Annotated in this window: 53 protein-coding genes, 1 pseudogene and 1 riboswitch (2 of these 55 cut by a window edge); of the genes and pseudogenes, 34 read left to right on the top strand and 20 right to left on the bottom strand. The window is 71.8% G+C overall.

What is annotated here, in order from left to right; translation table 11 throughout:
• The 3 genes from M8H82_RS01015 to M8H82_RS01020 form a co-directional block, all read right to left on the bottom strand.
• Positions 1–841: the start of an anthranilate synthase family protein gene (locus M8H82_RS01015; protein ID WP_250070745.1), read on the bottom strand. 1040 nt of this gene lie to the left of the window's left edge; 841 of the gene's 1881 nt are visible here — the first part of the coding sequence; it begins with the start codon at positions 839–841; the stop codon falls past the left edge of the window.
• A 122-nt stretch (positions 842–963) separates the two neighbouring features.
• The gene (locus M8H82_RS36710) at positions 964–1026 is read right to left on the bottom strand and encodes a trp operon leader peptide (protein ID WP_374211617.1); all 63 of its coding nucleotides are present in this window, start codon (positions 1024–1026) and stop codon (positions 964–966) included.
• A 9-nt stretch (positions 1027–1035) separates the two neighbouring features.
• The gene (locus tag M8H82_RS01020; RefSeq protein WP_250070341.1) at positions 1036–1623 is read right to left on the bottom strand and encodes a TetR/AcrR family transcriptional regulator; all 588 of its coding nucleotides are present in this window, start codon (positions 1621–1623) and stop codon (positions 1036–1038) included.
• 52 nt (positions 1624–1675) lie between these two features.
• Here M8H82_RS01020 and M8H82_RS01025 point away from each other — a divergent pair, with 52 nt between their 5' ends.
• The 3 genes from M8H82_RS01025 (at position 1676) to M8H82_RS01035 (ending at position 4346) form a co-directional block, all read left to right on the top strand.
• Positions 1676–2602, top strand: a complete 927-nt coding sequence (locus tag M8H82_RS01025; RefSeq protein WP_250070342.1) for a DUF2867 domain-containing protein — start codon at positions 1676–1678, stop codon at positions 2600–2602.
• Complete coding sequence (locus tag M8H82_RS01030) at positions 2599–3951, top strand: class II 3-deoxy-7-phosphoheptulonate synthase (RefSeq protein WP_250070343.1); 1353 nt, start codon at positions 2599–2601, stop codon at positions 3949–3951. The genes M8H82_RS01025 and M8H82_RS01030 overlap by 4 nt, the downstream gene beginning before the upstream one ends.
• Before the next feature lie 152 nt (positions 3952–4103).
• Positions 4104–4346, top strand: coding sequence for a (2Fe-2S)-binding protein (locus M8H82_RS01035; protein WP_250070344.1), 243 nt, complete (start codon positions 4104–4106; stop codon positions 4344–4346).
• 1 nt (position 4347) lies between these two features.
• On the opposite strand, the gene bfr is transcribed toward M8H82_RS01035, so the two are convergent.
• Positions 4348–4824, bottom strand: a complete 477-nt coding sequence (gene bfr, locus M8H82_RS01040) for a bacterioferritin (RefSeq protein WP_250070345.1) — start codon at positions 4822–4824, stop codon at positions 4348–4350.
• A gap of 188 nt (positions 4825–5012) precedes the next feature.
• On the opposite strand from bfr, the gene M8H82_RS01045 reads away from it, so the two are divergent.
• A complete protein-coding gene (locus M8H82_RS01045) occupies positions 5013–5645 on the top strand; it encodes a sulfite oxidase-like oxidoreductase (RefSeq protein WP_250070346.1) in 633 nt (210 codons plus the stop codon).
• Between the two features lie 16 nt (positions 5646–5661).
• Here the strand turns inward: M8H82_RS01045 and M8H82_RS01050 are convergent, their stop codons facing one another.
• From M8H82_RS01050 to thiO, 5 genes are all read right to left on the bottom strand, one after another.
• Positions 5662–6540: a deoxyribonuclease IV gene (locus tag M8H82_RS01050; protein WP_250070347.1), complete on the bottom strand. Its 879-nt coding sequence runs from the start codon at positions 6538–6540 to the stop codon at positions 5662–5664.
• 12 nt (positions 6541–6552) lie between these two features.
• Positions 6553–8484: a Stk1 family PASTA domain-containing Ser/Thr kinase gene (pknB, locus tag M8H82_RS01055; protein ID WP_250070348.1), complete on the bottom strand. Its 1932-nt coding sequence runs from the start codon at positions 8482–8484 to the stop codon at positions 6553–6555.
• A 94-nt stretch (positions 8485–8578) separates the two neighbouring features.
• On the bottom strand, positions 8579–9373 hold the full coding sequence (locus M8H82_RS01060; protein ID WP_250070349.1) for a thiazole synthase: 795 nt from the start codon (positions 9371–9373) through the stop codon (positions 8579–8581).
• Between the two features lie 3 nt (positions 9374–9376).
• Complete coding sequence (gene thiS, locus M8H82_RS01065; protein ID WP_250070350.1) at positions 9377–9577, bottom strand: sulfur carrier protein ThiS; 201 nt, start codon at positions 9575–9577, stop codon at positions 9377–9379.
• Complete coding sequence (gene thiO / locus M8H82_RS01070; protein ID WP_250070351.1) at positions 9574–10731, bottom strand: glycine oxidase ThiO; 1158 nt, start codon at positions 10729–10731, stop codon at positions 9574–9576. Before thiO ends, thiS begins: the two co-directional genes overlap by 4 nt.
• Positions 10729–10840: riboswitch (TPP riboswitch) on the bottom strand. It overlaps the preceding gene by 3 nt.
• Before the next feature lie 52 nt (positions 10841–10892).
• Here thiO and M8H82_RS01075 point away from each other — a divergent pair.
• The 6 genes from M8H82_RS01075 (at position 10893) to M8H82_RS01100 (ending at position 15653) form a co-directional block, all read left to right on the top strand.
• Entirely contained in the window at positions 10893–11243 is a 351-nt protein-coding gene (locus M8H82_RS01075; RefSeq protein WP_250070352.1) for a hypothetical protein, read from the top strand.
• Positions 11244–11275: 32 nt separating this feature from the next.
• Positions 11276–12493, top strand: coding sequence for an FAD-dependent oxidoreductase (locus tag M8H82_RS01080; RefSeq protein WP_308293227.1), 1218 nt, complete (start codon positions 11276–11278; stop codon positions 12491–12493).
• Positions 12494–12545: 52 nt separating this feature from the next.
• A complete protein-coding gene (locus tag M8H82_RS01085) occupies positions 12546–12917 on the top strand; it encodes an Rv2175c family DNA-binding protein (RefSeq protein ID WP_250070353.1) in 372 nt (123 codons plus the stop codon).
• A 74-nt stretch (positions 12918–12991) separates the two neighbouring features.
• Complete coding sequence (gene thiE, locus M8H82_RS01090) at positions 12992–13639, top strand: thiamine phosphate synthase (RefSeq protein WP_250070354.1); 648 nt, start codon at positions 12992–12994, stop codon at positions 13637–13639.
• A 110-nt stretch (positions 13640–13749) separates the two neighbouring features.
• Positions 13750–14673, top strand: coding sequence for a methylenetetrahydrofolate reductase [NAD(P)H] (gene metF / locus M8H82_RS01095; RefSeq protein WP_250070355.1), 924 nt, complete (start codon positions 13750–13752; stop codon positions 14671–14673).
• Positions 14674–14729: 56 nt separating this feature from the next.
• Entirely contained in the window at positions 14730–15653 is a 924-nt protein-coding gene (locus M8H82_RS01100) for a hypothetical protein (RefSeq protein ID WP_250070356.1), read from the top strand.
• Between the two features lie 776 nt (positions 15654–16429).
• On the opposite strand, the pseudogene M8H82_RS36715 reads toward M8H82_RS01100, so the two are convergent.
• The 5 genes and pseudogenes from M8H82_RS36715 to M8H82_RS01125 all read right to left on the bottom strand — a co-directional run.
• Positions 16430–17227 (bottom strand): annotated as a pseudogene (locus M8H82_RS36715) (phytoene desaturase family protein); the annotation flags it as partial.
• 30 nt (positions 17228–17257) lie between these two features.
• Complete coding sequence (locus tag M8H82_RS01110; protein WP_250070358.1) at positions 17258–17875, bottom strand: DUF4126 domain-containing protein; 618 nt, start codon at positions 17873–17875, stop codon at positions 17258–17260.
• 362 nt (positions 17876–18237) lie between these two features.
• Positions 18238–18867 carry a TetR/AcrR family transcriptional regulator gene (locus tag M8H82_RS01115; RefSeq protein ID WP_250070359.1) on the bottom strand — a complete coding sequence of 210 codons (630 nt, stop codon included), beginning with the start codon at positions 18865–18867 and terminating at the stop codon, positions 18238–18240.
• 23 nt (positions 18868–18890) lie between these two features.
• On the bottom strand, positions 18891–20975 hold the full coding sequence (locus M8H82_RS01120; RefSeq protein WP_250070360.1) for a YhgE/Pip family protein: 2085 nt from the start codon (positions 20973–20975) through the stop codon (positions 18891–18893).
• Positions 20947–21687 (bottom strand): ATP-binding cassette domain-containing protein, encoded by a 741-nt coding sequence (locus M8H82_RS01125; protein WP_250070361.1) that lies wholly within the window; start codon positions 21685–21687, stop codon positions 20947–20949. Before M8H82_RS01125 ends, M8H82_RS01120 begins: the two co-directional genes overlap by 29 nt.
• A 161-nt stretch (positions 21688–21848) precedes the next feature.
• Here M8H82_RS01125 and M8H82_RS01130 point away from each other — a divergent pair, with 161 nt between their 5' ends.
• From M8H82_RS01130 to M8H82_RS01140, 3 genes are all read left to right on the top strand, one after another.
• Positions 21849–22412 (top strand): SAV_6107 family HEPN domain-containing protein, encoded by a 564-nt coding sequence (locus tag M8H82_RS01130; protein WP_250070362.1) that lies wholly within the window; start codon positions 21849–21851, stop codon positions 22410–22412.
• Positions 22413–22555: 143 nt separating this feature from the next.
• Positions 22556–23326 carry a methyltransferase gene (locus tag M8H82_RS01135; protein ID WP_250070363.1) on the top strand — a complete coding sequence of 257 codons (771 nt, stop codon included), beginning with the start codon at positions 22556–22558 and terminating at the stop codon, positions 23324–23326.
• A gap of 278 nt (positions 23327–23604) precedes the next feature.
• A complete protein-coding gene (locus tag M8H82_RS01140) occupies positions 23605–23994 on the top strand; it encodes a DUF3040 domain-containing protein (protein WP_250070364.1) in 390 nt (129 codons plus the stop codon).
• 79 nt (positions 23995–24073) lie between these two features.
• Here M8H82_RS01140 and M8H82_RS01145 read toward each other — a convergent pair whose 3' ends face one another.
• From M8H82_RS01145 to M8H82_RS01160, 4 genes are all read right to left on the bottom strand, one after another.
• Positions 24074–26458: a DUF3488 and transglutaminase-like domain-containing protein gene (locus M8H82_RS01145; protein ID WP_250070365.1), complete on the bottom strand. Its 2385-nt coding sequence runs from the start codon at positions 26456–26458 to the stop codon at positions 24074–24076.
• Positions 26455–27816, bottom strand: coding sequence for a DUF58 domain-containing protein (locus M8H82_RS01150; protein ID WP_250070366.1), 1362 nt, complete (start codon positions 27814–27816; stop codon positions 26455–26457). The genes M8H82_RS01145 and M8H82_RS01150 overlap by 4 nt, the downstream gene beginning before the upstream one ends.
• Complete coding sequence (locus M8H82_RS01155) at positions 27816–28856, bottom strand: MoxR family ATPase (RefSeq protein ID WP_250070367.1); 1041 nt, start codon at positions 28854–28856, stop codon at positions 27816–27818. The genes M8H82_RS01150 and M8H82_RS01155 overlap by 1 nt, the downstream gene beginning before the upstream one ends.
• A gap of 237 nt (positions 28857–29093) precedes the next feature.
• Positions 29094–29642 carry a carbonic anhydrase gene (locus M8H82_RS01160; protein ID WP_250070368.1) on the bottom strand — a complete coding sequence of 183 codons (549 nt, stop codon included), beginning with the start codon at positions 29640–29642 and terminating at the stop codon, positions 29094–29096.
• 425 nt (positions 29643–30067) lie between these two features.
• On the opposite strand from M8H82_RS01160, the gene rsmH reads away from it, so the two are divergent.
• The 16 genes from rsmH (at position 30068) to M8H82_RS01240 (ending at position 47755) form a co-directional block, all read left to right on the top strand.
• Positions 30068–31024: a 16S rRNA (cytosine(1402)-N(4))-methyltransferase RsmH gene (gene rsmH / locus M8H82_RS01165; protein WP_250070369.1), complete on the top strand. Its 957-nt coding sequence runs from the start codon at positions 30068–30070 to the stop codon at positions 31022–31024.
• A 21-nt stretch (positions 31025–31045) separates the two neighbouring features.
• Entirely contained in the window at positions 31046–31504 is a 459-nt protein-coding gene (locus M8H82_RS01170; protein ID WP_250070370.1) for a septum formation initiator family protein, read from the top strand.
• A 7-nt stretch (positions 31505–31511) separates the two neighbouring features.
• On the top strand, positions 31512–33470 hold the full coding sequence (locus tag M8H82_RS01175; RefSeq protein ID WP_250070371.1) for a penicillin-binding protein 2: 1959 nt from the start codon (positions 31512–31514) through the stop codon (positions 33468–33470).
• 163 nt (positions 33471–33633) lie between these two features.
• A complete protein-coding gene (locus M8H82_RS01180; RefSeq protein ID WP_250070372.1) occupies positions 33634–35154 on the top strand; it encodes a UDP-N-acetylmuramoyl-L-alanyl-D-glutamate--2,6-diaminopimelate ligase in 1521 nt (506 codons plus the stop codon).
• Positions 35155–35158: 4 nt separating this feature from the next.
• Complete coding sequence (gene murF / locus M8H82_RS01185) at positions 35159–36574, top strand: UDP-N-acetylmuramoyl-tripeptide--D-alanyl-D-alanine ligase (RefSeq protein ID WP_250070373.1); 1416 nt, start codon at positions 35159–35161, stop codon at positions 36572–36574.
• Positions 36571–37644 carry a phospho-N-acetylmuramoyl-pentapeptide-transferase gene (gene mraY, locus M8H82_RS01190; protein ID WP_250070374.1) on the top strand — a complete coding sequence of 358 codons (1074 nt, stop codon included), beginning with the start codon at positions 36571–36573 and terminating at the stop codon, positions 37642–37644. Before murF ends, mraY begins: the two co-directional genes overlap by 4 nt.
• Positions 37626–39065 (top strand): UDP-N-acetylmuramoyl-L-alanine--D-glutamate ligase, encoded by a 1440-nt coding sequence (gene murD, locus M8H82_RS01195; protein ID WP_250070375.1) that lies wholly within the window; start codon positions 37626–37628, stop codon positions 39063–39065. The genes mraY and murD overlap by 19 nt, the downstream gene beginning before the upstream one ends.
• 97 nt (positions 39066–39162) lie before the next feature.
• Complete coding sequence (gene ftsW / locus M8H82_RS01200; RefSeq protein ID WP_250070376.1) at positions 39163–40524, top strand: putative lipid II flippase FtsW; 1362 nt, start codon at positions 39163–39165, stop codon at positions 40522–40524.
• A gap of 6 nt (positions 40525–40530) precedes the next feature.
• A complete protein-coding gene (gene murG / locus M8H82_RS01205) occupies positions 40531–41622 on the top strand; it encodes an undecaprenyldiphospho-muramoylpentapeptide beta-N-acetylglucosaminyltransferase (protein ID WP_250070377.1) in 1092 nt (363 codons plus the stop codon).
• 25 nt (positions 41623–41647) lie between these two features.
• On the top strand, positions 41648–42442 hold the full coding sequence (locus M8H82_RS01210) for an FtsQ-type POTRA domain-containing protein (protein WP_250070378.1): 795 nt from the start codon (positions 41648–41650) through the stop codon (positions 42440–42442).
• 278 nt (positions 42443–42720) lie between these two features.
• Complete coding sequence (ftsZ, locus tag M8H82_RS01215; protein WP_250070379.1) at positions 42721–43911, top strand: cell division protein FtsZ; 1191 nt, start codon at positions 42721–42723, stop codon at positions 43909–43911.
• Entirely contained in the window at positions 43908–44636 is a 729-nt protein-coding gene (gene pgeF / locus M8H82_RS01220; protein WP_250070380.1) for a peptidoglycan editing factor PgeF, read from the top strand. The genes ftsZ and pgeF overlap by 4 nt, the downstream gene beginning before the upstream one ends.
• A gap of 4 nt (positions 44637–44640) precedes the next feature.
• Positions 44641–45360, top strand: a complete 720-nt coding sequence (locus M8H82_RS01225; protein WP_250070381.1) for a YggS family pyridoxal phosphate-dependent enzyme — start codon at positions 44641–44643, stop codon at positions 45358–45360.
• Positions 45361–45489: 129 nt separating this feature from the next.
• Positions 45490–46131, top strand: coding sequence for a cell division protein SepF (locus M8H82_RS01230; RefSeq protein WP_250070382.1), 642 nt, complete (start codon positions 45490–45492; stop codon positions 46129–46131).
• Between the two features lie 83 nt (positions 46132–46214).
• On the top strand, positions 46215–46499 hold the full coding sequence (locus M8H82_RS01235; protein WP_007448661.1) for a YggT family protein: 285 nt from the start codon (positions 46215–46217) through the stop codon (positions 46497–46499).
• A gap of 53 nt (positions 46500–46552) precedes the next feature.
• Complete coding sequence (locus M8H82_RS01240) at positions 46553–47755, top strand: DivIVA domain-containing protein (protein WP_250070383.1); 1203 nt, start codon at positions 46553–46555, stop codon at positions 47753–47755.
• A gap of 153 nt (positions 47756–47908) precedes the next feature.
• On the opposite strand, the gene ileS is transcribed toward M8H82_RS01240, so the two are convergent.
• On the bottom strand, positions 47909–51055 hold the full coding sequence (gene ileS, locus M8H82_RS01245; protein ID WP_250070384.1) for an isoleucine--tRNA ligase: 3147 nt from the start codon (positions 51053–51055) through the stop codon (positions 47909–47911).
• A gap of 598 nt (positions 51056–51653) precedes the next feature.
• Here ileS and M8H82_RS01250 point away from each other — a divergent pair.
• From M8H82_RS01250 to M8H82_RS01270, 5 genes are all read left to right on the top strand, one after another.
• Positions 51654–53204, top strand: a complete 1551-nt coding sequence (locus tag M8H82_RS01250; protein WP_374211611.1) for a TraR/DksA C4-type zinc finger protein — start codon at positions 51654–51656, stop codon at positions 53202–53204.
• 61 nt (positions 53205–53265) lie between these two features.
• Positions 53266–53865 carry a signal peptidase II gene (gene lspA, locus M8H82_RS01255; protein WP_250070385.1) on the top strand — a complete coding sequence of 200 codons (600 nt, stop codon included), beginning with the start codon at positions 53266–53268 and terminating at the stop codon, positions 53863–53865.
• Positions 53866–53908: 43 nt separating this feature from the next.
• A complete protein-coding gene (locus M8H82_RS01260) occupies positions 53909–54853 on the top strand; it encodes an RluA family pseudouridine synthase (protein WP_250070386.1) in 945 nt (314 codons plus the stop codon).
• Entirely contained in the window at positions 54850–55320 is a 471-nt protein-coding gene (locus tag M8H82_RS01265; protein ID WP_250070387.1) for a GNAT family N-acetyltransferase, read from the top strand. Before M8H82_RS01260 ends, M8H82_RS01265 begins: the two co-directional genes overlap by 4 nt.
• 87 nt (positions 55321–55407) lie before the next feature.
• Positions 55408–56994: a Na+/H+ antiporter gene (locus tag M8H82_RS01270; protein WP_250070748.1), complete on the top strand. Its 1587-nt coding sequence runs from the start codon at positions 55408–55410 to the stop codon at positions 56992–56994.
• Positions 56995–57012: 18 nt separating this feature from the next.
• Here M8H82_RS01270 and M8H82_RS01275 read toward each other — a convergent pair whose 3' ends face one another.
• A protein-coding gene (locus M8H82_RS01275) for a mechanosensitive ion channel family protein (protein WP_250070388.1) crosses the window boundary here: on the bottom strand, positions 57013–57671 show its 3' portion. It continues 454 nt past the right edge of the window; the window shows 659 of its 1113 coding nt (coding positions 455–1113); the start codon falls outside the window, past its right edge; the stop codon is at positions 57013–57015.

The following is a 57671-nucleotide window of genomic DNA, read 5'->3' on the forward strand; positions in this document are numbered from 1 at the left end:
ACATGGTCTCCTTCAGCACCTCCCGCACGTCCAGCGAGGACTTCCCGCGCAACTCGTACTCGGTGTGCGCCAGATGGGCCATCTCCTTCAGCCGGGGCCCGATCACCACCCCGCCCATGTCCCCGACGGTGCACATCATCTTGAGCTCCTCGTCGACGACCATCGACAGCTCCTCGATCTCCTTGCCGTCGGCGAGGAAGTCCAGCAGATGCCCCGGGGTCGGCCCCTCGGCGGGATAGCGGTACGTCCCGCTGATCGGGTTCATCACGACGGTGCCGCCGGACATCCGCACATGCACCTCGGGGCTCGCGCCGACCAGGGTGCGCTCCCCGGTGTGCACGACGAACGTCCAGTACGCGCCCCGCTCGCCCTCCAGCAGCCGCCGGAACAGCGCGAGGGCGTCGGCTCTGCCGAACCCGGGGATCTCGCCCTCGTAGGTCCGCCGGATCACGAAGTTCGCGCCCTCGCCCCGCCCGATCTCCTCCCGCAGCACGCGCCCGACGATCTCGGCGTACTCCTCGTCGCCGACGTCGAAGCGGCCGCCCCGGACGTCCACGTCGTGGGCGGGGAGCTGGTCCAGTGCCCGGGCGAGGGGGATTGCGTGGGTCTCCTCGGGGACCAGCACCGTCAGGGGCGTGCCGTCGTCCCGGACGTCGAAGCCCCGCTCGCGGATCTGGCGGAAGGGCACGAGCGCGAGGCCCTCCTCGGGCAGGTCGGCGAGGCGGTCGCAGGAGTGGACCGGGCCGAGGAGGACTTCCACGGTGTTCTCGTCGTGGCCCGGCGTGCGGCGGCGCAGCAGGGCGAACGGGCGGGGATCGTCGAGCAGGTCGAGCAGCCGCATGGGTGCGTGCTGCGTGGGTCCGTGCTGCATGGGTCCGTTTCCTTCTCGCTGAGAGGAACGGACCCCGGAAAACACCGAAGGCCGCCCCTCGGGCGGCCTTCGCGAAGTGTGGGTACGCGCAGTCAGTGGGCCGCCGGAGAAGCGGTCCACCACCAGTTCTGGTTCTGGGTCGGGTGCGCGAACATGCCCCGACCCTAACGCATCAGCAGCAGATCCAGGGCGCGGTCGAGATAACCCGTCAGCCCGTCCCCCTCCGGCAGCGTGGCCGGGACGGCGTGGGCGAGCTGGGCGTGCCCCAGGTAGACGCTGTACGCGAGCAGCCCGCGCCGCCTGGCCTCCGGCTCGGGGAAACCGGCCTCGGTGAAGAGCCGGGCCACATAGGCGACCCGGCGTTCGGTGACCCGGCCGAGCACCGCCGCGACGCGCGGGTCGTCGGCGGTGGCCAGCAGGGTGACCTCCAGCGTGTCGTCCGCGGTGGACCCGATCGCCTCGGCGAACAGCAGCCGCAGCCGCCGCTCGGGGTCGGGCTCCGTCTCCAGCTCGGTGATGAGCACCTCGGTCTGGGTCTCGGCCCAGCGTTCCAGCGCCGCCTCGATCAGGGCGTCCCGGTTGGCGAAGTGCCAGTAGAAGCTGCCCTTGGTGGTGCCGAGCCGGGTGGCGAGCGGTTCCACCGCGACCGCGGCGAGCCCGCCCTCACTCATCGCGAGGAGGGCGGCGTCGGCCCAGTCGTCGGCGCTCAGCCGGGCCTTGCCGGAGGTCTTGCGAGGGGGGCGTTGCACCATGACCGTACGGTACCGTACGGTTGACCATACGCCACCGTATGGAGGTGCTCCGATGGGCACTGTACGCAACGTTCACGACCGCATCCTGGCCGCGCCCGCCGAGCGGGTGGGCGCCCTCCTGGACCGGCTCTCCGGCCCCGACGACCCGCTCTTCCCTAGCCCCGCCTGGGCCCCCCTCCGCCTCGACCGGCCGCTCGCCGTCGGCGCCGCCGGCGGACACGGCCCGGTGCGCTACTCGGTCGCCGCCTACGAGCCCGGCCGCCGGATCCGCTTCGCCTTCGACCCGCCCGGCACGGGCTTCCACGAGCTCTCCGTCGAGTCGCTCGGCCCCGGCCGCTGCCGTATCCGGCACGTCCTGGAGCAGCCCCTGCCGCCTCGGGAGCGCCTGGGCTGGCTGCTCGCGGTGCGCGCGCTGCACGGCACGGTCATCGAGGAACTGTTCGACAACGCCGAGCGGGCCGCCACCGGATCCGTGGCCCGCCCCGTGCGCCGGGGCCGCTACGTCCGCCTGCTCCAGCGCCTCAGCTGGGACCGCCCGGAGAGCGTCGAGGTTCCCGCCGGGGCCGCCCTGCTGCACGCCGCCTTCCCCGCCACCGACTACGCCGACGCCTACGCCCTGGACCTGCGCCCGGGCATGCCGACCGAGCCGGCGGCCTGGGAGGGCACGCTGCTGAGGACCCCGGTGTTCGGCCGTACGGACCGCGAGGTCCTGCTCGGCCAGGACGCGGGGCATCTGGACTACCGGGTGTCGGTCCTGCTGGACGCGGCGGCCCGCACGGTGACCCTCGGCTCGGTGGTCCGCATCCACAACCGGCGGGGCCGTCTGTACTGGTCGGTGGTCCGCCACGCGCACCCCTTCATGGCCCGGCTGATGCTCCGGCGCACCCATCGGCGGCTGGCCCTGGCGGCCGGCGGGGCGTCTCACTTGGTGAGCCAGGGAATGGACGGCGGGGACAACCCCGTAGTGTTGACGTCGTGACCGTGAACGCTAAGACCAGCGCCAGCGCTGACAACACCTGGCGAGACCTGCCCGCGGCGCAGCAGCCCGAGTACCCCGACACCGAGGCTCTGCGCGCAGTGATCGCGGACCTTGAGTCGTATCCGCCGCTCGTCTTCGCGGGCGAGTGCGACCAGCTGCGCGCCCGGATGGCGGCCGTCGCCAAGGGAGAGGCGTTCCTCCTCCAGGGCGGCGACTGCGCCGAGGCGTTCGACGCGGTGTCCGCCGACCAGATCCGCAACAAGCTCAAGACCCTGCTCCAGATGGGCGCCGTGCTGACGTACGCCGCCTCGGTGCCGGTCGTGAAGGTCGGCCGCATCGCCGGTCAGTACTCCAAGCCGCGCTCCAAGCCGACCGAGACCCGCGACGGCTTGACGCTGCCGACCTACCGCGGCGACTCCGTCAACGGCTTCGACTTCACCGAGGCCGCCCGGATCCCGGACCCCGAGCGCCTGAAGCGGATGTACAACGCCTCCGCCTCCACGCTCAACCTGGTCCGCGCCTTCACCACCGGCGGCTACGCCGACCTGCGCCAGGTGCACGCCTGGAACCAGGACTTCGTGAAGTCGTCCCCCTCCGGCCAGCGCTACGAGCAGCTGGCCCGCGAGATCGACCAGGCGCTGAACTTCATGCACGCCTGCGGGGCCGACCCGGAGGAGTTCAAGACGGTCGAGTTCTACTCCTCGCACGAGGCGCTGCTGCTGGACTACGAGTCGGCGCTGACCCGCGTGGACTCCCGCACCGGCCGGCTCTACGACGTCTCCGCGCACATGGTGTGGATCGGTGAGCGCACCCGGCAGCTGGACCACGCGCACATCGAGTTCGCCTCGAGGATCCGCAACCCGATCGGCATCAAGCTCGGCCCGACGACCACGGCCGAGGAGGCGCTGCAGTACATCGAGCGCCTGGACCCGGAGCGCGAGCCGGGCCGGCTGACCTTCATCGTCCGCATGGGCGCCGACAAGGTCCGCGACAAGCTCCCGGAGCTGATCGAGAAGGTCACCGCCTCGGGCGCCACGGTGGCCTGGGTGACCGACCCGATGCACGGCAACACCTTCGAGGCGGCCTCCGGTCACAAGACCCGCCGCTTCGACGACGTGCTCGACGAGGTCAAGGGCTTCTTCGAGGTCCACAAGTCGCTGGGCACCCACCCGGGCGGCATCCACGTCGAGCTCACCGGTGACGATGTCACCGAGTGCGTGGGCGGCGGCGACGAGATCTTCGTCGACGACCTGCACCAGCGCTACGAGACGGCCTGCGACCCCCGCCTGAACCGCAGCCAGTCCCTGGACCTGGCCTTCCTGGTCGCGGAGATGTACAGGGACCAGTAGCCGGTTCGGCTGTTACACAGGAGCACAGTGGGGCGCGGATCACATTCGATCCGCGCCCCACACCACTTTTGCGGCTCCGAAGCGCCGGGTAAGGTTAGGTTAGCCTCACCGACCATGAATCGGGACGGCCTACGTATCGATCCCGGCGGGAGGTGAACCGCGTGTACGTCTGCAGTTGTTTCGGCATCACCGAGCAGCAGGTGAAGAAGCACGCGGAGGACGGTGCCTGCACCCCCCGCCAGATAGCGTCGGCCTCCAAGGCGGGCACCGACTGCGGCTCGTGCGTACGCCGGATCCAGGCGCTGCTGGGCCGGGGCGCGTGCCCCCGCCGTGAGCTGGCCGACCAGGGCCGACCGGTCCTCGCCGAGCTGGAACGGCTGGAAGAGGCCGCGTAGCTCAGCTCGGCTGCTCGATCTGCTGGGCCAGGTAGAGCGCCTCGCCGAGCTTGTCGATCAGCTCCAGCTGGGTGTCCAGGTAGTCGATGTGGTGCTCCTCGTCCTCGAGGATCGACTCGAAGAGGTTCGCGGACGTGATGTCGCCCTTGGTGCGCATCACCTCGATCCCGCGCTTGAGGCGGTCGATCGCCTCCACCTCCACCTGCCGGTCCGCCTGGAACATCTCGGTGACCGTCTGGCCGACCCGGACGTGGAACAGCCGCTGGTAGTTGGGCAGCCCGTCCAGCATCAGGATGCGCTCGGTGATCTTGTCCGCGTGCTTCATCTCGTCGATGGATTCTTCACGCGTGTACTTGGCGAGCTTGGTCCAGCCCTTGTTGTCCTGGATCCGGTAGTGCAGCCAGTACTGGTTGATCGCCGTCAGCTCGCCGGTGAGCTGCTCGTTGAGGAATTCGATGACCTCGGGGTCGCCCTGCATCGCAGAGGCTCCTTCCAAGAGAACGGGGGAACTGGCAGGTTGCGCCGCATCCTTGCACCGGTATCGAAGATCGTCCAGTAAGTCTTCACTTAGTAAGTAAGTGCATGCTTAGTTTGAATTTGACCGCTTTGCCTGCTTTGTCGTACGGCTGGTCAAGTGCACTGCCTCGGGTCTGTCAGGATGGATACATGGGTCAGCCGGTGGAGAGCGCATCTGGAGGAGCGGTACAGCCGGAGCTCCCGCCGGGGCAGCGCCTGCAGCGCGGCTGGCCGGTCACCCACTACGGGCCGGTCCCCAAGTTCCGCCCCGAGCGCTGGGAGTTCAGGGTCTTCGGGGCCACCGCCGACGGCGAGAAGCGCTGCTGGACCCACGAGGAGTTCGCGGCCCTGCCGTACACCACCGTGGTCGCCGATCTGCACTGCGTGACCAAGTTCAGCATGCTCGGCGCCGAGTGGGGCGGGATCCCGGCCCGGACCGTCCTGGAGCTCGCCCCGCCCGCCGACACCGTCACCCATGTGATGGTCTGGGCCGAGTACGGCTTCAGCTCGAACCTGCGCCTGGAGGACTTCGCCGACGAGCGCGCGATCTTCGCGACGCACAAGGACGGCGAACTGCTCACCGCGGAACACGGCTTCCCGCTGCGCCTGGTGGTGCCTCATCTGTACGCCTGGAAGGGCCCGAAATGGGTCCGGGGCGTGGAGTACATGACGGCCGACCGCCGCGGCTTCTGGGAGGAGCGCGGCTACCACAACATCGGCGACCCCTGGAAGGAACAGCGCTACTCCTACCAGGAGGAGCCGGGGGACGGGCCGGAGCTCTAGGCCCGAACGAAAGGGTTCAGCGCTCGCCGCTCTCCCGCAGTTTCTTCAGGCGTTCCACGTCCGCCGCGTGCCCCTCCTTGCCGCCGGGCGTCTCGATGATCAGCGGTACGCCCGCGGTGGCGGGGTGGGTCATCAGCGCGCGGAACGGGTCCTCGCCGATATGGCCGGAGCCGATGTTCGCGTGCCGGTCCTTGTGTGCGCCGACCACATCCTTGGAGTCGTTGGCGTGGATCAGCTTCAGGCGTCCCTCGCCGACCGTGTCCACCAGCAGATCCAGGGTCCGGTGCATGCCGTCCGGGCCGGTCAGGTCGTGTCCGGCGGCGAAGACGTGGCAGGTGTCCAGGCAGACGCCCAGCTTGGGATGGGCGTCCAGCGCCTCGAAGTAGGGCCCGAAGTCCCAGGTGCGCGAGCACAGTGAGGAACCCTGGCCCGCCGTCGACTCCAGCAGCAGGAACGGGTCGTCGTCGTGGGTCAGCTCGTCCAGCAGCGGCAGCAGGTACTGCCGTACCTGCCGCAGGGCCACCGAGCGGTCCCGGCCGCCGGTCGCGCTGCCCGTGTGCACGACCACGCCCAGCGCCCCGATCTCCCGCCCGCGCCGCAGCGAGTGGCGCAGCGACTCCACCGACCGCTCGGCGGTCGCCTCGGTGTGCGAACCGAAGTTGATCAGGTACGGGGCATGCACGTACGCCGGGATCGACCCCTCCGCGCAGGCCGCCCGGAACGCCTCGTCCTGCCGCGGGTTGCCGGCGGGCGTGGCCCAGCCGCGCGGGTTGGCGACGAAGACCTGCACGGTCTCCGCCTTGAGGTCACGGGCGTAGGCCAGGCCCACGGAGTTCAGTCCGCCGGCCACCGGGACATGGCCGCCGACGGGGTTGCGGAGCTGCGGAGGGGTCATCTGCGCGTCCTGTCAGCGGATCTCGATGGTGATCGTCGAGCCCTTGGGAGCGGTGTCGCCGCCCTCCACGGACTGGCTCTCGACCGTGTCGCCGAACAGCCCCAGCAGCCCGCGGTCCTCGTCGACCTCGAAGCCCGCGGCCTCCAGCGCGGCTGTGGCGTCGTCGACGCTGTCACCGACCACGTCCGGGACCTCGATCATCTCCGGGCCCTTGGACAGCGTCAGCGTCACGGTGTCGCCCGCGACGGCCTGGGTGTCGGGCTGCGGCGTCTGCTCGACGACCTCGCCCTTGTCGTAGTCGGACGAGGTGACCTCCTCCTCGGCGACCCGCACCTTCAGGCCCGCCTCCGTCAGCTCGGCCCGGGCGTCCTCCAGGCTCTCGCCGGTGACGTCCGGCACGTCGACGGGGCGGCCCTTGCTGAGCACCAGCGCGACGGCGGAGCCCGAGCGGCGCTCGGTGCCGGCCTCGGGGCTGGTGGAGACCACGGAGCCCCGGGCGACGCTCTCGCTGAACTCCCGGGTGACCATGCCCGGCTCCAGACCCGCGTCCTTCAGCAGCTCCTTCGCCTTGTCCAGCCGGTAGCCCTCCAGGTCGGGCACCTTCACGACCTGCGGACCCTTGGAGACGACCAGATCGACCGCGTCGTTGTGCCGGATCCGGCTGCCGACGGCAGGGTCGGTGCTGATGACACGGCCGCGCTCGACGGTGTCGCTGAAGGCACGGTCGACCGAGCCGACCTCCAGACCGGCATCCCCCAGCCGGTCCTTCGCCTTCGCCTCGGTCTGGGTCAGCAGCGCCGGGACCCGGGTGAACTGGCCGGAGTTGATGTACCAGACGCCCGCACCGACGCCGAGCACCAGCAGCACGGCGACGACCAGGGCGAGGGGACCGCGCCGGGACCCCCGGCGGCCCGCAGGGGCGGGCGGGAGCGGGGCGGCGGACTCCAGCCGGCTGGTGCGGTGGAACCGGTCCTCCTCCTCGTCGACCGGCAGCGGGCGCGGCACCGTCAGCGAGCGCGGGATGACGCTCGTACGGTCCTCGGCGCTGTCGTGCCGGGCGGACAGGGCCTGCGGGGGCAGCGCGTCCAGCTGGGCCTCGCTGAGCATGGCGCGCGCGGCGAGAACCTCGGAGAGCAGCGCCACCGCGTCGTGCGGGCGGACGTCCGGGGTGCGCGCGGTGGCCGAGGCGACCAGCGAGTCGAGCTCGTACGCCAGATTCGGCACGGTGGCCGACGGCGGCGGGACGTCCTCGTGCAGGTGCTTGTAGAGCACGATCGCGGGGGACTCCCCGTCGTGCGGCTTCTCGCCGGTCAGCATCTCGTACAGCACGACACCGCACGCGTACACGTCGACCCGGGCGTCGGCGGTGCCCGGCTGCTCTATCTGCTCCGGCGCGAGGTAGGAGACGGTGCCGAGGACGGCACCGGTGGTGCTGGTCACCGTGTCCACGGACCGCACCAGCCCGAAGTCGGCGACCTTGACCCGGCCGTCGTCCCCGATGAGCACGTTCTCCGGCTTCATGTCCCGGTGCACGAAGCCGGCCCGGTGCGCGGCGCCGAGCGCGGCGAGGACCGGCTCCAGGATGTCCAGGGCGGCACGCGGCTGGAGCGCCCCGCGGTCGCGCAGCACGTCACGCAGGGTGCAGCCGGCGATGTACTCCATGGCGAGGTAGACGTACGCCCCGTCGGTGCCCTGGTCGAAGACCTGCACGACATTGGGGTGCGCGAGCCGGGCGACCGACTTGGCCTCGCGGATGAACCGCTCCACGAAGGTCCCGTCGGCGGCGAGCCCGGGGTGCATCACCTTCAGCGCGAGCACACGGTCGAGCCGGGTGTCCACGGCCCGGTAGACCGTGGCCATCCCGCCGACGGCGATCCGCGCCTCGACGCGATAGCGTCCGTCGAGCACCTGCCCGACCAGCGGGTCCTGAAGGGTCGTATCCACGCAGGCGAGTCTACGAGCCGAGACTGACACCCCCGGCTCTCCGTCCGGGACAGTGGCGGGACTGAAGCCGACCTGTGACGCAACCCACGGCCGCTCAGAACGCCGGCCGCTCCGGATCCAGCGCCGCCCGCCCCGCCTCCGGGGAGGACGCCTGCGCGAAGTGCCGCTTGGGAATCCGGCCCGCCCGGTACGCCAGGCGTCCCGCCTCCACCGCGTGACGCATCGCGTCGGCCATCAGGACCGGCTCCTTCGCCCGCGTCACCGCCGAGGCGAGCATCACACCCGCGCACCCCAGCTCCATCGCCAGCGCCGCATCCGAGGCCGTACCGGCCCCGGCGTCCAGGATCACGGGTACGCGCGCGTGCTCCACGATCAGCTGGAAGTTGTGCGGGTTGCGGATCCCCAGCCCGGAGCCGATCGGCGACCCCAGCGGCATGATCGCCGCACAGCCCACGTCCTCCAGCTTCCGCGCCAGCACCGGGTCGTCGTTGGTGTACGGCAGCACCGTGAAACCGTCGTCCACCAGGGTCTCCGCCGCGTCCAGCAGCTCGATCGGATCCGGCAGCAGGGTCCGCTCGTCGGCGATGACCTCCAGCTTGACCAGATCGGTGCCGAGGGCCTCGCGCGCGAGGCGGGCCGTCAGCACCGCCTCCCCGGCCGTGAAGCAGCCCGCCGTGTTCGGCAGCACCCGGATGCCGAGCCTGTCCAGCACCGACAGCACCGAACCGTGCACCGAGGCGTCCACCCGCCGCATCGCGACCGTGGTCAGCTCCGTGCCGGACGCGACCAGCGCCCGCTCCAGCACCTCCAGGGAGGGCGCACCGCCCGTGCCCATGATCAGCCGGGACGCGAAGGACGTACCGCCGAGGACAAAGGGATCGTCGGCCATGGGTCAGCCTCCTTGGACGGCGGTCAGGACCTCGACCCGGTCCCCCTCGGAGAGGGACGTCGAGGACCACTGCGCGCGCGGGACGACGGTTTCGTTGAGCGCGGCGGCCACTCCGGAGGGCGCCGCGGTGAGGGACTTCACGAGCGTGTCGAGAGCCGTGCCCGGCTCGATCCGCCGACGCTCGCCGTTGACCGAGATGTTCATACCGGCTGCTCCGTGCGTGCGAACCGCTTCGGACTGAAGGGACGGGCCTCGTCGGTGAGTTCACCGGTGGCCAGGGCGTGCGCGAGGGCGTCCCCGGTGACCGGGGTGAGCAGCACGCCGTTGCGGTAGTGCCCGGTCGCCAGCAGCAGGCCGTCCAGCTCGGTCGGGCCCAGCAGGGGCGCGTTGTCGGGGGAGCCGGGACGCAGCCCCGCGCGGGTCTCGGTGAGCGGCAGCTCGGTGATGCCGGGCATCAGCTCGTGCGCGTCGCGCAGCAGCTCGTACACGCCTCCCGCGGTCACCGTTGTGTCCCAGCCCAGCTCCTCGCTGGTCGCGCCGACGACCAGCTCGCCGTCGGCCCGCGGCACCAGGTAGACCTGGCTGCCGCGCACCACCGCGCGGACGGTCCGGCTCAGGAACGGCGCCTGCCGCTTCGGCACGGTCAGCCGCAGCACCTGCCCCTTCACCGGCCGTACGGGAGGCAGCACGTCCTCCGGGATACCCGCGAGGCGCCCGCTGAGGCTGCCGGCCGCCAGGACCACCTGCCCGGCGCCGAGCGCGGTGCCGTCGTCCGTCACGCACCCGGCCGCCCGGCCCCGCACCACCGTCAGCCGGGTCGCCCACGTCCGGTGGAAGACCACGCCCGCCCGCTCGCAGGCCGTCACCAGCGCCCGTGCCAGGCGCCGCGGGTCGATCTGGTGGTCGCCGTCCACCCGCAGCCCGCCGCGTACACCCGGCGCGAGCATCGGCTCCAGGCGCCGGCAGTCCCGCCCGGACAGCCACTCCGAGTCGAGCCCCGACTCGCGCTGCAGCGCGTGCAGTTCCCGCAGATGCGCCCGGTCGTCGGCGTCCAGCGCGACCGCGAGGGTGCCGCACTGCCGGTAGCCGAGCTCCTGTCCGGTGAGGTCGGTCAGCTCGGCCGCGAACGCGGGGTAGCGGCGCGCCGAGGCCAGATTGAGGCCGAGCAGCGTCTGCTCGCCGTAGTGCAGTTCCGTGACGGCGGCCAGCATGCCGGCCGCCACCTGGGCGGCGCCGCCGCCCGGCTCGGGGTCCACCACGGCCGTGGCGAACCCGCGCTGCGCGGCCCGCCACGCCGTGACCAGGCCGATGATCCCGCCCCCGAGGACGAGGACGTCTGACGAACGCGTAGGCGACATGGGCGTCCAGCCCCTCCCTTCGCCGGCATGACCCGGATCAGGTTCGTACGGTCGGAGGCCGCCAGCCTCCCTCTCAGCCCGGTGCGTCCGGGCTCCCGCGAGTGCTTGTACGTTGGCCACCCTAACCGCTCGTTCCGCGCCTCTGCAGGGAGTCCCGCCCCATGTCCCGCTCGCTCGACGGCCTCGTCCTCGCCCCTGTCGCCGACCAGGCCCCAGGTCAGGTGGGCACGCGGACCCGCTTCACCTACCACGAGCAGGACGGCGAGATCTGGGCCGAGTACGCGGGCGGCGACGTCGTCCGCGGGCATCTGGTGGGCACGCGCGAGGGCGACCGGCTGGACTTCCGGTACGTGCAGCTCAAGCGGGACGGGACCACCTCGTCCGGGCACTGCGTGTCTACGGTCGTGGAGCTGGCCGACGGGCGGGTGCGGCTGGAGGAGAGCTGGGAGTGGGAGTCCCAGCCGGGCCGGGGGACCAGCGTTGTGGAGCAGGTCACGCGGCACGACGGCTGACTGACAGATTGTCAGTTGTCTATGGTGATCAGGTGAGCGAGCAGACGACGACGTCGCAGCGGCGGGTGGTGGTGGTCGGCGCGGGCATGGCCGGCGTGCAGACCGCGGTCGCCCTGCGCGAACAGGGCTTCCCGGGCACGGTGCGGGTGATCGGCGCCGAGCCCCATCAGCCCTACGACCGGCCCCCGCTGTCCAAGGCCGTCCTGCTCGGCAAGGCCGAGGGATCCGCCTTCGACGTGGACTTCGAGGCCCTCGGCATCGCACTCGACCTCGGCCGCGAGGTCCTCGGCGTCCGCCCGGCCGACCACGAGCTGGACACCGCCGCCGGCCCGGTCCCCTACGACGTCCTGGTCATCGCCACCGGCGCCGAACCGATCCGGCTGCCGGTCGCCGAGGGCGTGCCCGGGGTCCATCTGCTGCGCACGCTCGACGACGCCGAGCGGCTGCGGCCCGTACTCGCCCGGCAGCACGACATCGTGGTCGTCGGCGCGGGCTGGATCGGCGCCGAGTTCGCCACCGCCGCGCGCGAGGCGGGCTGTTCGGTGACGGTCGTGGAGGCCGCGGACCGGCCGCTCGCGGGCGCGCTGCCCGCCGAGGTGGCCGCGCCGATGGCCGTCTGGTACGCCGACAGCGGGGCCGATCTGCGCACCCACGCGCGCGTGGCGCGCGTCGAGCCCGGCGCGGTGGTCCTCGACGACGGCTCGCTGCTGCCGGCGGACGCCGTCGTCGTCGGCATCGGCGCCCGCCCCGCCACCGCCTGGCTGGCCGGTTCCGGCGTCGAGCTCGGCGCGCACGGCGAGGTCGTGGCCGACGACCACCTGCGCACCGGGGTGCCCGACGTGTACGCGGTCGGCGACTGCGCCTCCTTCCCCTCCGCCCGCTACGGCGAGCGCCTCCTGGTCCACCACTGGGACAACGCCCTGCAGGGCCCGCGCACGGTCGCCGCGGACATCGTCGGCGAGGCCCCGCTGGTCTACGACCCGGTCCCGTACTTCTGGTCCGAGCAGTTCGGCCGCTTCGTCCAGTACGCCGGCCACCACGCCTCGGCCGACACCACGGTGTGGCGCGGCGACCCGGCCGGCCCCGCCTGGACGGTCTGCTGGCTCCGCGAGGGCCGCCTGATCGCCCTGCTCGCGGTGGGCCGGCCCCGGGACCTGGCCCAGGGGCGGCGCCTGATCGAATCGGGCACCCGCATGGACCCGGCCCTGCTGGAGGACCCGGCCAGGCCCCTGAAGAAGGCCACGGCCTAGCCCGGAGCGCCCTGGCTTCCTGTTGTCAGTGCGGGATGGCAGGCTTGGTTCCGTGACCGAGATTGACGCAAAGATCGATGCTCTCGTCCCCGCCTGGCTCACCCTCCCCGACATCGCCGAACAGCTCGGTGTCGAGGTGACGCGTGTGCGGCAGCTGGTCAAGGACGGCCAGCTCATCGCCGTACGCCGTGGTGAGAACCGCGCGCTGCACGTCCCCGCCGCCTTCATCGACGGGGCCGAGCAGAAGGTCGTCAAGGGCCTGGCCGGGACCTTGACGCTGCTCCGGGACGACGGCTTCACCGACGAAGAGATGCTGGAGTGGCTCTTCACGCCCGACGAGAGCCTGCCCGGCACCCCCGCACAGGCCCTGAGCGAGAATCGCGGCATGGAGGTGAAGCGCCGCGCCCAGGCGCTCGCCGTCTGAACCGATCAACAGTCCCGGTGTACGGGCCGCGGGGTGCCCGGGGCCCGTACACCACCGATCACGGGGGAACACCTATGCCCGCCACCGCACGCGACCGCTTCGGCGACGCCCGGCTGTACCTCTGCACGGACGCCCGCAAGCGCCAGGGCGACCTCGCCGAGTTCCTGGACGCGGCCCTCGCCGGCGGTGTCGACATCGTGCAGCTGCGCGACAAGGGCATGGAGGCCGCCGAGGAGCTGGAGCACCTGGCGGTCCTCGCCGACGCCTGCGCGCGCCACGGCAAGCTCCTCGCGGTCAACGACCGTGCGGACGTCGCCCATGCCGCCGGGGCGGACGTCCTCCACCTCGGCCAGGGCGACCTGCCGGTCCCTGCCGCCCGCGCGATCCTCGGCGACGACGTCCTCATCGGCCGCTCCACGCACGCGCGGTCCGAGGCCGAGGCGGCCGCGGTCCAGGAGGGCGTGGACTACTTCTGCACCGGCCCCTGCTGGCCCACGCCGACCAAGCCCGGCCGCCACGCCCCCGGCCTGGAGCTGGTCCGGCAGACCGCCGCCCTGGGCACCGACCGCCCCTGGTTCGCCATCGGCGGCATCGACCTGGGCAACCTCGACGAGGTGCTCGAAGCGGGCGCCCGCCGGGTCGTCGTCGTACGGGCGATCACGGAAGCGGACGACCCCGGCGCCGCGGCGGCGGAGTTCGCCAAGCGGCTGCGGCAGGGCTGACGGCTCCTCCTGGCCCGCCGTATGTCCACGGACTGGACAACAACCCGACAATTCGGGCAAATATCCGGCATCCGGTTGGGCGACCGTCGCCCCCTGACTAACCTGCGGGTATGGCCCTCGGCACCGCATCCACCAGGTCGGACCACGCTCGTACCGTGCGCGAGATGCTCGCGACCGGCAAGACGACGTACTCGTTCGAGTTCTACGCCCCCAAGACCCCGAAGGGCGAGCGGAACCTGTGGAACGCGCTGCGCCGGGTCGAGGCCGTGGCGCCCGACTTCGTCTCCGTGACCTACGGCGCGGGCGGCACCACCCGCGCCGGCACGGTCAAGGCCACCGAGGCCATCGCCTCCACCACCACGCTCACCCCGATCGCCCACCTCACCGCGGTCGACCACTCGGTGGCCGACCTGCGCAACATCATCGGGCAGTACGCCGACGCCGGGATCCGCAACATGCTCGCGCTGCGCGGCGACCCGCCCGGCGACCCGATGGGCGACTGGGTCCCGCACCCGCAGGGCCTGACCTACGCCGCCGAACTCGTCGAACTGATCAAGGCGTCCGGCGACTTCTGCGTGGGCGTCGCGGCCTTCCCGGCGATGCACCCGCGCTCCGCGGAGTGGGAGGCGGACGTGCGGCACTTCGTCGACAAGTGCCGGGCCGGCGCGGACTACGCGATCACCCAGATGTTCTTCGATCCGGAGGACTATCTGCGGCTGCGTGACCGGGTCGACGCGGCCGGCTGCCCGACCCCGATCATCCCCGAGATCATGCCGATCGCCAGCGTGAAGACGCTGGACCGGATCCCGTCCCTCACCAACGCGGCCTTCCCGGCGGCCCTGAAAGAGCGGATCCTCACAGCCAAAGACGATCCGGCCGCTGTACGCTCCATTGGCATCGACTTCGCCACGGAGTTCTGCGCACGGCTGCTGGCCGAGGGAGTGCCGGGTCTGCACTTCATCACGCTGAACAACTCCACGGCGACCCTGGAGATCTACGAGAACCTGGGCCTGCACCATCCTCCGCAGGCCTAGACCGGCCGCGTCGCTGTAGGACACACTGCGTAACGGCCACTGGGAGAGGGGCGTACATGGGCTGGACGGTCCTCTACATCGCGTTCGGCATCGTCGCGCTGTGGCTGCTCGGTGAGGTGCTGCTGCAGTACAAGGCACGGCTGCGCTGGCGGCTGCTCGCCTTCGTCGGCTTCCTGGGCGTGGTGCTCGGGGTGCTGATCCCGTCGGTGATCGTCATCGGGCTGGGTGCCGCCGCCTTCGCGGTCGGCCAGACCTACGTCACGCTGTCGTTCCGCCGCGGCTTCGCCTCCGGCTGGGCGGTGAACGCTCCGGCGCTGGCCGGGTCCAAGCGCCGCCGCGGTGAGCCGGAGCACCAGGACCCGACCCTGGAGGTCTCCGGCCTCGAAGCCGGCGAGGGCCACTACGGCGACGACAGCGGCTACGGCCGCGACGGCTCCGGTCACGACGACTACGACCGCGACGACGTCTTCACGCCCTCGCGCCCGGCGGGGCCCTCGGCCGCCGAGACCACCGCGATCTACGAGCCGCAGCCCCTGCCGGACGACACCGGCTCCTACGGCGTCTACGGCGCTCAGCAGGACCATTCCTACGCGGCGGCGCAGCCCCAGGACCAGTACGCCACCGCGGCCGACCAGAACTACGGCTACACCGGCTACGACCAGCAGCAGTACGGCTACGACACCACCGGTCAGCAGCAGTACGCCGCCTACTCCGACCCGTACATCGGCACCCAGACCTACGGCGGCGGCTCGTACGACGCGGGCTACGGCCAGCAGTACGGGCAGCAGGGCTACGCCCAGGACCAGTACGTCACCGGCACCTACACCGGCGAGGGCACCCCGCCCGGCGGGGTGTGGGTCCCGCAGCAGCGCAGCACCGACGACCCCTACGGCGGCGAACTCCCGCCGGAGCAGCCGTACCCGTACCAGGGCGGCCAGGGGCAGCAGGGCGGCGGGTACGACGAGCAGTACCGCTTCTAGCGGCCGCTCACGTCACTTCCGGCGGTCGCTTCCGTCACTGAGAGCCCGTCACTGAGCGCGGCACTGAGTGCCCGTCACTGAGAGCCCCGGAAGTCCGGTCCCTCCACGATCAGTCCGGCGACCAGCGCGCCCGACATGCCCGCGTGCGCCAGGCCCCCGCCGGGGTGCGACCAGCCGCCGACACCGAACAGGCCCGCCATGCGGGTGCTGTTGGGCGGATACAGGAAGCGCCCCTCCGCCGCGGCCAGCGCGGGCGCGGGCACCCCGCCGCCCTCGACGCCCGTCTCCGCCTCGGTGTGCACCGGGGTACGGACCTCGCGCCACAGCGTCCGCTCCCGCAGCCCCGGCACCGCCCGCTCGGCGGCCTCGGCCATCCGGTCCGCGAAGGAGTCGGCGGCGCCGGGAGCGGCCCAGTCGTACACCGTCCGTGACGGCACCGTCGCCGTGAGGACCACCGACTCGTGCTCCTTGTCGGGCCGCAGGGCGGGGTCCGCCGGGCGGTCGACGCGGACCGTCGGCCCGGCGGGCGGCTCACCGCGACCCAGGGCGTCCAACTCGGCCCTGCGGTCCGGAGCGTGCACCACCGTCCGGTGCGCGGCGCCCGCCTCGCGCGCACCGCGCAGGGCCAGGCAGACCACGACCCGGCCGTGCGCGGCCCCCTCCGGCCGGGGTCCGACGTCCGCCGCCCCGTACAGCTGATGACCGGTCAGGCCCCAGGGCCGGGTGCCGACCACGAAGTCCGCCTGTACCGCTGTCCCGTCCGCGAGTTCGAGCCCCGCCGCCCGGCCGTCCTTCTCCAGGACCCCGGTCACCTCGGCGCCGAAGTGAAACTCGACCTTCCGGGCCAGGCACCGCTCGTACACCGCACGCGCCAGCTCCCGGGCACCGCCGAGGACGTACCAGGTGCCGAAGGCGTGCTCCATGTACGGCAGTACGGCCGCGCTCGCCGGGGCGGCCTCCGGATGCAGGCCGTACCCGAGCGCGTGGCTCTCCAGCAGGGCGGTGAGCCGGGGGTCGCGCAGTTCCCAGGCGCCGACCTCGGCGAGGGTCGCGGCCCGGCGGGTGCGCAGCAGACGCTTGTGCGGGACCGCCGGATAGGGCTCGCGCCCGGCCAGCACCTCCCAGTTGGGCCACAAGGGCTCCTCCAGGAGCGGTCTGCGGCTGCGGTCCCAGGCCTCGCGGGCCCGCACCAGGAAGTCGCCCCAGCGTGCGCCCGCGCCCGCGCCGAGCGCCTCGTCCAGGGCCGCGACCACTCCCGCGCGCGACGCGTTCGGCAGGGACACCTCGGTGCCGTCCGCGAAGACATGGCGCGAGGACGGATCGACCTGGACCAGCTCGACGCGGTCCTCCAAGGGCTCCTTGCCGGTCTTGACGAACAGATCGCGCCAGACGGCGGGCAGGGTCAGCAGACCGGGGCCGGTGTCGAAGGAGAAGCCGTCCCGCTCGAAGCGGCGCACCGCACCGCCGTAGGTCTCCGTACGCTCGTACACCGCCACCCGGTGGCCCGCGACGGCCAGCCGGGCGGCGGCCGCCATCGCGCCCGTCCCGGCGCCGATCACCGCAATCCGTGCCATGCCAGGGACTTTATCGGCCACCACTGACAGTCACGGCGGCGGAGGCGGCCCGGTCCCGGCCGCCAGCCGTCTCTCCTCCCGCCGCTGGGCCCTGCGCCGCAGGAACCGCCGGATCCGCGAGGCGAGGAAGAACAGCACGGTGAGGCCGGTGAGCAGCAGGACACCCGCGATGACCGCGGCCGCCTCCGGGTTGAACATCGCGAAGGTGACGATCCCGGCGACCCCGAGATCCTCGGCGAGGCTCACGATCACGTTGCTGAACGGCTCCGGGGAGGTGTTGACCGCCATCCGCGTCCCGGCCTTGACCGCATGGCTGGCCAGCGCCGAGGAGCCGCCCACCAGGCCCGCCGCCACGTCCGGCAGCGAGCCGCTCTGCCCGGCGAGCAGCGCGCCCACCCAGGCGCCGGCGGCCGGCCGGATCAGGGTGTGCACCGAGTCCCACGCCGAGTCGACGTACGGGATCTTGTCGGCGACCGCCTCGCACAGGAACAGCGCGCCCGCCGCGATCAGCACCTCGGGCCGCTGGAGGGATTCGGGGACCTCGTCGCTCACCCCCGTCGCGCCGAACAGGCCGAGGAGCAGCACCACCGCGTACGCGTTGATGCCGCTGGCCCAGCCGCTGGTGAAGACCAGAGGGAGTACCTCCACGGAGGCGATCGTAACCAGTGGGCGGCAGCCCGGTGTGGGCCCGCGCACACAGGGCTGAGTACGCGTACCTACGGGGCGAGATGAGTACGCGCGCGGATGGGCCGCGACCTGCGGGAACGAGAGAGTGGAAGCACGGAGAAGGGGACCGGCTCCGGCACCGGCGACACGGGGCGCCGGAACGGAGCGGCCCTGGATCCGCTCCTTCCGCCGGCCCGCGCGTCGGCGGAAGCGAGACACGGGGAACCCGGGGGAACGACCGGACGGGGGCCGACGGGGGAACGGGGGGAGTGCGGCGGAAGCGCCGGTTCGCAGTGGCACGCGGGGGACGCTGCCACGGCGGACCGGCGCTTTCCGCATGCGTGCTAGCCCCGGCCGCTGACCCGTCCCTGGAGCAGCCGGGACAGGGCCGCGTGCACGTCGTCCAGGGAGCGCTCCGGCTGGAAGGACTGCCAGTCCAGGGCGGCCACCAGGACCATGCCGACCAAGGCGGCCGCGGTCAGCGGGATGTCGATCTCGTCGGTGAACTCGCCGTTGGCCACCCCGTCGCGCAGCACGCCCTCCACCACGGCGACGACGTCCTGCCGGACCACCATGAGCGTGGACTGCCAGGCCCGGTTGGTGCGCCACAGCTCGGCCACGTACAGCTGGGTGAAGGCCGGGTAGGCGGCGATGAAGCCGAGGCCGGCGCGGATCATCGCGTCCAGGGCGTCCACCTTGCTGCCGCCGTCGCGGGCCGTGCCCTCGGCCGCCTCCTTCAGGGAGGCGGTGAGCAGGCCGACGCCGTGCCGCAGCAGCTCCTCGAAGAGGACGGACTTGCTCGCGAAGTTGTAGTAGACCGTGCCCTTCGCGACCCCTGCCCGCTCGGCGATCTCGTCCACCGTGGTGGCGGAGAAGCCCTGCTCGGCGATGAGCGTGACGGCGGCCTCGTAGAGCTTTTGCCGGGTGGCCTCACGGCGGGTGCTGCCGCCCGACGCGGCGCTGCTGCGTTCCATGGCCATGATTGTCCCGTGTGCGGTCACAGGGTCAGCTCCGGGTGCAGCCGGTCGAGCGTCCACACCTGGCGGCGGCGGGCCGACAGGGCGGTCAGCGCGAGGGCGCCCGCGGTGAAGGCGACGAGCACCACGCACGCGTGCCAGACCGGTCCCAGTCCGCCGCCCGTGATGAGCCGCCTGAGGGCCTCGACGACGTAGCTCATCGGCAGGAAGGGGTGCAGGGCGTTGAAGAAGCCCGGACTGGTCTGCACGGGGTAGGTGCCGCCCGCGGAGGTCAGCTGGAGCATCAGCAGGGCGAGGACGAGGATCCGGCCCGCCGCCCCGAACCGGGCGTTCAGCCACTGCACGAGGGCCGCGAAGCACGCCGTGACCAGGAACAGGAACCCCACCGTCCCGGCCGCGCGCGCCATCTGCAGCCCGACCGCCCAGTGCAGCACCGACATCAGGGCCACCGTCTGGGCCACCCCGATCACCACCACCGGCAGCCAGCCCGCCAGCGCGATCCGCCAGGCGGAGGCGCCCGCCGCGAGCGCGCGCCGGTTCATCGGCGCGATCAGCATGTACGCCACCATCGCGCCCACCCACAGGGACAGCGGGATGAAGTACGGGGCGAACCCGGTGCCGTAGTTGGGCGCCTTGTGCAGGTCCTCGGAGACGAGCCGGACCGGGTCCGACATCACCTCGGTGCGCTCGTCGCGGTCCCGCTTGTCGTAGTCGGGGATCTGCCCGGCGCCGTCGTGCAGCCCGTCCGAGAGGTCCCCGGAGCCGTCGACGAGTTTGTACAGGCCCGCCTTGAGGTCCCCCGCGCCGGTCTTGAGATCGCCGACGCCCTCGTCCAGGTCGGTGGCCCCGGTCCTGGCGGTGCCGAGCCCCGTGTGGAGTTTGTCGGCACCTGCGGCGACCTTCGCGGCGCCCTCGTTCAGGTCGTTGATCTTGGTGACGGCGTCGTCGAGGTCCTCGGAGAGCCCGGGGGCCCGGTCGGCGAGCGCCTGGGCCTGCTTCTCCAGGGTGGCCAGGTGCTTGTCGAGTTTGTCCAGGTTGCCGTCCTGGTCGCTGATCAGCGTGTTGACGTCGTCGGCGACGCCGGCCACGTCCGCGGCGGCGTCCCTGGCGGTCTTCAGGTCCGCGCAGGCGGTGTCGGGCAGTACGGCGTCCTCGCAGCGCGCCTTGTGGACGCCCGCCAGGTCGTCGGCGGCCTGGTGGGCCTGCTCGGCCGCGGTCGGCGCGCGCTTCACCAGGGCGTCGAGGTTGTCGCGGATCGCGCCGGACGCGTCGGCGACCAGCTGGGCCGTGTCGCCGATGCTCTTCTCGTTGTCCTTCAGGAACGGGCCCACCTTCCCGGCGGCCGCGTTGACCTTGTCGGCGAGCGTCTGCGTGCCCTCGGCGACCTTCTTCGAGCCGTCCTCCAGGTCGCCCGCGCCCTTGTCGAGCTTCTTCAGTCCCTTGGCCAGCTTGCCGCTGCCGCTCTTGGCGTCCTTCAGCCCGTCGGCGAGGTCGCGCGAGCCCTTCTCGGCCTTCCCGATGCCGGTCTCCAGCTTGTCGGCGCCCTCGGCGGCCTTCACCGTGGCGCCGTGGATGTCGGAGAAGGAGATGAAGATCCGGTCCAGGAAGGACCGCGAGGCCTTGGTCGACGCGGCGTCGCGCACCTCGCCGAAAACCGTCCGGGAGATCTGGCCGACGATGTAGTTGTTGGCGTCGTTGGTGCGCACCTGAAGAGCGCCGGTCTCCGGGGAGTCGCCCGAACCGGACGCGATCCGCCCGCTGAAGTCGGCCGGCATGGTCAGCGACAGGTAGTACCTGCCGTCCTCCACGCCCGCGCGTGCCTCCTCGGCGCTCACCTCGTGCCAGTCGAAGACCTCGCTCTCGCGCAGCCCCCGCACGATGTCGTCACCGGCCGTGATCTTCTTCCCGTCGGCCTTCGCACCCCGGTCGTCGTTGACCAGTGCCACCGGGATCCGGTCCAGACGGCCGTAGGGGTCCCAGAAGGACCACAGGTACAGGGCGCCGTACAGCAGGGGCAGCACGAGCAGCGCGACCAGGGCGGCACGCGGCAGTTTTCCGCGCCCGAAGCGCCGGATCTCAAGCGCGGCCAGCTTCGGCGAGCGCATCGGCGGGCACCTCCTCCGTCTCGTCCCGGGGGGCGGTGGACACCGCGACGGTGTCCTCGGGGGCCTGGCTGCACACCGCGACCACCGTCGTCCCGGCCTGCGCGAGCGACCTGAGCAGCGCCCAGACCTCGGCCCGTTCGGCGTCGGAGAGCTTGAGGTCGGTGTCGTCGATGCCGAGCAGCCCCGGCTCACCGATCAGCGCCAGCGCCACGGACAGCCGCAGCGCCTCCACCCGCTCCAGATCGCGTACGGCCGTCCGGGACCCTTTCGGCAGGGCCTCCCGGTCGAGCCCGGCGGCGGCCAGGGCACGCTCGATCCGCAGCCGGGTCTGGGCGACCCGCTCCGCGCGCGGGCGCAGCAGCCCGCGCAGCGAGCCGCCGTATCGGCGCTGGAGCAGCGCCCGCTCGTGCAGATGCTCGGCGACCGTGAGCGCCGGGTCGAGATCGGTGACGCCCGGGACATGGGCGACCGCGCTGAGCCGCCGTACCGCCGAGAGCTGCTTCGGCAGCGCGGCCCCGTCCACGGTGGCGGTGCCCTCGGTGGGCTTCATCCGTCCGGTGAGCGCGAGCAGCAGACAGGTGCGCCCGGATCCGGACGGCCCCTCCACCGCGATCAGCGCGCCCGGCTCCGCCTCGAAGGAGACCCCGCGGAACGCCCATCCGCGGGGCCCTTCGAGACCGAGGCCCCGGGCCGTGACGCCGACTCCGGCCACGGTTCCCCCACCCCCTGGTTTTGAACTGACTGGTCAGTGCAAAAACTAGCCCGAACTGTCGATCGAAGCAAAAGTGCAGGTCAGATCGGATTGTCAGTGCCATACCTCACGATGGGCACATACGGCACCCATTGCCGTCACACGACGACAGGAGGATCGTCATGGCCAGCTACCACGCAGCCGCCGCCCGCCGGCGCCGCGCCACCGGCCCTGCCCCCTCACTGACCGGCCCGGCGAGCGATGTGCATCCCGTGCTGCGCCGGGCCACGGCCCCACCCGCCGCCCTCGACCTGCTCGCCCAGGCCCGTGCCGGACTCGACGAGGCCGCCGTCCTGGAGACCCCCAACGAGCGCTATGCGACGGCCCACCTCGCCGCCCTGCGCACCGCCGCCGCCGTCCTCGCCGCGCGGGGACGCCCCGAACCCACCTCCCGACGCCGGGCGCGTATCCGGAGCGCCTGGGAAGTGCTCCCCGAGATCGCGCCCGAGCTCTCCGAATGGAGCGCGCTCTTCGCCTCGGGGGCCCGGCGCCGCGCCCGGGCCGAGGCGGGCATCCAGGGCGCGGCGAGTCGCCGGGACGCCGACGACCTGATACGTGACGTGGCGATGTTCCTGCGCCTCGTCGAGCGGATGCTGGTCCTCCAGCCGGTCCTTCCGCAGCCCCGCCAGGACATCGACCACGAGGAGGGACAGGCCCCGGGCCACGGCTTTCCGGACGCGGGGTGACGGCACCACGGTGACCGGGACCGGCACCGGAGGCAATAGGGTGGGACACGCCTGAAGCCGTCCCGCTCCGGTACTCCGGGCCGGTCGGCACCCCGATCGCTCCGCCGCATCAGAGGCGGTGCCGCGCCGAGGAGTCAACAGCCGTGTCGGACCCGATGCGACCCCGCGCCTCTCTCCGTACCGCCGTGGTCTGGGAGGTCCTCAAGGACGCCCTCGACCGCCAGGTCAAGGCCACGGGCCGGGAGGCGCTGGACGTCCTCGACGCCGGCGGCGGCAGCGGCAGATTCGCCGTGCAGGTCGCCCGCCTCGGCCACCGCGTCACCGTCGTCGACCCCAGCCCGAACGCCCTGTTCGCGCTGGAGCGCCGCGCCGCCGAGGCCGGCGTCGCCGACCGGGTCCAGGGCGTCCAGGGCGACGCTCACGGCCTGCTGGACGTGGTGGAGCGCGGCGGCTACGACGCGGTGCTGTGCCACGGCGTCCTGGAGTACGTGGACGACCCGGCCGAGGGCGTGCGCAACGCCGTGGCCGCCCTGCGCCCCGAGGGCGTCCTCAGCCTGCTCGCGGCCGGTCTCGGCGGCGCCGTCCTCGCCCGCGCCCTCGCCGGGCACTTCAAGGAGGCCAAGCAGGCCCTGGAGGACCCGAACGGCCGCTGGGGCGCCGGCGATCCCATGCCGCACCGCTTCACCGTCGAGCAGCTCACCGCGCTGGTCGAGGGAGCGGGCCTGCGCGTCGGCTCCGTGCACGGCGTCCGGGTCTTCGCCGACCTGGTGCCCGGCGTCCTGGTGGACACCGAACCCGGCGCCATGGAGGCGCTGCTGAAGCTGGAGGAGGCGGCGGCCGAGCTGCCCGCGTTCCACTCCGTTGCCACACAGCTCCATGTGCTCGGGGAGACGCGGGGGACCGTCGAGGCGTGAGCCGGCTCCTGGGGGCGCGCCGCTGATCAGGTACTTGGCTGCACATGGAGTACGCCACAGGCCCCCCGATCGGACGCGCAGCGCCGTATGATCGAGGGAGACCGCCCGGCATGACGGGTCGGCCTCTGGGGAATGCAGACCTCAGCGGCCGGGACGTCCATGGCGGGATCCCGGTTGGCCAATTGGCGTAGAGGGGCGGGTTTCACGGGGGCGATTCCCTGCCTATCCTGAAGGGACCCCCCGGGTCGCCCCGGCGACTGCACGATGAGGAGGACTCCGTGCCGCTCTCGGAGCACGAGCAGCGCATGCTCGAGCAGATGGAGCGAGCGCTGTACGCCGAAGATCCCAAGTTCGCGACAGCGCTTGAGGGAAGCGGGCTGCGCACGTACACCCGTCGCCGGGTGTACCAGGCGGTCGCCGGCTTCCTCGTGGGTATCGCGCTCCTCATGGCTGGAATGGTCGCCAAGCAGGTCTGGCTCAGCGTGGTGGGCTTCCTCGTCATGCTGGGCTGTGCGGTACTCGCCGTGACCGGCTGGCGCAAGGCCCCCAAGCCGGGTGAACAGCCGGCGGGCGGTCCGCAGGCCAGCCGTCAGGGCCGGACCAAGCGCTCCATGATGGACCGTATCGAGCAGCGCTGGCAGCGGCGCCGCGACGAACAGGGCCACTAGCGCCAGACCCGCAGCTCCTGTGTGAAGGGGGCGACCACCTTGCGGTGGTCGCCCCCTCACGCGCGCGTTCGCGCCGGTCTCAGCTGCGCTGCCCCGAGGGCTTGCCCGCCGGCGGCCGGGCCGCGGAGGCCTTCGCCGTGACCCCGGCCCACCATCCCGCCGCCGCCCACACCACACGCACGGTCGAACGCGGCAGGAACAATGCTCGAGCCCGGGTGCCCCGGCTGACCGTGGTCCGCAGGGCGGCGACCACCCGGCGGGCGTCCGCCGCGAGCCCCGCCACCGGAGCCGGCCGCGGCGCGTACAGCACCTGCTCGACGGCGTCGGCCACCCGGTGCACCGCCGCCGCGGCCTCCGGGTCGAGGTGCCCCAGCCGGACGATCCGGGCCGCCGCCTTGCGCGGGGTCTGTGACTCCTCCGGCATGATCCCGTGGTCCCACGCCGTGTCGATCAGCTCCTGCCAGACCGCCAGGACGTGCGGGACCGTGTCCGCCTCGCCACGGCCGTGCGCCCCGAGCCGTACCGCCCGGGTGCGCAGCCGCCACAGCAGCGGCGACAGCGGGATCAGCAGGGCCGCGAGTCCGGCGAGGGACCAGGCCAGGGCGACGTACCACTTCGGGCCGTCGTCGTCGTCGGCCAGCGCGGCCTGCGGGGCCTCGCTCGCGCACAGTTCGGGGTTGCCGCCCGCCGCACAGTTCTCGCTCTCCGAGGGTGCCGCGCTGGGGGCCGAGCTCGCCGACCGGGTCGGCCGCGCCACGTCCGGCAGGGTGCTGCCGGGCACCTCCGTCTGGGTGTACGAGGGCACCGAGCCCCGGGTCGGGGTCGGCTCGAAGCGGGTCCAGCCCACGCCCTCGAAGTACAGCTCGGGCCAGGCGTGGGCGTCCTTCAGGCCCACCGACACGGAGTCGTCGCCCTGCGGGGTGCCGGGCGCGAAGCCCACCGCCACCCGGGCGGGTATGCCCAGCGAGCGGGCCATCGCCGCCATCGAGAAGGAGAAGTGGACGCAGAAGCCCTGCTTGTCCCGCAGGAACCGGACGATCGCGGAGGAGCCGCTGCCGACCTGCACCTCGGTGTCGTACTGGAAGCCGCCGGTGACGGCGAAGTACTCCTGGAGCCTGACCGCCTGCTCGTAGGGGCCGCTCGCGCCGTCGGTGACCTCGCGCGCCGTCTGCGCCACCTCCTCCGGCAGCGACGACGGCAGCTCGGTGAACTCCCGCTTGATCGCCGCCGACGGCTCCGGCGCGTCGGCGAGCTGCTCCGCGGTCGGCTGCACGTCGAGGCTGCGCACCGTGTACGTCAACCCGCGGGTGTTCTGGCCGTGGTCGCCGACGAGGGTCATGCCGAGAGGTTCGTAGCGCCAGTTGCCCTCGATGTCGACGCCGCTCGGCGGATAGGGCATCGGCAGCCAGTCCTGGGCGTACCAGTTCGCGGCCGAGATCCGGGTCTCGATCTCCGCGCGCTCGGTGTCGGGGCCGAGCCCCATGGGGGTGGGGAACTCGCGCGGCACCGAGGTGATGTTCCGCTTGGACGGCTTCCAGGTGGTGCCGTCGAAGTCGTCCAGGGAGACGATCCGCAGATACATGTTGGACAGGTCGTCGGTGCTGGTGCGCAGGGAGAGGACCTGGCGGTCCTCGTCCACGTTCAGGCTGTCGCGCAGCGACACCAGCGGGTTCACCGCGGAGATGGTGCCGCCGCCCCCGGACCCGGAGCCCACTCCGGTGCCGGCGCCGTCCAGCAGACCGCCGTTCATCGCGGGCAGCCCGAGCGGCACCACCAGGGCGATGCCGAGCGCCACCACGCCGATCCGCCGCCCGGCGCGCACCGGCGCGACGGCGCCGCCCGCCTCGCCGCCGCCCGGTGTGCGCGGAGCGCCGCCGAAGATCCGGCCCCACTGCGAGAGCCGGTCCCGGCCCTCTGCGAGCAGGAGCATCAGGTAGCCGGCCGAGGCGATCAGGAACCACACCCAGTCGGCGCCGCCGTCGGACAGGCCCGCCGCGATCGAGTACAGCGCGAGCAGCGGCAGCCCCGCCGGGGCCGCGCTGCGGAAGGTCACCGCGAGGATGTCCACCGCGAGCCCGATGACCAGCACACCGCCCACGAGCAGCAGCCGGATGCCGTCGGACAGCGGCGCCGGGATGGCGTACCGCCCGACGTCGTCCGTGCCGGTCTGGAGCAGGTCGCCGAGGTGCGCGAGGGCCTCCGGGCCCGGCACCAGCCCGAACAGGGCCTGCTCACGGGCGAAGGTCAGGGTCAGCAGCAGCAGCGTCACCAGGGTCTGCGCGGCCACGGTCAGCGCCCGGGCCAGCGGCACCCGGCGGGCGGCCAGGCCCACACCGGTCTGCACGGCCAGCAGGAAGACCGCCTGGAAGAGCCAGGTGGGGTCCTCGACGAGGGGCAGCAGGGCGCATGCCGCGGCCAGGGTGGCCAGGGCGGCGAACAGTGCCAGTCGTGCCCGCCCGCTCATGCCGGTCCCTCCCCACTGGCGGCGACGAAGCCCGTGCGCTCCCGGTCCGCCTGGCGCCACAGCTCCTCCAGGGAGGCGCCCCGCGGCACGCTCAGGGCCGTCCAGCCCGCCTCACGCAGCATCCGCAGCCGCTCCTCGCTCCTGTCCGACGGCCCGGCCACGTCGGTCGGTTCCCGCACCCAGGTGTCGCTGTCCAGCAGGAAGGCGACCGCGCCCCCGCTGCGTCGGCGCATCCGGGCGGCCACCGCGGCCTGCTCCTCGTCGAGGTCGCCGAAGAACGCCACGAGCAGTCCCTCGTTCCCGCCGCGCAGCACGTCGTAGGCCCGGGACAGGCCGGTGCCGTCGGAGTGGTCGATCAGCGCGAGGGTGTCCATCATCAGCCCGGCCGAGTCCGCCGTCTCCTGGCTGGCGCCGGCGAACCCGTCGGCGCCCTCGCCGGGCACCGAGCTGCCGGTGTCCGTCAACAGCCGTACCGAGAAGCCCCGCTCCAGCATGTGTACGAGGACCGAGGCCGCGCCGGACACGGCCCATTCGAAGGCCGAGTCCGGACCAGCGCCCTGGAAGGCCGGGTCCCGGGTGTCCAGCAGCACCGTGCAGCGGGCGCGCTGCGGCTGCTCCTCGCGGCGCACCATCAGCTCGCCGTAGCGGGCGGTGGAACGCCAGTGCACCCGGCGCAGGTCGTCGCCGTAGCGGTAGCCGCGCGGGATCACGTCGTCCTCGCCGGCCAGCGCCAGCGAGCGCTGCCGTCCGTCGCCGTACCCGGTGGCCTCGCCGCTGAGCCGGACCGGGGGGAGCGGCTCCACGCGCGGGATCACCGTCAGGGTGTCGTACGTGGAGAAGGACCGGGTCAGCTCGCACATGCCGAAGGGGTCGCTCAGCCGCAGCTGGAGCGGCCCGAGCGGATAGCGGCCGCGCAGGTCGGAGCGGACGCGGTAGGACACCTCGCGGCGGCCGCCCGCCTCCACCCGGTCCAGCACGAAGCGCGGGCGCGGGCCGAGGACGTAGGGGACCCGGTCCTGGAGCATCAGCAGGCCGGTGGGCAGCCGGGAGACGTTGTCCATCCGCAGATGGACCCGGGCCTCGCTGCCCGCGGGCACGCGCGCGGGGGAGAGCCGGCGGCTGCCGGCGACCCGGTAGCGCGTGCGGTAGAGCACGGACGCGCAGACCAGCGGCAGCACCGCGAGCAGCAGCCCCACGCGCAGCAGGTCGCTCTGCCCGAGGACGTACGCGCAGATCGCGGCCGCCACCCCGGCGGCCAGGAAGGAGCGGCCGCGGGTGGTCAGACCGGACAGCGCGGTGCGCATCCCGCCCTGCTCACCCCGGTCCGCCTCCGCGTGCCCCGTCCCCCCGATGCTCATCACAGCCTCCGCGGCGGCTGCTGGGGATACGCCGGGGCGCCGCGGCCGAGGCCGCCGAAGCCGCTCTGCTGCTGCGGAGCGGCGGGCACCGGGGTGCGCTGCAGGATCTCCTGGACGACCTGCTCCGACGTACGGCGGTTGAGCTGGGCCTGGGCGGTGGGCAGCAGCCGGTGGGCCAGGACGGCCACGGCGAGCGCCTGCACATCGTCCGGCAGGGCGTACTCCCGGCCGCTCAGCGCGGCGGACGCCTTCGCCGCGCGCAGCAGATGCAGCGTCGCGCGCGGGGAGGCCCCGAGTCTGAGGTCCGGGTGGTTGCGCGTGGCGGCCACCAGGTCCACGGCGTAGCGCCGCACCGCTTCGGCGACGTGGACCCCGCGGACGGCGTCGATCAGCTTCACGATCTCGTGCGCGTGCGCCACCGGCTGGAGGTCGTCCAGCGGGTTCACCCCGCCGTGGATGTCGAGCATCTCCAGCTCGGCCTCCGGGCTCGGATAGCCGATGGAGACCCGCGCCATGAAGCGGTCGCGCTGCGCCTCGGGCAGCGGGTAGGTGCCCTCCATCTCGACCGGGTTCTGGGTGGCCACCACCATGAAGGGGCTGGGCAGCTCGTAGGTCTGCCCGTCGATGGTGACCTGGCGCTCCTCCATGGACTCCAGCAGCGCGGACTGGGTCTTGGGCGAGGCGCGGTTGATCTCGTCGCCGATCACGATCTGCGCGAAGATCGCGCCCGGCTTGAACTCGAAATCCCGGCGCTGCTGGTCCCAGATGGACACACCCGTGATGTCCGAGGGCAGCAGGTCAGGGGTGAACTGAATACGCCGTACCGAGCAGTCGATCGACCGTGCCAGCGCTTTGGCCAGCATTGTCTTGCCGACGCCGGGGACATCCTCGATCAGAAGATGTCCCTCGGCGAGCAGCACGGTCAGCGAAAGCCGTACGACCTCGGGCTTGCCCTCGATCACTCCCTCCACCGAACTGCGGACTCGCTCGACGGTGGCGGTCAGATCAGTGAGGCTCGCTCGATCGTCATAGGTCGTCACCCGGCCCTCCTCGGCCCGTTCATTCCGGGCCGACGCTCTGCGTTGCGGACCGGCCCACCCCGAAACACGGACACCACCCGGGAAAAGTTCCGCGTGACGCCACACCCGCATTCTTGCTGCCGTTACCGTTTCGTGTCACTCGCCTGTGGACAACTGCCCGCGTTATGTCGGTCTTACCGCCTTTTGAGCGGCCCCAAGCCGAAAAATCAACAGCGAAACGACAGCTTCAGCGGCAGGTTACGCGGGGTCGATCTCGCGCAGCAGGCCGGTTTTCACATCGAAGACGAAGCCGCGCACATCGTCGGTGTGCAAAAGGAACGGCGACGTCCGCACGCGCTGCATGGACTGCCGTACGTCCTGGTCGACGTCCCGGAAGGCCTCCACCGCCCAGGACGGGCGCTGGCCGACCTCCATCTCCAGGTCGTGCCGGAACTCCTCGGTGAGGCTCTCCAGACCGCAGCCGGTGTGATGGATGAGCACCACGCTGCGGGTGCCGAGCGCCCGCTGGCTGATGGTGAGCGAGCGGATCACGTCGTCCGTGACCACGCCGCCCGCGTTGCGGATGGTGTGGCAGTCGCCGAGTGCCAGGCCGAGCGAGGCGTGCAGGTCGATACGGGCGTCCATGCAGGCCACCACGGCCACGTGCAGTACCGGCCGGGCGTCCATGCCCGGGTCGGTGAACGCGGCGGCGTACCGCTCGTTCGCCTCGACGAGACGGTCCGTGACCGTGCCGCCATCGGCGGTGGCGCCTTGGGGACCCGCGGGAACCGATGCAGATGTCGTCATACCTATGACGGTAATGGTCACCCCCTGTTCCGTCCCGTTGTGAGAGGGGACAAAGAGCGTCAATGAGAGCGGTTGTGAGGTAACCCACAAGGCAGACGCGACCGCGTCTGTAGGAGTGAAATCCCTCCTCGTCCCGCTTCGCGCCGACCCCGGGCCGCGCCGCGCAGGCCGGTTGATTGACCGCGAGACAGGGTGGACTAAAGTGACGCGAAGCGGGAGGCGAGGCCTCCCCGCTGGACCGAACTTCCCGTAGGACCCGGCGCGCCCGCCGGAGATTCTCCCCACGTGCGCGGCGCGTACGTACGGCTCGGCCTCCTCCCGCTCCCGGCCGGCTGACGCTCCTGGCGCCGGCAGGCCCCCCGCCACCGGGGGAGGGCGGGGACCCCGCCCGGTGCGTACCGCCACGCCGGACCTGAGAGGGCCCCTTGAGCCAGAGTCGACATGTCCCGGTGATGCTCCAGCGGTGCCTGGACATGTTGGCCCCCGCCCTCCAGGCCCCCGGAGCCGTCGTCGTCGACTGCACCCTCGGACTCGGCGGCCACAGCGAGGCCCTCCTGCAGCGGTTTCCCGAGGCCCGGCTCGTCGCCCTGGACCGGGACAAGGAGGCCCTGCGCCTGTCCGGCGAGCGACTCGCCCCCTTCGGTGAGCGGGCCACCCTGGTGCACGCCGTCTACGACGAACTGCCCGAGGTGCTCGACCGGCTCGGCCTCGCGCGCGTGCAGGGCGTCCTGTTCGACCTCGGGGTCTCCTCCATGCAGCTCGACGAGGCCGACCGCGGCTTCGCCTACGCCCAGGACGCGCCCCTGGACATGCGCATGGACCAGACGACCGGCGTCAGCGCCGCCGAGGTCCTCAACACCTACCCGCCGGGGGAACTCGTCCGGATCCTGCGCGCGTACGGCGAGGAGAAGCAGGCCAAGCGGATCGTGGCCGCCATCGTGCGCGAGCGCGCCAAGGAGCCCTTCTCCCGCAGCGCCCGGCTCGTGGAACTGATCCGGGACGCGCTGCCGCAGGCCGCCAAGCGCACCGGCGGCAACCCGGCCAAGCGCACCTTCCAGGCCTTGCGCATCGAGGTCAACGGCGAGCTCTCCGTGCTGGAACGGGCCGTGCCGGCCGCCGTGAAGGCCCTCGACGTCGGCGGACGGATCGCCGTGCTGTCGTACCACTCGCTGGAGGACCGGCTGGTCAAGCAGGTCTTCGCGGCCGGCGCCGCCACCACCGCGCCGCCCGGTCTGCCCGTCGTCCCCGAGCAGTACCTGCCGCGGCTCAAGCTGCTCACGCGCGGTGCCGAACTTCCCACCGAGGACGAGGTCGCCGAGAACCGCCGGGCGGCACCGGCGCGGCTGCGCGGGGCGGAGCGCATCAGAAAGGACGTCGAGTGAGCCGTACTCACGGGAGGGCGTGTGAGTAGGAAACCCGAACTGAGGGGCAGGGCCGCCCGGCTCGCGCGGCTCTTCCCGACCGGACGGGGGCAGGCCGCCCGCACCCCCTTCGTCCTCCTGGTCGTCCTGCTCCTCGGCGGCGGTCTGATCGGGCTGCTGGTGCTGAACTCCGCCCTGAGCGAGGGCGCGTTCCGGCTCGACGACCTCCAGAAGGAGACCAAGAGCCTCACCGACGAGGAGCAGGCGCTCCAGCGGGACGTCGACGCCTACTCCGCCCCCGAGGCCCTCCAGCGCCGGGCCCGTGACCTCGGCATGGTGCCGGGCGGCGACCCCGCCTTCCTCGACCCCGACGGCACGGTCAGGGGCGTCCCCGCCCCGGCCCCCGCCGACGTCCACCAGACGGCCGTACAGGATCCGCTGGTCCTGGCGCCCGAGGCGTTCGCGACCCCGCCCCCGACCCCCACGATCCCCGGCAGGTGACGGAAGAGTGGCCGACTCAGGCAAGCAACCGCCGCGCCGCCGGGTGCCCGGGCCCGCACGGCCCGGCCGCCCGGCCGGCCGACGCGTCCCGGGCCCCGGCGCCCGCCCCGCCCGCCGCCCGGCGGCGCTCCGCCCCGCGGCCGCCCCGTCGCTCCGGCTGGGCAGCCCCCGCCCCCGGCTGCGCATGGTCAGCCTGGCGCTGACCCTCGTCCTGATCGCCTTCGTCGTACGCCTCCTCCAGGTCCAGGCCGTGGACGCCGGCACCTACGCCGCCAAGGCCGAGAAGAACCGGTACGTCGGCTACACCCTGGCCGCCGAGCGCGGCGGCATCACCGACCGCAACGGCGTGGCCCTCGCGGCCAGCGTGGACGCGTACGACATCACCGCCGACCCCACCCTGTTCACGCGCAAGTCGCTGAAGGTCGGTGACGGGCCCGAGCAGGCCGCCGCGCTGCTCGCCCCGATCCTCGGCCAGGACCAGGCGGTGCTGACCAAGAAGCTCAAGGCGAAGGGCCAGTACGTCCTGCTCTCCAAGCGGCAGACCCCGCAGGTGTGGAAGCAGATCAAGGACCTCAAGAGCGCGCTCGCCACCAAGGCGGAGACCGACCCCGGCACGGCCAACGTCCTCGCCGGCGTCTTCTCGGTCGCCAGCAGCAAGCGGGTGTATCCCAACGGCGAGCTCGCCGCCGGGATACTGGGCTGGGTCAACTACGACGGCAAGGGCGGCGGCGGAGTCGAGCAGCAGTTCGACAAGGAACTGGCCGGCAAGGACGGCAAGATCCGCTACGCCCAGTCCGGCGGCCGCCAGGTGCCCACCGCCGGCGGCTCCACCGAGACGCCCGCCGTGCCCGGCAGCGACGTCGAGCTCACCATCGACCGCGACATCCAGTGGGCCGCGCAGAACGCGATCAGCGAGCAGGTGGAGGAGTCCAAGGCCGACCGCGGCTATGTGATCGTCCAGGACACCAGGACCGGCGAGATCCTCGCCATGGCCAACTCGCCCGGCTTCGACCCCAACGACCTCTCCAAGGCCGACGGCGCCTCCCTGCACAACTGGAGCCTGGAGGACGCCTACGAGCCCGGCTCGACGGCCAAGGTGATGTCGATGGCCGCCGTGCTGGAGGAGGGCGTGGCCACCCCCGGCACGCATGTCGTCGTGCCCAACCGGCTGCACCGCGGCGACCGGCTCTTCAAGGACGACATCGACCACGAGACCTGGTACCTCACGCTCAACGGCGTGCTCGCCAAGTCCAGCAACATCGGCACCATCCTGGCCACCGGGCAACTGGGCAGGACGCAGCCGGAGTCCAACAAGGTCCTCTACTCCTACCTGCGCAAGTTCGGCCTCGGCAGCTACACCGGACTCGGCTTCCCCGGCGAGACCAAGGGCATCCTCGCCCCGCCGGACCAGTGGTCGACCTCGCAGCAGTACACGATTCCTTTCGGCCAGGGCGTCTCCATCAACGCGATGCAGGCGGCCTCCGTCTACTCGACCATCGCCAACGGCGGCGTACGCGTCGAACCCACCCTGGTGCGCGGCACCAAGGGGGCCGACGGACGCTTCACCCCCGCCCAGAAGCCCGAGAAGACACGGGTGGTCAGCGCCAGGACCGCGAAGACCCTGGCCCGGATGCTGGAGTCGGTGGTGGACGACCGCGAGGGCACGGGCACCAAGGCGCGCATCCCCGGCTACCGGGTCGCGGGCAAGACCGGTACGGCCAACCGTGTGGATCCGGCCACCGGCAAGTACCGCGGCTACACCTCGTCGTTCGCCGGATTCGCGCCCGCCGACCAGCCGCGGATCACCGTCTACTGCGCCATCCAGAACGCCACCGAGGGCAACTACTTCGGCGGCCAGATCTGCGGGCCCGTCTACAAGCAAGTCATGGAGTTCGCCCTGAAGACCCTCCAGGTCCCGCCGACCGGAGCCCCGGCCGCCAAGCTCCCGGTCACCTTCTCGCCCTGATCGTCCCCGAGCAGCCAGGAACCACCTCGTGACAACGATCACCCCCGATCCCGGGAACCACGGACCCTCCGCCGCCTCGCTTCGCTCCGAGGCGGGTGGGCCCGGTACGCTCACCGCCGTGCCACACGCTGATCAGTCCCAAATCACCCAGAAGGGCGCACCCGTGACATATCCCGGGCCGCCCAGGCCGGTCCAGGTCTCCGCCGCACCCCTCGCGGAACTCGCCGACCAGCTGGGTGCCGCGCGGCCGGGTCAGGACGCCGAGGTCACGGGTATCACCCACGACTCGCGGGCCGTCCGTCCCGGCGACCTGTACGCCGCTCTGCCGGGCGCCCGCCTGCACGGCGCCGACTTCGTCACCCAGGCCGCCGGCCTCGGCGCGGTCGCCGTGCTCACCGATCCGACCGGCGCCGAACGCGCCGCCGCGACCGGCCTGCCCGTGCTGGTCGTGGACGACCCGCGCGGACGGATGGGCGAACTGGCGGCCACGATCTACGGCCACCCCGGCCGCGATCTGCTCCAGATCGGCATCACCGGTACCTCCGGCAAGACCACCACCGCCTATCTCGTCGAGGGCGGCCTGAGGACGGCCCGCTCCACCGGCCTGATCGGCACGGTCGAGATGCGCATCGGCGACGAGCGCATCAAGTCCGAGCGCACCACCCCCGAGGCCACCGACCTCCAGGCCCTCTTCGCCGTCATGCGCGAACGCGGTGTCGAGGCGGTCGCCATGGAGGTCTCCAGCCACGCGCTGGTCCTCGGCCGGGTCGACGGCTGCGTCTTCGACATCGCCGTCTTCACCAACCTCAGCCCGGAACACATGGAGTTCCACTCCGACATGGAGGACTACTTCCGGGCCAAGGCGCAGCTGTTCACGCCGCGGCGCAGCCGGCTCGGGGTCGTCAACCTCGACGACGAGTACGGCCGCAGGCTCACCAAGGAAGCCACGGTCCCCGTCGTCACCTTCTCCGCCGAGGGCAACCCCGACGCCGACTGGCGCGCCGAGGACGTCCAGGTCGGGCCCATGGACTCGACGTTCACGGTGATCGGCCCGAAGGGCGAGCGGATCGACGCCCGTTCGCCGCTGGCCGGCCCGTTCAACGTGGCCAACACCCTCGCCTCGATCGTCGCCCTGGCGGTGGCCGGCCTCGACCCGCAGTCCGCCGCCGACGGCATCTCCGCCGTCCCCGGCGTGCCCGGCCGGCTGGAGCGGGTCGACGCGGGCCAGCCCTATCTCGCGGTCGTCGACTACGCCCACAAGACCGACGCGGTCGAATCCGTGCTGCGGGCCCTGCGCAAGGTGACGAGCGGTCGCCTGCACATCGTGCTCGGCTGCGGCGGCGACCGGGACCGGACCAAGCGGGCGCCGATGGGCGCCGCCGCGGCCCGCCTCGCCGACACCGCCGTACTGACCTCCGACAACCCCCGCTCCGAGGACCCCCTCGCGATCCTCGCGACCATGCTGGAGGGCGCGGCGTCCGTGCCCTCCCACGAGCGCGGCGAGGTCCAGGTCTTCGAGGACCGGGCCGCCGCCATCGCCGCCGCCGTCGCCCGGGCCCGGCCCGGGGACACCGTGCTGATCGCGGGCAAGGGCCATGAGCAGGGCCAGGACATCGCCGGGGTGGTGCGTCCCTTCGACGACCGCCAGGTGCTTCGCGAAGCTATCCAGCAGACCCAGGGATGAACTTGTGATCGCCCTCTCCCTCGCCGAGATCGCAGAAGTCGTCGGCGGGCAGACGCACGACATACCGGATCCGTCGGTACAGGTCACCGGACCGGTCGTCCGGGACTCCCGTGAGGTGGAGCCCGGCAGCCTCTTCGTCGCCTTCGCCGGCGAGCGGGTCGACGGCCACGACTTCGCGGCCCAGGTCGTCGGGGCGGGCGCGGCGGCCGTGCTGGCCTCCCGGCCCGTCGGCGTGCCCGCGATCGTCGTGGACGACGTCCAGAGCGCCCTCGGCGCCCTCGCCCGGCACGTCGTACGACGGCTCGGCGCCACCCTGGTGGCCCTCACCGGGTCCGCGGGCAAGACCAGCACCAAGGACCTGATCGCCCAGGTGCTCCAGCGCAAGGCGCCCACGGTGTTCACGCCCGGCTCCCTCAACAACGAGATCGGGCTGCCGCTGACCGCCCTGTCCGCCACCGAGGAAACCCGCTTCCTGGTGCTGGAGATGGGCGCCCGGGGCATCGGCCACATCCGCTACCTCACCGAGCTGACGCCCCCGAAGGTCGGCCTCGTCCTCAACGTCGGCTCCGCCCACATCGGCGAGTTCGGCGGCCGCGAGCAGATCGCGGTGGCCAAGGGCGAACTCGTGGAGTCACTGCCGCCCGCGGAGGACGGCGGGACCGCGATCCTCAACGCGGACGACCCCTTGGTACGGGCCATGGCCTCCCGTACACAGGCGAAGGTGCTCCTCTTCGGCGAGTGCGACGAAGCGGACGTACGCGCCGAGAACGTACGACTCACGGACAGCGGACAGCCCGCCTTCCTGCTTCGCACACCCTCCGGTGCAAGCGAAGTGACCATGCGCCTGTACGGTGAGCACCACGTGTCGAACGCGCTCGCCGCGGCCGCCGTCGCCCACGAGCTGGGCATGTCCGCGGAAGAGATCGCCACCGCGCTCTCCGAGGCGGGCTCCCTCTCCCGCTGGCGGATGGAGGTCACCGAGCGCCCGGACGGCGTGACGGTCGTCAACGACGCCTACAACGCGAACCCCGAGTCCATGCGAGCCGCCCTGCGCGCGCTCGCGGCGATGGGCAAGGGACGTCGTACGTGGGCGGTGCTCGGCAAGATGGCCGAGCTCGGGGACGAGGCGCTCGCCGAGCACGACGCGGTCGGACGGCTCGCCGTCCGGCTCAACGTCAGCAAGCTCGTCGCGGTCGGGGGCAGGGAAGCGTCCTGGCTGCAACTGGGCGCATATAACGAGGGTTCGTGGGGTGAGGAGTCGGTGCACGTGTCCGACGCACAGGCGGCGGTCGACCTGTTGCGCAGCGAGTTGCGCCCGGGGGACGTCGTACTCGTGAAGGCGTCCCGGTCGGTCGGCCTCGAGAGCGTGGCGCAGGCGCTCGTCGAGACCGGTGCCGAGGGTGAGGTTTCCGCCCGATGATGAAGCAGATCCTGTTCGCAGGAGTCATTGGTCTGTTCCTGACGCTGATCGGCACCCCGCTGCTGATCAAACTCCTCGCCCGCAAGGGCTACGGCCAGTACATCCGGGACGACGGCCCGCGCACGCACGGCAGCAAGCGCGGTACGCCGACCATGGGCGGTATCGCCTTCATCCTGGCGACGGTCGCCGCGTACTTCCTGTCGAAGCTCATCACGGGCAAGCCGCCGACCTACTCCGGTGTGCTGGTGCTCGGCCTGATGGTCGGCATGGGCCTGGTCGGCTTCCTCGACGACTACATCAAGATCGTCAAGCGGCGGTCGCTGGGTCTGCGGGCGAAGGCGAAGATGGCCGGGCAGCTGCTCGGCGGTATCGCCTTCGCGGTGCTCTCGCTGCAGTTCGCCGACGCCCGCGGCAACACCCCGGCCTCCACGAAGCTTTCGTTCATCACGGACTTCGGCTGGACGATCGGTCCGGTGCTGTTCGTGGTGTGGGCGCTGTTCATGATCCTCGCGATGTCGAACGGCGTGAACCTCACCGACGGTCTGGACGGTCTGGCCACCGGCGCCTCCGTACTGGTCTTCGGCGCCTACACGTTCATCGGTGTCTGGCAGTACCAGGAGTCCTGCGCCAACGCGAACACGCTGACCAACCCGGGCGCCTGCTACGAGGTCCGCGACCCGCTCGACCTCGCCGTGGTCTCCGCCGCGCTGATGGGCGCCTGCCTGGGCTTCCTGTGGTGGAACACCTCGCCGGCCAAGATCTTCATGGGTGACACCGGTTCGCTGGCGCTCGGCGGTGTGCTCGCCGGTCTCGCCATCTGCTCGCGCACCGAGCTGCTGCTCGCCATCCTCGGCGGCCTGTTCGTCCTGATCACCATGTCGGTGGTCATCCAGGTCGGCTCGTTCCGGCTCACCGGCAAGCGGGTCTTCCGGATGGCGCCACTGCAGCACCACTTCGAGCTCAAGGGCTGGTCCGAGGTACTCGTGGTGGTCCGCTTCTGGATCATCCAGGGCATCTGTGTGATCGTCGGCCTGGGTCTCTTCTACGCGGGATGGGCAGCAGAAAAGTGACCTCCTCGGAGTCCTCCGACTGGCAGGGCAAGCACGTCACCGTCGCCGGGCTCGGTGTCTCCGGCATCCCGGCGGCCAAGGTGCTGCACGGTCTGGGCGCGCGGGTCACCGTCGTCAACGACGGCGACGACGCACGCGCGCGTGAACAGGCCGCGGGGCTGGAGGAGCTGGGCGTCACGGTCCGCCTCGGCGACGGCGCGACCCTGCCCGAGGGCACCGAACTCATCGTCACCGCCCCCGGCTGGAAGCCGGACAAGCCCCTGTTCGTGGCGGCCGCCGCGGCGGGCGTCCCGGTGTGGGGCGACGTCGAACTCGCCTGGCGGCTGCGCGGCCCTGACGCCGCGCCCTGGCTCGCGGTCACCGGCACCAACGGCAAGACCACGACGGTCCAGATGCTCGCCTCCATCCTGAAGGCGGCAGGCCTGCGCACGGCCGCCGTCGGCAACATCGGCGTCTCCCTGCTGGACGCGGTCCTCGGCGACGAGGAGTACGACGTCCTCGCCGTGGAGCTGTCCAGCTACCAGCTCCACTGGGCGCCCTCCCTGCGCGCCCACTCGGCCGCCGTACTGAACCTCGCCCCCGACCACCTCGACTGGCACGGCTCCATGGAGGCGTACGCCGCCGACAAGGGCCGTATCTACGAGGGCAATCGCGTCGCCTGTGTCTACAACGCCGCCGACAAGGCGACCGAGGACCTGGTGCGCGAGGCGGACGTCGAGGAGGGCTGCCGGGCCATCGGCTTCACCCTCGGCACCCCGGGCCCGTCCCAACTCGGCGTCGTCGAGGGAATCCTGGTCGACCGCGCCTTCGTGGAGAACCGGCAGAAGAACGCCCAGGAGCTCGCCGAGGTCTCCGACGTCACCCCGCCGGCCCCGCACAACATCGCCAACGCCCTTGCGGCGGCGGCCCTCGCCCGCGCCTTCGGCGTGCCCGCCGGGGCCGTACGCGACGGCCTGCGCGCCTTCACCCCGGACGCCCACCGCATCGCGCATGTGGCGGACGTCGACGGGGTCGCCTACGTCGACGACTCCAAGGCCACCAACACCCACGCGGCGCAAGCCTCGTTGGCCGCCTACGAGTCGATCGTGTGGATCGCGGGCGGACTGGCCAAGGGCGCCACCTTCGATGAGCTGGTCGCCCAGTCGGCGAAGCGGCTGCGCGGGGTCGTCCTGATCGGCGCCGACCGGGCGCTGATCCGCGAAGCCCTCACGCGACACGCCCCGGAAGTACCGGTCGTGGACCTCGACCGGACCGACACTGGGGCGATGCTCGCGGCTGTCCAGGAGGCCCGGCGGCTCGCCACCGCGGGCGACACGGTGCTGCTGGCCCCGGCCTGCGCCTCGATGGACATGTTCGCCAACTACAACAAGCGCGGTGACGCGTTCGCGGAGGCGGTCCGCGAACTCGGAGCCGGCGCCTGACGGCGAGGTCCCGGCAGCCTAGGGTGCATCGGGACCCTTGGAGGGACGGTGACTCGGATGTGGCTCGGGTTCGGTGGGTGCGTGCGAGGAGCCGGTGATGCCCAGTAGCCGTACGGGCCGCCCGCCGGCCCAGCGAGCCGTCCGGGGCCCCCTCGCTCCCCGGCCCCCGCGCGAGAACCCCCTCCTGCAGCTCTACACGCGCGCCAAGAAGGCCTGGGACCGGCCGCTGACGGCGTACTACCTGATCCTGGGCGGCAGTCTGCTGATCACCGTGCTGGGTCTGGTGATGGTCTACTCGGCCTCCCAGATCAAGGCGCTGCAGATGTCGCTGCCCGGCTCGTACTTCTTCCGCAAGCAGCTGCTGGCCGCGGCCATCGGCGCCGGACTGCTGTTCGCCGCCTCCCGGATGCCGGTCAAGCTGCACCGGGCGCTGGCCTACCCGATCATCGCGGGTGCCGTCTTCCTGATGGCGCTGGTGCAGGTGCCGGGGATAGGAGTCTCGGTCAACGGCAACCAGAACTGGATCTCCGTCGGCGGCCCCTTCCTGCTCCAGCCCAGCGAGTTCGGCAAGCTCGCCCTGGTGCTGTGGGGCGCCGATCTGCTGGCCCGCAAGCAGGACAAGAAGCTGCTGACCCAGTGGAAGCACATGCTGGTGCCACTGGTCCCGGTCGCCTTCATGCTGCTCGGGCTGATCATGCTCGGCGGCGACATGGGTACGGCGATCATCCTGACGGCGATCCTGTTCGGGCTGTTGTGGCTGGCGGGAGCGCCCACCCGGCTGTTCGTGGGGGTGCTGTCGATCGCCGGTCTGCTCGGCCTGATCCTCATCAAGACCAGCCCGAACCGGATGGCCCGCCTGCAGTGCATCGGCGCCACCGACCCCGGCCCGGGGGACAGCTGCTGGCAGGCTGTGCACGGCATCTACGCCCTCGCGTCCGGCGGAATCTTCGGATCCGGGCTCGGCGCGAGCGTGGAGAAATGGGGGCAACTCCCCGAAGCCCACACCGACTTCATCTTCGCCGTCACCGGTGAGGAACTGGGCCTGGCGGGGACGCTGTCGGTGCTCGCCCTCTTCGCGGCTCTAGGCTATGCGGGTATCCGCGTGGCCGGACGCACGGAGGACCCCTTCGTCAGGTATGCCGCGGGAGGCGTGACCACCTGGATCACCGCTCAGGCGGTGATCAACATCGGTGCGGTGCTCGGTCTGCTGCCGATCGCCGGTGTCCCCCTCCCGCTGTTCTCCTACGGAGGATCCGCCCTGCTGCCGACCATGTTCGCCATCGGGCTGCTGATCGCCTTCGCACGCGACGAGCCCGCTGCGCGGGCGGCGCTTTCGATGCGGCAACCCCGCTTTGGTAGAAAGCGGGGTGCCGGGGGCTTCGCTGCGACCAGGGAGTCCCGGAGATGGAACACGATGCGACGGCGCGCCTCGGCGGCGCGTTCGTCCGGAGAGCGGTGAATTTCGGTGCATGTCGTACTCGCCGGCGGAGGAACCGCGGGCCACATCGAGCCCGCGCTCGCCCTCGCGGACGCCCTGCGCAGGCAGGACCCGACCGTGGGGATCACGGCCCTGGGCACGGAGCGCGGTCTGGAGACCCAGCTCGTCCCGCAGCGCGGTTACGAGCTGGCGCTGATCCCGGCCGTACCGCTGCCGCGCAAGCCGACCCCCGAGCTGATCACCGTCCCGGGCCGGCTGCGCGGCACGATCAAGGCCGCCGAGCAGATCCTGGAGCGCACCAAGGCGGACTGTGTCGTCGGCTTCGGCGGCTATGTGGCGCTGCCCGGCTATCTGGCCGCCAAGCGGCTCGGCGTGCCGATCGTCATCCACGAGGCGAACGCCCGGCCGGGCCTGGCCAACAAGATCGGCTCGCGGTACGCCGCCCAGGTCGCCGTCTCCACCCCGGACAGCAAGCTGCGCGGCGCCCGCTACATCGGCATCCCGCTGCGCCGCTCCATCGCCACCCTGGACCGGGCCGCCGTGCGCCCCGAGGCCCGCGCCGCCTTCGGGCTCGACCCGAACCTGCCGACCCTGCTGGTCACCGGCGGCTCCCAGGGCGCCAGGCGGCTGAACGAGGTCGTCCAGCAGGTCGCGCCCTGGCTCCAGCAGGCCGGAATCCAGATCCTGCACGCGGTCGGCCCGAAGAACGAACTGCCGCAGGTCCACCAGATGCCGGGGATGCCCCCGTACATCCCGGTAAGTTACCTGGACCGGATGGACCTCGCGTACGCGGCGGCCGACATGATGCTCTGCCGCGCGGGCGCGATGACCGTCGCCGAACTCTCCGCCGTCGGGCTCCCGGCCGCCTATGTCCCGCTGCCCATCGGCAACGGCGAACAGCGGCTGAACGCCCAGCCGGTGGTCAAGGCCGGCGGCGGACTGCTGGTCGACGACGCGGAACTCACGCCCGAGTGGGTGCAGCACAACGTGCTGCCCGTGCTCGCCGACCCGCACCGGCTGTACGAGATGTCCCGCGCCGCCGGTGAGTTCGGCCGCCGGGACGCCGACGACCTGCTCGTCGGCATGGTGTACGAGGCGATCGCCTCGCACCGGCGCTAGGACCGTATGACGAAGGGCAGGAAGCGTGGCCGGATCGACGACCGCCGAGCGCGGGGCACGTCAGCAGGAGTCGTCCGGCCCGCCTCCCGCCCGGCGGGTGCGGCCCCCTCGGCTTCGTACGATCATCATCCTCGCCGTCGCGCTCGTGCTGTTCGGGGCGGGCGGCGTCTGGGCGTTGTACGGGTCGAGCTGGCTGCGCGTGGAGCGCGTGAGCGTGTCGGGGACCCGGGTGCTGACGCCCGCGCAGGTGCGCGAGGCCGCCGACGTCCCGGTCGGGGCGCCGTTGGTCTCCGTCGACACCGATGCCATCGAGGCCCGGCTGAAGCGGGAACTGCCCCGCATCGACACCGTGGAGGTGGGCCGTTCCTGGCCGCATGGAATCGGGCTGAAAGTCACCGAGCGGATCCCGGTTCTGATGGTGCGAAAGGGCGGGAACTTCATCGAAGTGGACAGGAAAGGTGTCCGCTTCGCCACAGTTTCTGACGCCCCGAAAGGCGTTCCCGCACTGGAATTGGCGCTTTCCCCGTCCAGTTCCGCCGCCGCCAGCCTGCGCCGCTTCGGCGAGGGCCGTCTGGTGCGCGAGGCGGTCCGGGTCGCCGGCGCCGTTCCGGCCACCGTCGCGCGGGACACCCGGACCCTCAAGGTCCGTTCCTACGACGACATCTCGCTGGAGCTGGCAGACGGACGTACCGTCGACTGGGGCAGCGCCGAGAAGGGCGGGGCGAAGGCTCGCACACTCCTGGCCCTGATGAAAGCCTCGCCGGATGCGAGGCACTTCGATGTCGGCGTTCCCACCGCCCCTGCGTCATCGGGGAGTTGACGCACATCAGCGCAGGCCAGCACCCTGGTTGGGCACTGCTACGGCTGATCACATAGGGTGAAAAGAAAAACGGGAGGTTCGGCGTGTTCGTTGAACGGGCGCCACTTGTCGACTTAGTGTCCTGTTCAGAAGACTTCAAGGAACGGACACACTGGTAACCCTAAACTTCAACGTTAGGGTTCGGGTCGGCGAAACGGACCGTCCCATTCGGCATCAGTCGTCGGATCGCGGGGAACCGCGAGGCGGCGACACGTAACTCGAGGCGAGAGGCCTTCGACGTGGCAGCACCGCAGAACTACCTCGCAGTCATCAAAGTCATCGGTGTCGGCGGCGGTGGTGTCAATGCCATCAACCGGATGATCGAGGTCGGTCTCAAGGGCGTCGAGTTCATCGCCATCAACACTGACGCACAGGCGCTGTTGATGAGCGACGCCGACGTCAAGCTCGACGTCGGCCGGGAACTCACCCGCGGACTCGGCGCCGGCGCCAACCCGGCCGTCGGCCGCAAGGCCGCCGAGGACCACCGCGAGGAGATCGAGGAGGTCCTCAAGGGGGCCGACATGGTCTTCGTGACGGCCGGTGAAGGCGGCGGCACCGGCACCGGCGGCGCGCCCGTCGTGGCCAACATCGCCCGCTCGCTCGGCGCCCTCACCATCGGCGTGGTCACCCGCCCGTTCACCTTTGAGGGGCGGCGCCGCGCGAACCAGGCCGAGGACGGCATCGCCGAGCTCCGCGAAGAGGTCGACACCCTCATCGTCATCCCGAACGACCGGCTGCTGTCCATCTCGGACCGCCAGGTCTCGGTGCTCGACGCCTTCAAGTCGGCCGACCAGGTCCTGCTCTCCGGTGTCCAGGGCATCACCGACCTCATCACCACGCCCGGCCTGATCAACCTCGACTTCGCCGACGTCAAGTCGGTCATGTCCGAGGCCGGTTCGGCCCTCATGGGCATCGGCTCGGCCCGCGGCGACGACCGCGCGGTGGCCGCGGCCGAGATGGCGATCTCCTCGCCGCTGCTGGAGGCGTCCATCGACGGCGCCCGGGGCGTGCTGCTCTCCATCTCCGGCGGCTCCGACCTCGGCCTGTTCGAGATCAACGAGGCCGCCCAGCTGGTCAGCGAGGCCGCCCACCCCGAGGCCAACATCATCTTCGGCGCGGTGATCGACGACGCCCTCGGCGACGAGGTGCGGGTCACCGTGATCGCGGCCGGCTTCGACGGCGGCCAGCCGCCCTCCAAGCGGGACACCGTCCTCGGCTCGTCCTCGGCCAAGCGCGAGGAGCCCACTCCGGTACGGCAGACCGAGAGCCGTCCGTCCTTCGGCTCGCTCGGCAGCGTCACGCCGAAGGAGGAGCCGGCGCCCGCTCCCGAGCCGGCCGCCGACCTCCCGGTCGCCCCGCCGGTCCCGCCGTCCCGGTCCTACTCGGACAGCGCGGCCGAGGAGCTGGATGTGCCGGACTTCCTGAAGTGATAGGACAGCGCGACACCGTGAGCGGCGCGCACTTCGCCTTCACCGACAGGTGGGGCGGGGTGAGCGCCGTTCCGTACGAGGAGCTCAACCTCGGCGGGGCGGTCGGCGACGACCCCGGCGCCGTACGGACCAACCGGGAGCTGGCGGCCAAGTCGCTCGGGCTCGACGCGGACCGGGTCGTCTGGATGAACCAGGTGCACGGCAACGACGTCGTGGTGGTCGACCGTCCCTGGGAGGACCGGCCGGTGCCGGAGGTCGACGCGATCGTCACCGCCGAGCGGGGGCTGGCCCTCGCCGTTCTCACCGCCGACTGCACCCCCGTCCTGCTCGCCGACCCCGTCGCCAAGGTGGTCGCGGCGGCCCACGCCGGCCGGCCCGGCATGGTCGCCGGAGTCGTCCCCGCCGCGGTGCGCGCGATGAGGGACCTGGGCGCCGAGCCGTCCCGGATCGTCGCCCGCACCGGGCCGGCCGTCTGCGGCCGGTGCTACGAGGTGCCGCGGGAGATGCGCGCCGAGGTCGGTGCCGTCGAACCGGCGGCGTACGCCGAGACGAGCTGGGGTACGCCCGCGGTGGATGTGACCGCCGGGGTGCACGCGCAGCTCGAACGGCTCGGGGTGCGCGACCGGGAGCAGTCGCCGGTGTGCACGCGCGAGTCGGGCGACCACTTCTCGTACCGCCGCGACCGGACCACGGGCCGGCTCGCGGGCTATGTCTGGCTGGACTGAGGGCATGACGCAACGCAAGGACGAACTCGCCGGGAATCTGGCGAAGGTGGAGGAGCGCATCACCGCGGCGTGCGTGGCCGCTGGGCGCAAGCGCGAGGAGGTGACCCTGATCGTGGTCACCAAGACCTACCCCGCGAGCGATGTGCGGATCCTGTCGGACCTCGGGGTGCGCCATGTCGCCGAGAACAAGGACCAGGACGCGGCACCGAAGGCGGCGGAGTGCTCGGATCTGCCGCTTACTTGGCATTTCGTGGGGCAGTTGCAGACCAACAAGGTGCGATCCGTGGTCGGTTACGCGGATCTCGTGCAGTCCGTCGACCGCTCCAAGCTGGTGACGGCTCTCTCCAAGGAGGCGGTACGGGCGGAGCGCGAGGTGGGCTGTCTCATCCAGGTCGCGCTCGACGCCGGTGAGCGCGAGCGGGGGGAGCGGGGCGGGGTGGCGCCGGGCGGCATCGCGGAGTTGGCCGACCTGATCGCCGCGGCTCCGGGGCTGCGGGTCGACGGACTGATGACGGTCGCACCCTTGACCGGAGAGTACGCGGGACGTGAACTGGCGGCGTTCGAGCGGTTGATGGATTTGTCGACCGACCTGCGGCGAGCTCATCCTGCTGCGAACATGGTCTCGGCAGGTATGAGTGCGGACCTCGAACACGCCGTGGCGGCCGGAGCGACACATGTGCGCGTCGGTACCGCGGTACTCGGTGTCCGCCCGAGGCTCGGGTAACGTCGCCAGGAAGTCGGACCACAGCAGAAAATATGGTCATTACCGCTGAACAGCGGGCGTAACGACCTCGTGGATCGCGGGCACTTGGCAGTCGTCAGCCGATCCACCACAGAGCGGAGGACTCAGAGCATGGCCGGCGCGATGCGCAAGATGGCGGTCTACCTCGGCCTCGTGGAGGACGATGGGTACGACGGCCGCGGTTTTGATCCCGACGACGACTTCGAACCCGAACTCGACCCTGAGCCCGAGCGGGACCACCGGCGGCACGAGCCGTCACACCAGTCGCACGGCTCACATCAGTCCCAAAGGGACGAATCGGTACGAGTGGTGCAGCCGTCCGTGCAGCGCGAACCGGTGTCCCACGCCGCTTCGCTGGGCGCGGAATCCGGGCGTCCGGCGCGTATCGCGCCCGTGGCATCCATCACACAAGAACGTCAGAGCATGGAGAAGAACGCACCGGTGATCATGCCCAAGGTCGTGTCGGAACGAGAGCCCTACCGGATCACCACGCTTCACCCGCGGACCTACAACGAGGCCCGTACCATCGGGGAACACTTCCGTGAGGGCACCCCGGTGATCATGAATCTGACTGAGATGGATGACACAGACGCGAAGCGACTTGTCGACTTTGCGGCCGGTTTGGTGTTTGGTCTTCACGGCAGCATCGAGCGGGTGACGCAGAAGGTGTTCCTGTTGTCGCCTGCTAACGTCGATGTCACGGCGGAGGACAAGGCCCGTATCGCAGAGGGCGGGTTCTTCAACCAGAGCTGAGACGCACAACCGGATCAGCAGTACAGAGCAACACAACGCAGTACCGCAGCAGCACGGAACATGGGGAGAGGGAAGCAAGGGTCATGAGCGTGGTCCTGGATGTCGTCTATATCGCGCTGATGTGCTTCCTCATCGTGCTGATCTTCCGGTTGGTCATGGACTATGTCTTCCAGTTCGCCCGCTCGTGGCAACCCGGCAAGGCGATGGTGGTCGTTCTGGAGGCCACCTACACTGTCACTGATCCACCGCTCAAGCTTCTGCGGCGGTTCATTCCGCCGCTGCGTCTCGGGGGCGTGGCGCTCGACCTGTCCTTCTTCGTACTGATGATCATCGTCTACATCCTGATCTCGATCGTGAGCCGGCTGTGAGCGATGTGAACTACCGTCTTGCCGAATGCCGACGACTACGTTGAGGTGAAGAGATGCCGTTGACCCCCGAGGACGTGCGGAACAAGCAGTTCACGACCGTCCGCCTCCGAGAAGGCTATGACGAGGACGAGGTCGATGCCTTCCTCGACGAGGTCGAAGCCGAACTGACCCGCCTGCTCCGCGAGAACGAGGACCTGCGCGCCAAGCTGGCGGCGGCCACGCGCGCTGCTGCGCAGAACCAGCAGAACATGCGCAAGCCTCCGGAACCGCAGGACCAGCAGCAGGGTATGCCTCAGCAGGGCGGTATGCCGCAGCAGGGTGGCATGCAGCAGGGCGGTATGCCCCAGCAGGGTGGCATGCAGCAGGGCGGCATGCCGCAGCAGGGCATGCGAGGCCCGGGCGCCCCGGTGCCGGCCGGCATATCGGGCCCGCCGCAGCAGCAGATGGGCGGCCCCATGGGTGGCCCGCCCCAGCTGCCGAGCGGTGCCCCGCAGCTGCCCGCCGGTCCCGGCGGCCAGGGTGGCCCGCAGGGCCCCGGTCCGATGGGTCAGGGTCCCGGTCCCATGGGCCAGCACCAGCCCCAGATGCAGCAGCAGATGGGCGGTCCGATGGGCGGCCCCATGGGCGGTCCGATGGGCGGCCCCGGTCAGGGCCCCGGTGGCGACAGCGCCGCCCGTGTCCTCTCGCTGGCCCAGCAGACCGCCGACCAGGCGATCGCCGAGGCCCGTTCCGAGGCCAACAAGATCGTCGGCGAGGCGCGTTCGCGTGCCGAGGGTCTCGAGCGTGACGCCCGTGCCAAGGCCGACGCCCTGGAGCGGGACGCGCAGGAGAAGCACCGCGTCGCGATGGGCTCCCTGGAGTCCGCTCGCGCCACGCTGGAGCGCAAGGTCGAGGACCTGCGCGGCTTCGAGCGCGAGTACCGCACGCGGCTGAAGTCCTACCTGGAGTCGCAGCTGCGTCAGCTGGAGACCCAGGCCGACGACTCGCTGGCCCCGCCGCGCTCTCCGGCCGCCGCCTCGCTGCCGCCGTCCCCGGCGCCTTCGATGGCTCCGGCCGGTGCGAGCGCCCCGTCCTACGGCGGCAACCAGGGCATGGGCGGCGGCCCGTCCCAGGCCGGCCCCTCCTACGGCGGCCAGCAGCAGATGTCCCCCGCGATGACCCAGCCGATGGCTCCGGTCCGTCCGCAGGGCCCGTCCCCGATGGGTCAGGCTCCCTCGCCGATGCGCGGGTTCCTGATCGACGAGGACGACAACTGACGGCCAGTAGTACGCCTTAGGCGTCGGCAGCGTTCAAAGGGGCGAGCCCCGGACTCACGGTCCGGGGCTCGCCCCTTTTACTCGCGTTGACGGCTCCGGGGCACGAGCAAGGGCCCGGCCCCCGCTGGGGGGACCGGGCCCTTGTGCGCCGGGTTACGCCTTGCGCAGGCGGAACGTCAGCGACAGCCCCTCGTCGGTGAAGGCGGAGCCGTAGCCGGCGTCCGCCTCGCCCTGGGCGAAGTCCGTCGACAGGACCTCGTCGGCGATGAGGTCCGCGTGCTCCGACAGGGCCGCGACCGTCGCCGGGTCCGTCGCCGTCCAGCGCAGGGCGATCCGGTCGGCCACGTCGAGGCCGCTGTTCTTGCGGGCCTCCTGGATCAGGCGGATCGCGTCACGGGCCAGGCCCGCGCGGCGCAGCTCCTCGGTGATCTCCAGGTCCAGGGCGACCGTCGCGCCCGAGTCGGAGGCGACCGACCAGCCCTCGCGCGGGGTCTCGGTGATGATCACCTCGTCCGGGGCGAGGGCGATCGTCTCACCGTCGACCTCGACCGACGCCGTGCCCTCGCGCAGGGCCAGCGAGAGCGCGGCCGCGTCGGCGTTCGCGACGGCCTTCGCCACGTCCTGGACGCGCTTGCCGAACCGCTTGCCCAGGGCCCGGAAGTTGGCCTTCGCGGTGGTGTCCACCAGGCTGCCGCCGACCTCGGAGAGAGACGCCAGCGACTCGACGTTCAGCTCCTCGGTGATCTGGGTGTGCAGCTCGGGGCTGAGGGCGCCGAAGCCGGTCGCCGCGACCAGCGCGCGCCGCAGCGGCTGCCGCGTCTTGACCCCCGACTCCGCACGCGTGGCCCGGCCGAGCTCCACGAGCCGGCGGACCAGGACCATCTGCTTCGACAGCTCCGGGTCGATCGCGGAGAGGTCGGCCTCCGGCCAGGAGGCCAGGTGCACCGACTCGGGCGCGTCCGGGGCGACCGGGACGATCAGGTCCTGCCAGACCCGCTCGGTGATGAACGGGGTCAGCGGGGCCATCAGCTTGGTGACCGTCTCGACGACCTCGTGCAGGGTGCGCAGCGCGGCCTTGTCGCCCTGCCAGAAGCGGCGCCGCGAGCGGCGGACGTACCAGTTCGACAGGTCGTCGACGAACGCCGAGAGCAGCTTGCCGGCCCGCTGGGTGTCGTACGCCTCCAGGGACTGGGTCACCTGGTCGGTGAGCGCGTGGAGTTCGGACAGCAGCCAGCGGTCCAGGACCGGGCGGTCGGCCGGGGCCGGATCCGCCGCGGAGGGCGCCCAGTTCGACGTACGGGCGTACAGGGCCTGGAAGGCCACCGTGTTCCAGTACGTGAGGAGGGTCTTGCGGACGACCTCCTGGATCGTGCCGTGGCCCACGCGGCGGGCCGCCCACGGGGAGCCGCCGGCCGCCATGAACCAGCGCACCGCGTCGGCGCCGTGCTGGTCCATCAGCGGGATCGGCTGGAGGATGTTCCCCAGGTGCTTGGACATCTTGCGGCCGTCCTCGGCGAGGATGTGGCCGAGGCAGACGACGTTCTCGTAGGAGGACTTGTCGAAGACGAGGGTGCCGACCGCCATCAGCGTGTAGAACCAGCCGCGGGTCTGGTCGATGGCCTCGCTGATGAACTGTGCCGGGTAGCGGGACTCGAACAGTTCCTTGTTCTTGTACGGGTAGCCCCACTGCGCGAACGGCATCGAACCCGAGTCGTACCAGGCGTCGATGACCTCCGGAACGCGCGTGGCCGTCCTGGCGCACTGCGGGCAGTCGAAGGTGACGTCGTCGATGAACGGGCGGTGCGGGTCGAGGGCCGACTGGTCGGTGCCGGTCAGCTCGGTGAGCTCCGCGCGGGAGCCGACGACCGTGAGGTGGTCCTCCTCGCAGCGCCAGATCGGCAGCGGGGTGCCCCAGTAGCGGTTGCGGGACAGCGCCCAGTCGATGTTGTTGTTCAGCCAGTCGCCGAAGCGGCCGTGCTTGACCGTGTCCGGGAACCAGTTGGTGTTCTCGTTCTCCTGGAGGAGACGGTCCTTCACCGCCGTGGTGCGGATGTACCAGGACGGCTGCGCGTAGTAGAGGAGCGCGGTGTGGCAGCGCCAGCAGTGCGGGTAGCTGTGCTCGTACGGGATGTGCCGGAAGAGGAGGCCGCGCTGCTGCAGGTCCTCGGTGAGCTTTTCGTCCGCCTTCTTGAAGAAGACGCCGCCGACCAGGGGGACGTCCTCCTCGAAGGTGCCGTCCGGGCGGACGGGGTTCACCACGGGCAGGCCGTAGGCGCGGCAGACCTTGAGGTCGTCCTCACCGAAGGCGGGGGACTGGTGGACCAGACCCGTGCCGTCCTCGGTGGTGACGTAGTCGGCGTTGACCACGTAGTGGGTTCCGCCGTCGGTCTCGGGGAATTCGATCAGCTCGAAGGGGCGCCGGTAGGTCCAGCGCTCCATCTCGGCGCCGGTGAAGGACTCGCCGGTGGTCTCCCAGCCCTCGCCAAGGGCCTTGTCGACGAGCGGCTCGGCGACGACGAGCTTCTCCTCGCCGTTGGTCGCGACGACGTAGCTGACCTCGGGGTGGGCCGCCACGGCCGTGTTGGACACGAGGGTCCAGGGCGTCGTCGTCCAGACCAGCAGCGCGGCCTGGCCGGCCAGCGGACCGGAGGTGAGCGGGAAACGGACGTACACGGACGGGTCGACGACCGTCTCGTAGCCCTGCGCCAGCTCGTGGTCGGACAGGCCGGTGCCGCAGCGCGGGCACCAGGGCGCGACCCGGTGGTCCTGGACCAGCAGGCCCTTGTTGAAGATCTCCTTCAGCGACCACCAGACGGACTCGATGTACTCGGGGTCCATCGTGACGTAGGCCTCTTCGAGGTCGACCCAGTAGCCCATGCGGGTCGTCAGCTCGGCGAAGGCGTCGGTGTGGCGCAGCACGGAGTCCCGGCACTTGGCGTTGAACTCGGCGATGCCGAACGCCTCGATGTCCTTCTTGCCGCTGAAGCCGAGCTCCTTCTCGACCGCCAGCTCCACCGGGAGGCCGTGGCAGTCCCAGCCGGCCTTGCGGGCCACGTGGTAGCCGCGCATGGTGCGGAAGCGGGGGAAGACGTCCTTGAAGACGCGGGCCTCGATGTGGTGGGCGCCCGGCATGCCATTGGCGGTGGGCGGGCCCTCGTAGAACACCCACTCGGGGCGGCCCTCGGACTGCTCCAGGCTCTTGGCGAAGATCTTCTGCTCGCGCCAGAAGTCGAGCACCGCGTGTTCGAGCGCGGGCAGGTCGACCTGGGCGGGCACCTGGCGGTACGTCGGCTGTGTCATCAGCGGGCTTCCTCCGGCGGACTTGCTGCCTTCCGTCCGGAGGGACGAGAGCTACGTCTGTCGTTGCGCCGTCTTCGGCGCGCTCCCGCGGTACCACCCTCCTTGGCCCGCCGACGCGTGGTGTGCCTCGGTGAGCCCCCTCATTGGGGTCGCGATGCCGGGTCTACTGGCCCTTGCGGGGCGTTCTTCCGGCGGCTCCGGGGTGATCTTCACGTCGCGCTCGCCCCCGGGCTTCCACCGTCCCCGGGTCGCTCTGGGCTGCGTACGCCGCTACTCGTCCCCATCCACGCTTCTCGCTGCGCCCAGTGTACGGCGCCGCGAGGACAGCGGCCGACCGGTTTTCCGGCGTCCCGGGGCGGGGGCCGGGGGTGGCCTGCGGTGACCCGAATGGCGAGGTGCCCGGGTTCGGGTTCCGGGACGCCCGGCCCGGCGGATTACCCGGCGGGGAGCTGGGCAATACGCATGCAGGTCGGCCGCGCGGCATCCGCGAGGCGGGCGAATCGGGCGGTGTGCCCCATTGCCGCGGGACTCAAGTCGATTTATCGTCCCAGCACGATTCGCGAGCAAGATCACAATATGTGAAGGGGCCGCGGCCATGGTGGCGAAGAAGACCGCCGTACAGCAGTCGGCGTCCGGCAGGGCCACGGGAGCCTCCGGCGGTGCGGCCAAGGATGTGAACGGGAAGAAGAGCACGCGGGGGGCGTCCGCCGGGCGGTCCGGGGAGGCTCCCAAGCCGGTGAGGACGGTGCGGGGGGACGGCGCCGACGAGGGCACGGGCCCGGAGGGGAAGAAAGCCGCGAAGAAGGCCGTGGCGACGAAGAGCACGGCCAGGAAGAGCGCCGCCGAGAAGACGGCCGCCAAGAAGACGGCCGCCAAGAGGGCGACGACTTCGCGGGCGGCGCCGGAGATGCGGGCGGCCGAGGACCGGACGGCCGAGGAGCGGACGGCCGAGGAGGGGGTGGCCGAGGAGGGGGCGGCTGCGCGGAAGACGGCGGGTGCGGGGAAGACGGCGGGTGAGGAAAAGGCGGCTGCCGGGAAGACGGGGGGCCAGGAGGGCGCGGCTGCGGGGAAGACGGCGCGCCAGGAGGGAGCGGCTGCCGGGAAGACGGCGGGTGAGGGGGCGCCGGAGAGACCGGCGGCCAAGAAGGCGGCCGCGAGGAAGACCGCCGTGAAGAAGACGGCGGCCAAGAAGGCGACGGCGAAGAAGACGGCCGGCAAGAAGGCCGTAGCGAAGAAGACCGCGGCCGAGGGGACCGTGGCCGAAGAGGCGGTGGCCGAGGTGGCGTCGGCCAGGAAGGTGTCGGCCGGGAAGAGGGCCGGCGGGAAGGCTGCGGCGGATAAGGCGTCGGCTGGGGAAGCCGTGGCTGGGAAGTCCGCGGCGAAGGCACCGGCCGGGGACGTTGTGGCCGGGAGGAGTGCCGGCGGGAAGTCCGCGGCGGAGAAGGTGCCGGCTGGGGAAGTTGTGGCTGGGAAGGGTGTCGGCGGGAAGGCTGCGGTGGGGGAGGAGGGGGCCGGGGCTGCCGTTCAGGGGGGCGCCGGTGGGGAGGTCGCAGGTCGGGAGCGTGCCGCGGGTGCGGGCGCCGAGGGCAGCTCCAAGAGGAGCGCGGCCAGGAAGAGTACGGCCAAGAAGGCGGGCGCGGCCGAGGCCGCGGAGCAGACGGGAGCCACGACAGTGGTTGCGAAGAAGACTCCTGGCACGGCCACGGCGGCCACGACCGCCGTTCCCAAGGCGCGGGTCGCCGCGGCGGAGCCCGGCGAGCTCGCGGTGCGCCCCGGTGAGGACCCCTGGACCCCGGAGGAGGTCGAGGAGGCGCGCACCGAGCTGCTGACCGAGGGGGAGCGGCTCAGGAACGAGCTCACCTCCTCCGAGCAGGCGCTCGCCGGACTGATGCGTGACTCCGGGGACGGCGCCGGCGACGACCAGGCCGACACCGGCACGAAGAACATCACGCGGGAGAACCAGCTGGCGCTCGCCGCCAACGCGCGGGAGATGCTCACCCAGACCGAGCGCGCCATGGAGCGGCTGGACGCGGGCACCTACGGTCTGTGCGAGAACTGCGGCAAGGCGATCGGCAAGGCCCGTATGCAGGCCTTCCCGCGCGCGACGCTGTGCGTGGAGTGCAAGCAGAAGCAGGAACGCCGGTACTGAGGGCCCGGTCGGGCGTGCCGTACCCTCGTCCTCAGTCAGGTACCTAGGTTGAGGGACTCACGTGGCAGAGGCGGAGCGCGTCATCGGTACGCCGGAATCCCCGGACGGGGCTGAGGCCGAGCCGGAGCAGTCGTCCGGTGCGCAGGAGCAGGACGGCGGCGCGGCGCGGTCCAGGGGCAAGCGGCGGATCGCCGTGCTGTTCGCGGTGGCCGCGGTCGCGTACGCCCTCGACCTGATCAGCAAGATGATCGTGGTGGCGAAGCTGGAGCACCACGAGCCCGTCGAGATCATCGGGGACTGGCTGAGGTTCGAGGCGATCCGCAACGCCGGCGCCGCCTTCGGCTTCGGCGAGGCCTTCACCGTGATCTTCACGGTGATCGCGGCGGCCGTGATCGTGGTGATCGCCCGGCTCGCCCGCAAGCTCTACAGCCTGCCCTGGGCCATCGCGCTGGGCATGCTGCTGGGCGGGGCGCTGGGCAATCTCACCGACCGGATCTTCCGCTCGCCGGGTGTCTTCGAGGGCGCGGTCGTGGACTTCATCGCGCCCAAGCACTTCGCCGTGTTCAACCTCGCGGACTCGGCGATCGTGTGCGGCGGCATCCTGATCGTGCTGCTGTCCTTCAAGGGCCTCGACCCGGACGGCACCGTCCACAAGGACTGAGCGCGCGGTCGGGACTGTCTCACCCGTCCGGCATACTCGACGGGTGAGCACGATTCCCGAGATCCGTACCCTGCCCGTGCCGGACGGCCTGGAGGGCGAGCGCGTCGACGCCGCCATCTCCCGCATGTTCGGCTTTTCCCGTACCAAGGCCGCGGAGCTCGCCGCGGCGGGCAAGGTGCTCGTCGACGGCACGGTGGTCGGCAAGTCCGAGCGGGTGAGCGGCGGCGCCTGGCTGGAGGTCGAGATGCCGCAGGCGCCCGCGCCGGTGCAGGTGGTGGCCGAGCCGGTCGAAGGCATGGAGATCGTGCACGACGACGACGACGTGGTCGTGATCGTCAAGCCGGTGGGCGTCGCCGCGCATCCGTCGCCGGGCTGGACCGGGACGACCGTGATCGGCGGTCTCGCCGCCGCCGGGTACCGGATCTCGACGTCCGGTGCCGCCGAGCGGCAGGGCATCGTGCACCGGCTCGACGTCGGTACGTCGGGGCTGATGGTCGTCGCCAAGTCCGAGCGCGCGTACACCTCGCTCAAGCGCCAGTTCAAGGAGCGCACGGTCGACAAGCGCTACCACACGCTGGTCCAGGGGCACCCCGACCCGACCAGCGGCACCATCGACGCCCCCATCGGCCGGCACCCCAACCACGACTACAAGTGGGCGGTCACGGCCGAGGGCAAGGCGTCCGTCACGCACTACGACCTCATCGAGGCGTTCCGCGCGGCCTCCCTGCTCGACGTGAAGCTGGAGACCGGCCGCACCCACCAGATCCGCGTCCACATGGCCGCCCACCGGCACCCCTGCGTCGGCGACCTGACCTACGGCGCCGACCCCACCCTCGCCAAGCGCCTGGGGCTGACCCGGCAGTGGCTGCACGCGGTCCGGCTCGGCTTCGAGCACCCCGGGGACGGGCAGTGGGCGGAGTTCTCCTGCGAGTACCCCGACGACCTTCAGCAGGCCCTGGACAAGGTGCGCGAGGAGACCTACGCATGACCCCCGAGCCCTACGCCGTGCGCGTCGCCTCCGAGGCCGCCGACCGCGAGGCGTGCTTCGCGGTGCGCCGGGAGGTCTTCGTCGGCGAGCAGGGGGTGCCCGAGGAGGTGGAGTACGACGCCTACGACGCCGTAGCGGTGCATGTGCTGGCCGTGCGGGCGGACGGGCTGCCGATCGGGGCCGGGCGCCTGCTGTTCGGCGAGGCCGCCGCGGCGAAGGTCGGCGGCGACCCGTCCGTGGGCTCGCTCGGGCGGCTCGCGGTGACCAAGGCGGCGCGCGGTCTGGGCGTCGGGGTGGCGCTGGTGCGGGCCATCGAGGACGCGGCACGCGCGCGGGGACTGCGGGCGGTGGATCTGCACGCCCAGACCCAGGCGCTGGGGTTCTACGAGCGGCTGGGGTACGAGGCGTACGGGCCCGAGTTCGCCGACGCGGGGATCGCGCACCGGGCGATGCGGCGCGCGGTGTAGTCACCGGCCCGAAAGCGCTGGTGGGGGCGGGGGCGTGGCAGGCTGGGGGCCTGCCCTGTGGACGCCGACCTCGCCGGAGCGCTGACCGTGGACCAGTTGGCCCTGTTGTTCGTGCTGTTGCTCGGGGCCGTGGTGAGTGTCCCGGTGGGGGAACGGCTCGGCCTGCCGGCGCCGGTGCTGATGACGCTGCTCGGGATCGTGCTGGCCCTGCTCGAGTTCGTGCCCAATGTCGAGGTGCCGCCCGACCTGATCCTGCCGTTGCTGCTGCCGCCGCTGCTGTACGCCGCGGTGCGGCGGACCTCCTGGCGGCAGTTCGCCGCCAATGTGCGGCCGATCTTCCTGCTGGCCGTGGCGCTGGTGTTCGTGACGACCGTGTGCGTGGCCGTCGTGGCCGGCGCGATCATTCCCGGGCTGCCCGTCGCCGCCGCCGTCGCGCTGGGCGCGCTGGTCGCGCCGCCCGATCCCGTCGCCGCCACCGCCGTGGCGAGCCGGCTCGGGCTGCCGCGTCGGCTGGTGTCCATCCTGGAGGGCGAGGGCCTCTTCAACGACGTCACCGCGATCGTGCTGTACCACGTGGCCATCGCGGCCGTCGTCAGCGGCACGTTCTCGTTCTGGCAGGCCGGGCTCGATCTGGTGCTCTCCGCCGTGGTGGCGCTGATCGTCGGGCTCGTCCTGGGCTGGGGCGCGAACCGGCTGATGGACCTGCTCGGGGACGCGACCCTGCAGATCGGCCTGACGCTGCTGGTGCCGTACGCCGCCTACGTGCTGGCGGAGGAGCTGCACGGGTCCGGGGTGCTGGCCGTGCTGACCGCCGCGCTGTTCCTCGCCGAGTACGCCACCGACGCCGACGACGTGATGACCCGGCTCGCCGGGCACACCTTCTGGGGCGTCGTCGACACCCTGGTCACCGGTGTGGCCTTCGGGCTGATCGGCCTGGAACTGCACAACGCCCTGCGCACGGCCTCCGGGCGGTGGGGCGAGCTGCTGGGGTGGGCGGGGGCCGTCGTGGCCGTGGTCGTCCTGGTACGGCTGCTGTGGCTGCTGCCGGCCACCTGGCTGACGAAACGACTGCACGCCCGGCGGGACCACGACGAGGACATCCCGACGAGCTGGCGGGAGACCGTGGTCATGTGGTGGTCGGGGATGCGGGGGGTGGCGTCGGTGGCGCTGGCACTGGCGATCCCGCTGAAGGTGGACGACGGGTCCGCGTTCCCCCACCGGGACGAGATCGTGTTCATCGCGTTCGGGGTGATCATGGGAACCCTGGTGCTGCAGGGGCTGACCCTGCCGTGGCTGGTGCGGCGGCTCGGGGTGCGGGCGGACACGGCACGCGAGAAGGAGTTCGAGAAGGCGCTGGCCGTGCGGGCGGCGAAGGCGGCCAAGCGCAGGCTCCGGGAGATCGAGTCGGTGGAGGAACTGCCGGACGAGCTGTCCGAGCAGATGCTGCGGCGGGCCTACGACATCGGTGTGCGGATCAGTCCGGACATGGGGGAGGAGGAGCGGCGAGAGGCCCAGGAGCAGCGGGTGCGGCGCCTGAAGCGGGTGCGGCGGATCCAGGGGGAGATGCTGAGCGCCGCGCGGCACGAGGTGCTGGCGGCGCGGAGCGAGCCGGGGGCGGATCCCGAGGTGGTGGACCGGGTGCTGCGGCATCTGGATGTGCGCAGCCTGCGGTGACCCGCCCCCGGCGGCGCCTCAGCGGCCCGCCCGGGGCGTTTCGTGCACGCGCCGGGGCCGTACGCCGTCCGGCGAGCGGGTCGGGGCGGGCAGGCCCGGCGGGAGGGCGGCGTCCGCCGTGTTGACCCGGGGCAGGGCGTGCGGGTAGGCCGTGGTCAGCCACTTGATCATCTGCTCGCGGACCGTGACCCGTACCGTCCAGATGTCGTCCGCGTCCTTCGCCGTCACCAGCGCCCGCACCTGGATGGTGCTCGGCGTGCTGTCCGTCACCGACAGGTCGCAGGCCCGTCCGTCCCAGGCGGGGCAGACGCGCAGGATGTCGCGGAGCTTCTCGCGCATCAGCTCCACCGGCGCCGAGTGGTCCAGGTGCCAGTAGACGATGCCGGTCATCTGGGCGCCGCCCCGGGACCAGTTCTCGAAGGGCTTGGACGTGAAGTAGGACACGGGCATCGTGATGCGGCGCTCGTCCCAGGTGCGGACGGTGAGGAAGGTCAGCGTGATCTCGTCGACCGTGCCCCACTCGTCGTCCACCACGACCGTGTCCCCGATGCGCACCATGTCACCGAAGGCGATCTGGAACCCGGCGAACATGTTGCTCAGCGTCGACTGGGCGGCCACACCCGCCACGATGCCGAGGATGCCCGCCGAAGCCAGCAGGGAGGCGCCGGCCGCGCGCA

The organism is Streptomyces sp. YS415 (genome assembly GCF_023544665.1).
Classification (GTDB): Bacteria; Actinomycetota; Actinomycetes; order Streptomycetales; family Streptomycetaceae; genus Streptomyces.

Bases quoted from the DNA above. Each gene is read 5' to 3' on its own strand.
- M8H82_RS01020 (WP_250070341.1), bottom strand. From the start codon at position 1,623: ATGGTGCAACGCCCCCCTCGCAAGACCTCCGGCAAGGCCCGGCTGAGC.
- M8H82_RS01025 (WP_250070342.1), top strand. From the start codon at position 1,676: ATGGGCACTGTACGCAACGTTCACGACCGCATCCTGGCCGCGCCCGCC.
- bfr (WP_250070345.1), bottom strand. From the start codon at position 4,824: ATGCAGGGCGACCCCGAGGTCATCGAATTCCTCAACGAGCAGCTCACC.
- M8H82_RS01045 (WP_250070346.1), top strand. From the start codon at position 5,013: ATGGGTCAGCCGGTGGAGAGCGCATCTGGAGGAGCGGTACAGCCGGAG.
- M8H82_RS01050 (WP_250070347.1), bottom strand. From the start codon at position 6,540: ATGACCCCTCCGCAGCTCCGCAACCCCGTCGGCGGCCATGTCCCGGTG.
- M8H82_RS01060 (WP_250070349.1), bottom strand. From the start codon at position 9,373: ATGGCCGACGATCCCTTTGTCCTCGGCGGTACGTCCTTCGCGTCCCGG.
- thiS (WP_250070350.1), bottom strand. From the start codon at position 9,577: ATGAACATCTCGGTCAACGGCGAGCGTCGGCGGATCGAGCCGGGCACG.
- thiO (WP_250070351.1), bottom strand. From the start codon at position 10,731: ATGTCGCCTACGCGTTCGTCAGACGTCCTCGTCCTCGGGGGCGGGATC.
- M8H82_RS01075 (WP_250070352.1), top strand. From the start codon at position 10,893: ATGTCCCGCTCGCTCGACGGCCTCGTCCTCGCCCCTGTCGCCGACCAG.
- thiE (WP_250070354.1), top strand. From the start codon at position 12,992: ATGCCCGCCACCGCACGCGACCGCTTCGGCGACGCCCGGCTGTACCTC.
- metF (WP_250070355.1), top strand. From the start codon at position 13,750: ATGGCCCTCGGCACCGCATCCACCAGGTCGGACCACGCTCGTACCGTG.
- M8H82_RS01100 (WP_250070356.1), top strand. From the start codon at position 14,730: ATGGGCTGGACGGTCCTCTACATCGCGTTCGGCATCGTCGCGCTGTGG.
- M8H82_RS01115 (WP_250070359.1), bottom strand. From the start codon at position 18,867: ATGGAACGCAGCAGCGCCGCGTCGGGCGGCAGCACCCGCCGTGAGGCC.
- M8H82_RS01120 (WP_250070360.1), bottom strand. From the start codon at position 20,975: ATGCGCTCGCCGAAGCTGGCCGCGCTTGAGATCCGGCGCTTCGGGCGC.
- M8H82_RS01130 (WP_250070362.1), top strand. From the start codon at position 21,849: ATGGCCAGCTACCACGCAGCCGCCGCCCGCCGGCGCCGCGCCACCGGC.
- M8H82_RS01145 (WP_250070365.1), bottom strand. From the start codon at position 26,458: ATGAGCGGGCGGGCACGACTGGCACTGTTCGCCGCCCTGGCCACCCTG.
- M8H82_RS01150 (WP_250070366.1), bottom strand. From the start codon at position 27,816: ATGAGCATCGGGGGGACGGGGCACGCGGAGGCGGACCGGGGTGAGCAG.
- M8H82_RS01160 (WP_250070368.1), bottom strand. From the start codon at position 29,642: ATGACGACATCTGCATCGGTTCCCGCGGGTCCCCAAGGCGCCACCGCC.
- mraY (WP_250070374.1), top strand. From the start codon at position 36,571: ATGATGAAGCAGATCCTGTTCGCAGGAGTCATTGGTCTGTTCCTGACG.
- murD (WP_250070375.1), top strand. From the start codon at position 37,626: ATGGGCAGCAGAAAAGTGACCTCCTCGGAGTCCTCCGACTGGCAGGGC.
- ftsW (WP_250070376.1), top strand. From the start codon at position 39,163: ATGCCCAGTAGCCGTACGGGCCGCCCGCCGGCCCAGCGAGCCGTCCGG.
- M8H82_RS01225 (WP_250070381.1), top strand. From the start codon at position 44,641: ATGACGCAACGCAAGGACGAACTCGCCGGGAATCTGGCGAAGGTGGAG.
- M8H82_RS01230 (WP_250070382.1), top strand. From the start codon at position 45,490: ATGGCCGGCGCGATGCGCAAGATGGCGGTCTACCTCGGCCTCGTGGAG.
- M8H82_RS01235 (WP_007448661.1), top strand. From the start codon at position 46,215: ATGAGCGTGGTCCTGGATGTCGTCTATATCGCGCTGATGTGCTTCCTC.
- M8H82_RS01240 (WP_250070383.1), top strand. From the start codon at position 46,553: ATGCCGTTGACCCCCGAGGACGTGCGGAACAAGCAGTTCACGACCGTC.
- ileS (WP_250070384.1), bottom strand. From the start codon at position 51,055: ATGACACAGCCGACGTACCGCCAGGTGCCCGCCCAGGTCGACCTGCCC.
- M8H82_RS01265 (WP_250070387.1), top strand. From the start codon at position 54,850: ATGACCCCCGAGCCCTACGCCGTGCGCGTCGCCTCCGAGGCCGCCGAC.